This is a genomic window from Novosphingobium organovorum (assembly GCF_022832435.1).
Classification (GTDB): Bacteria; Pseudomonadota; Alphaproteobacteria; order Sphingomonadales; family Sphingomonadaceae; genus Novosphingobium; species Novosphingobium organovorum.
Genome location: NZ_JALHLF010000031.1, coordinates 1 through 41,111 on the forward strand (window position 1 = coordinate 1; position 41,111 = coordinate 41,111).

The 41,111-nt window shown below is 66.5% G+C and carries 38 protein-coding genes; 11 read left to right on the forward strand and 27 right to left on the reverse strand.

Annotated features, from left to right (window positions below; genetic code table 11):
- Nucleotides 1-494 (reverse strand): transcription antitermination factor NusB (locus MTR62_RS09690; protein ID WP_327194396.1); only part of this gene is annotated, 494 nt, incomplete at its 3' end.
- A 54-nt stretch (nucleotides 495-548) separates the two neighbouring features.
- On the opposite strand from MTR62_RS09690, the gene MTR62_RS09695 reads away from it, so the two are divergent.
- Nucleotides 549-731 (forward strand): DUF1674 domain-containing protein, encoded by a 183-nt coding sequence (locus tag MTR62_RS09695; protein WP_244019865.1) that lies wholly within the window; start codon nucleotides 549-551, stop codon nucleotides 729-731.
- A gap of 31 nt (nucleotides 732-762) precedes the next feature.
- Here the strand turns inward: MTR62_RS09695 and MTR62_RS09700 are convergent, their stop codons facing one another.
- The 11 genes from MTR62_RS09700 to MTR62_RS09750 all read right to left on the reverse strand — a co-directional run bounded on the left by MTR62_RS09700 (nucleotide 763) and on the right by MTR62_RS09750 (nucleotide 13,853).
- Nucleotides 763-2,256 carry an efflux transporter outer membrane subunit gene (locus tag MTR62_RS09700; protein WP_244019868.1) on the reverse strand — a complete coding sequence of 498 codons (1,494 nt, stop codon included), beginning with the start codon at nucleotides 2,254-2,256 and terminating at the stop codon, nucleotides 763-765.
- Nucleotides 2,253-3,215, reverse strand: coding sequence for an efflux RND transporter periplasmic adaptor subunit (locus tag MTR62_RS09705; protein WP_244019870.1), 963 nt, complete (start codon nucleotides 3,213-3,215; stop codon nucleotides 2,253-2,255). Before MTR62_RS09705 ends, MTR62_RS09700 begins: the two co-directional genes overlap by 4 nt.
- The gene (locus tag MTR62_RS09710; RefSeq protein WP_244019872.1) at nucleotides 3,212-3,427 is read right to left on the reverse strand and encodes a DUF1656 domain-containing protein; all 216 of its coding nucleotides are present in this window, start codon (nucleotides 3,425-3,427) and stop codon (nucleotides 3,212-3,214) included. Before MTR62_RS09710 ends, MTR62_RS09705 begins: the two co-directional genes overlap by 4 nt.
- A complete protein-coding gene (locus tag MTR62_RS09715) occupies nucleotides 3,424-5,538 on the reverse strand; it encodes an FUSC family protein (protein WP_244019986.1) in 2,115 nt (704 codons plus the stop codon). Before MTR62_RS09715 ends, MTR62_RS09710 begins: the two co-directional genes overlap by 4 nt.
- Nucleotides 5,538-5,990, reverse strand: a complete 453-nt coding sequence (locus MTR62_RS09720) for a MarR family winged helix-turn-helix transcriptional regulator (protein WP_244019879.1) — start codon at nucleotides 5,988-5,990, stop codon at nucleotides 5,538-5,540. Before MTR62_RS09720 ends, MTR62_RS09715 begins: the two co-directional genes overlap by 1 nt.
- A gap of 388 nt (nucleotides 5,991-6,378) precedes the next feature.
- Nucleotides 6,379-6,873 (reverse strand): L,D-transpeptidase family protein, encoded by a 495-nt coding sequence (locus MTR62_RS09725; protein ID WP_244019888.1) that lies wholly within the window; start codon nucleotides 6,871-6,873, stop codon nucleotides 6,379-6,381.
- 70 nt (nucleotides 6,874-6,943) lie between these two features.
- Nucleotides 6,944-8,233 carry an adenylosuccinate synthase gene (locus MTR62_RS09730; protein WP_244019896.1) on the reverse strand — a complete coding sequence of 430 codons (1,290 nt, stop codon included), beginning with the start codon at nucleotides 8,231-8,233 and terminating at the stop codon, nucleotides 6,944-6,946.
- Between the two features lie 567 nt (nucleotides 8,234-8,800).
- Nucleotides 8,801-9,928: an ATP phosphoribosyltransferase regulatory subunit gene (locus MTR62_RS09735; protein WP_244019898.1), complete on the reverse strand. Its 1,128-nt coding sequence runs from the start codon at nucleotides 9,926-9,928 to the stop codon at nucleotides 8,801-8,803.
- A gap of 181 nt (nucleotides 9,929-10,109) precedes the next feature.
- Nucleotides 10,110-10,823 carry a sulfotransferase family 2 domain-containing protein gene (locus tag MTR62_RS09740; protein ID WP_244019900.1) on the reverse strand — a complete coding sequence of 238 codons (714 nt, stop codon included), beginning with the start codon at nucleotides 10,821-10,823 and terminating at the stop codon, nucleotides 10,110-10,112.
- Nucleotides 10,824-11,012: 189 nt separating this feature from the next.
- On the reverse strand, nucleotides 11,013-12,599 hold the full coding sequence (serA, locus tag MTR62_RS09745; RefSeq protein ID WP_244019902.1) for a phosphoglycerate dehydrogenase: 1,587 nt from the start codon (nucleotides 12,597-12,599) through the stop codon (nucleotides 11,013-11,015).
- 120 nt (nucleotides 12,600-12,719) lie between these two features.
- Nucleotides 12,720-13,853, reverse strand: a complete 1,134-nt coding sequence (locus MTR62_RS09750; RefSeq protein WP_244019903.1) for a phosphoserine transaminase — start codon at nucleotides 13,851-13,853, stop codon at nucleotides 12,720-12,722.
- A gap of 196 nt (nucleotides 13,854-14,049) precedes the next feature.
- On the opposite strand from MTR62_RS09750, the gene MTR62_RS09755 reads away from it, so the two are divergent.
- Entirely contained in the window at nucleotides 14,050-14,727 is a 678-nt protein-coding gene (locus tag MTR62_RS09755) for an extensin family protein (RefSeq protein ID WP_244019994.1), read from the forward strand.
- Nucleotides 14,728-14,892: 165 nt separating this feature from the next.
- On the opposite strand, the gene MTR62_RS09760 is transcribed toward MTR62_RS09755, so the two are convergent.
- The 7 genes from MTR62_RS09760 to ykgO form a co-directional block, all read right to left on the reverse strand.
- Nucleotides 14,893-15,402, reverse strand: a complete 510-nt coding sequence (locus MTR62_RS09760) for a hypothetical protein (RefSeq protein WP_244019906.1) — start codon at nucleotides 15,400-15,402, stop codon at nucleotides 14,893-14,895.
- A gap of 638 nt (nucleotides 15,403-16,040) precedes the next feature.
- On the reverse strand, nucleotides 16,041-16,805 hold the full coding sequence (locus MTR62_RS09765) for a proteasome-type protease (protein ID WP_244019908.1): 765 nt from the start codon (nucleotides 16,803-16,805) through the stop codon (nucleotides 16,041-16,043).
- Nucleotides 16,806-16,903: 98 nt separating this feature from the next.
- The gene (locus tag MTR62_RS09770; RefSeq protein ID WP_244019910.1) at nucleotides 16,904-17,776 is read right to left on the reverse strand and encodes a transglutaminase family protein; all 873 of its coding nucleotides are present in this window, start codon (nucleotides 17,774-17,776) and stop codon (nucleotides 16,904-16,906) included.
- An 8-nt stretch (nucleotides 17,777-17,784) separates the two neighbouring features.
- A complete protein-coding gene (locus tag MTR62_RS09775) occupies nucleotides 17,785-18,732 on the reverse strand; it encodes an alpha-E domain-containing protein (RefSeq protein WP_244019912.1) in 948 nt (315 codons plus the stop codon).
- A complete protein-coding gene (locus tag MTR62_RS09780) occupies nucleotides 18,732-20,174 on the reverse strand; it encodes a circularly permuted type 2 ATP-grasp protein (protein ID WP_244019914.1) in 1,443 nt (480 codons plus the stop codon). Before MTR62_RS09780 ends, MTR62_RS09775 begins: the two co-directional genes overlap by 1 nt.
- Before the next feature lie 221 nt (nucleotides 20,175-20,395).
- Nucleotides 20,396-20,950: an HAD family hydrolase gene (locus MTR62_RS09785; RefSeq protein WP_244019996.1), complete on the reverse strand. Its 555-nt coding sequence runs from the start codon at nucleotides 20,948-20,950 to the stop codon at nucleotides 20,396-20,398.
- A gap of 232 nt (nucleotides 20,951-21,182) precedes the next feature.
- Nucleotides 21,183-21,308, reverse strand: coding sequence for a type B 50S ribosomal protein L36 (gene ykgO / locus MTR62_RS09790; protein ID WP_123152541.1), 126 nt, complete (start codon nucleotides 21,306-21,308; stop codon nucleotides 21,183-21,185).
- Nucleotides 21,309-21,535: 227 nt separating this feature from the next.
- Here ykgO and MTR62_RS09795 point away from each other — a divergent pair, with 227 nt between their 5' ends.
- The 3 genes from MTR62_RS09795 to MTR62_RS09805 all read left to right on the forward strand — a co-directional run bounded on the left by MTR62_RS09795 (nucleotide 21,536) and on the right by MTR62_RS09805 (nucleotide 24,469).
- Nucleotides 21,536-22,432, forward strand: a complete 897-nt coding sequence (locus MTR62_RS09795) for a DUF4136 domain-containing protein (protein ID WP_244019916.1) — start codon at nucleotides 21,536-21,538, stop codon at nucleotides 22,430-22,432.
- A gap of 226 nt (nucleotides 22,433-22,658) precedes the next feature.
- On the forward strand, nucleotides 22,659-23,306 hold the full coding sequence (locus MTR62_RS09800; RefSeq protein WP_244019918.1) for a DUF4136 domain-containing protein: 648 nt from the start codon (nucleotides 22,659-22,661) through the stop codon (nucleotides 23,304-23,306).
- 20 nt (nucleotides 23,307-23,326) lie between these two features.
- Nucleotides 23,327-24,469, forward strand: coding sequence for a M14 family metallopeptidase (locus MTR62_RS09805; RefSeq protein ID WP_244019926.1), 1,143 nt, complete (start codon nucleotides 23,327-23,329; stop codon nucleotides 24,467-24,469).
- 62 nt (nucleotides 24,470-24,531) lie between these two features.
- Here MTR62_RS09805 and MTR62_RS09810 read toward each other — a convergent pair whose 3' ends face one another.
- From MTR62_RS09810 to MTR62_RS09825, 4 genes are all read right to left on the reverse strand, one after another.
- Nucleotides 24,532-25,239 (reverse strand): RBBP9/YdeN family alpha/beta hydrolase, encoded by a 708-nt coding sequence (locus tag MTR62_RS09810; protein WP_244019938.1) that lies wholly within the window; start codon nucleotides 25,237-25,239, stop codon nucleotides 24,532-24,534.
- A 190-nt stretch (nucleotides 25,240-25,429) separates the two neighbouring features.
- On the reverse strand, nucleotides 25,430-25,897 hold the full coding sequence (locus tag MTR62_RS09815) for a cytidine deaminase (RefSeq protein ID WP_244019941.1): 468 nt from the start codon (nucleotides 25,895-25,897) through the stop codon (nucleotides 25,430-25,432).
- Between the two features lie 7 nt (nucleotides 25,898-25,904).
- Nucleotides 25,905-26,618, reverse strand: coding sequence for a glycoside hydrolase family 25 protein (locus MTR62_RS09820; protein WP_244019943.1), 714 nt, complete (start codon nucleotides 26,616-26,618; stop codon nucleotides 25,905-25,907).
- A gap of 46 nt (nucleotides 26,619-26,664) precedes the next feature.
- The gene (locus tag MTR62_RS09825) at nucleotides 26,665-27,147 is read right to left on the reverse strand and encodes a UPF0262 family protein (protein WP_244019944.1); all 483 of its coding nucleotides are present in this window, start codon (nucleotides 27,145-27,147) and stop codon (nucleotides 26,665-26,667) included.
- A 144-nt stretch (nucleotides 27,148-27,291) separates the two neighbouring features.
- Here MTR62_RS09825 and MTR62_RS09830 point away from each other — a divergent pair, with 144 nt between their 5' ends.
- Nucleotides 27,292-28,818: a replicative DNA helicase gene (locus MTR62_RS09830; protein ID WP_244019946.1), complete on the forward strand. Its 1,527-nt coding sequence runs from the start codon at nucleotides 27,292-27,294 to the stop codon at nucleotides 28,816-28,818.
- Nucleotides 28,819-28,846: 28 nt separating this feature from the next.
- Here the strand turns inward: MTR62_RS09830 and MTR62_RS09835 are convergent, their stop codons facing one another.
- Entirely contained in the window at nucleotides 28,847-30,313 is a 1,467-nt protein-coding gene (locus tag MTR62_RS09835; RefSeq protein ID WP_244019948.1) for an NCS1 family nucleobase:cation symporter-1, read from the reverse strand.
- A gap of 289 nt (nucleotides 30,314-30,602) precedes the next feature.
- On the opposite strand from MTR62_RS09835, the gene ftsH reads away from it, so the two are divergent.
- Nucleotides 30,603-32,534, forward strand: a complete 1,932-nt coding sequence (gene ftsH, locus MTR62_RS09840; RefSeq protein WP_268739763.1) for an ATP-dependent zinc metalloprotease FtsH — start codon at nucleotides 30,603-30,605, stop codon at nucleotides 32,532-32,534.
- 359 nt (nucleotides 32,535-32,893) lie between these two features.
- Here ftsH and MTR62_RS09845 read toward each other — a convergent pair whose 3' ends face one another.
- Together MTR62_RS09845 and rpoZ are read right to left on the reverse strand one after the other, a co-directional pair.
- Nucleotides 32,894-33,655: a ParA family protein gene (locus tag MTR62_RS09845; RefSeq protein WP_244019950.1), complete on the reverse strand. Its 762-nt coding sequence runs from the start codon at nucleotides 33,653-33,655 to the stop codon at nucleotides 32,894-32,896.
- A gap of 126 nt (nucleotides 33,656-33,781) precedes the next feature.
- Nucleotides 33,782-34,126: a DNA-directed RNA polymerase subunit omega gene (gene rpoZ, locus MTR62_RS09850; protein WP_244019966.1), complete on the reverse strand. Its 345-nt coding sequence runs from the start codon at nucleotides 34,124-34,126 to the stop codon at nucleotides 33,782-33,784.
- 336 nt (nucleotides 34,127-34,462) lie between these two features.
- Between rpoZ and MTR62_RS09855 the strand changes: the two genes are divergently transcribed.
- The 4 genes from MTR62_RS09855 (at nucleotide 34,463) to MTR62_RS09870 (ending at nucleotide 40,252) form a co-directional block, all read left to right on the forward strand.
- On the forward strand, nucleotides 34,463-36,922 hold the full coding sequence (locus tag MTR62_RS09855; protein WP_244019968.1) for a PhoX family protein: 2,460 nt from the start codon (nucleotides 34,463-34,465) through the stop codon (nucleotides 36,920-36,922).
- Nucleotides 36,923-37,143: 221 nt separating this feature from the next.
- Entirely contained in the window at nucleotides 37,144-38,871 is a 1,728-nt protein-coding gene (locus tag MTR62_RS09860; RefSeq protein WP_244019977.1) for a thiamine pyrophosphate-dependent enzyme, read from the forward strand.
- A 167-nt stretch (nucleotides 38,872-39,038) separates the two neighbouring features.
- Nucleotides 39,039-39,566 carry a c-type cytochrome gene (locus MTR62_RS09865; RefSeq protein ID WP_244019979.1) on the forward strand — a complete coding sequence of 176 codons (528 nt, stop codon included), beginning with the start codon at nucleotides 39,039-39,041 and terminating at the stop codon, nucleotides 39,564-39,566.
- 5 nt (nucleotides 39,567-39,571) lie between these two features.
- A complete protein-coding gene (locus MTR62_RS09870; protein ID WP_244019982.1) occupies nucleotides 39,572-40,252 on the forward strand; it encodes a cytochrome b/b6 domain-containing protein in 681 nt (226 codons plus the stop codon).
- Nucleotides 40,253-40,362: 110 nt separating this feature from the next.
- Here MTR62_RS09870 and MTR62_RS09875 read toward each other — a convergent pair whose 3' ends face one another.
- Entirely contained in the window at nucleotides 40,363-40,572 is a 210-nt protein-coding gene (locus tag MTR62_RS09875) for a hypothetical protein (RefSeq protein ID WP_244019984.1), read from the reverse strand.
- Nucleotides 40,573-41,111: the final 539 nt, after the last annotated feature.

Sequence of the window (41,111 nt, forward strand, 5' to 3'; positions counted from 1 at the left end):
CGCAGCGCGAGGTCGAGCGGCGGCGGCACAGCGAGGCCCTGCGCGATCGCGCCCGCCCGCGCACCCCAGCGCTCCTCGACGCCAAATGGCAGACTGGGCACATCGGGCAGCGTCACGCCGCGCCTGGTCAGGGTCGAGAAGACCCCGTGCGCCAGACGGCGCGGACCGCCGCTCAGCAGCTCCAGCCCGGTCGCGATGACCGCGTGCGCGGGGGTTTCGAGCCGCAGGACCTGCGCCAGCATGATTTCGAGCACCGCGCGTGCCTTGGCGTCGTCGGCCAGCGGCTCGCGCGTCGCGCTGTCGATCAGCGTATCAAGATCGCGCCGCCAGCGCAGCACTTCGCCCGCAATGGCGCGCGCGAGCGCCCGGTCGGGCTCGCCGCGCACGCGCGAAAGCGCAGCGCCAGCGGCCTGATCCAGCGTTTCGCCGCGGCGCAGGACGGCATCGATGAGGTTGAGCGCGGCACGGCGCGCGGGAAGACCCGGAATATCCATCGGCGCGCCTTACAGGCGATTGCCTTTTTCCGCCAGTCGGCGCAGAGAAAGCCGATGATCAAGCGTGCAACCACCCGTCCCGAAGGCTTCACCAAGCCCGCCCACTGGACGAACGAGCCCGCGCCCGAACCGGCCGAGGCCCCGCTGTCCAAGCAGACCGGGCACGACGATCCCGATGGCCTGTCCCCCACCCGCTACGGCGACTGGGTCAGCAAGGGCATCGCGGTCGACTTCTGACGCCCGGCCCGCGCTGCGGACCGAACCGACGTCAGCCTTCCGGCTTGTCCGGGGACGCGGCGCCCTGCGCCGCGCCGACCGGCCCGCCTTCCTGCGCCGCCTTGGGCTGCTGCCAGCCGCCGCCCAGTTCGAGGAACACCGCGATCTGATCGTCGACCAGCGCGGCCTTCGCCGCCGCGTGGCTCACTTGCGCGTTGGCGAGCGCGCTCTGCGCGCTGAGCAGCGAGAGAAAGTCACTACGGCCAAAGCGGAACAGCTTGCCCGCCTGCTCGGCCGAGAGCCCGGCACTGCCCGCCGCCTTGCCCAGCGCCTGCTCCTTCTCGCGATCGCGCGCGTAGGTTTCGAGCGCGGTCTCGGTGGTGCGCAGCGCCTCGAGCACGGTCGCGTCGAACGTGGCAAGATCGGACTTCACTTGCGCGTTAGCCTGGTCGATCCGGGCGTGGACCTGCCGGTTGAACGGCCAGCTCCAGCTCAGCAGCGGGCCGATCCCGAAGCCGAGCGCTTCCTCTTTGGGCAGGTTCTTGACCTGATTGAATCCCATGATGCCGCCCGCGATCGAGATCGAGGGATAGAGATCGGCGGTCGCGACGCCAATGCGCGCGGTGTCTGCCGCAATCCGACGTTCGGCCTGGCGGATGTCGGGACGGCGGCGGATCAGCGCGGCGCCATCGCCGATCGGCATGGGCTGCGAAAGCGTGGGCAGCGTGGCGCAGCTTTCGACATCGCGCGGATAATCCGCCGGCGGTTTCCCGCGCAAGGTGGCAAGCCGGTAGAGCGAGGCCTGACGGCGGGCGTAATAGCCCGGCAGGCTGGCCCGGCTGCCCTCCACCGCGGTGCGTGCGCGGCTGACGTCGAACGCGGTGCCGCGTCCGCCCTTCTGCAGCCGCATGGTCGCATCGAGCGTCTTTTGCTGGAGCGCGATGACCTTCTCGACGGTCGCGATCTGGTAGTTGGTCACGCAGACGTCGGCATAGGCCTTGGTCGTCGCCGCGACGACCGCAATGCGCACGGCGTCGCGCGCCGCCTCGACCGCTTCGTGATCGGCCAGGCTCGCCTCGATCGCGCGCTTGATCTTGCCATGCAGATCGAGCGGGTAGTCGAAATTCAGCCCCAGCTCGCCGGTCAGCACGCCGGGCAGATTGGTCCCGGCCGAGCGCAGCGAGTAATTGCGCTCCTGCGTCACCGCCGCACCGATCCCGGTGTTGAGCCCCTCGGCCCCGGCTTCCTCGCGCACCACGCCGCGTGACTTGAGGATGTTGGCTTCGGCCACGCGCAAGTCGGCGTTGGCAGCGAGCGCTTCTTCGACCAGCGTGTCGAGCCGGGGATCGTTGTAGAGCTTCCACCAGTCGTCGGGCAGCGGCGCCTGCGCATAGGCCGGGTCCTGGCCAGAGACGAAGGCCCCTTGCGCGCTCGGCGCGTTGGCCACGGCGTGTTCGGGCGGCGCGTAGTCGGGCCCGGCGGTGGCGCAACCGGCGAGCGCCAGCCCCAGTGCGCCGAGCGCGACGAAGGAACGAAGCTGGCTCACGAATGCGCCTCCACAGGCGTCGTCGGCTGGTCCTGGGGCGTGGGCTTTGGCGCAGGCGTGTGCCCAGGGGTGGGCGATACCGGGGCCCTGGTCGGCTCGATCGTCACCGTGGCGGTACGCCCCATGACCAGACGCACGCCCTTGGGCACGTCGACCAGCCGCACGCGCACCGGAATACGCTGGGGCAGACGCACCCACGAGAAGGTTGCCTGGACATCGGGCAGCAGGTTCTGCGCGTTGCCCCGCGAACTGTCGCTGATACCCGCCGAAATGCTCTCGACCCGGCCCTTGATGTCCTTGTCGCGCGGCTCGCCCATCAGGTGGACGGTGACCGGCGCGCCGATGTGGATAAGCGGCAGCTTGGTTTCCTCGAAATAACCCTCGACCCTGAGCGAGCCGGTGTCGACCAGCGCCATCGCCTGGCTGCCCGCGGCAAGGTAGTCGCCCGGATGCAGGTCGAGGTTGGTCACCGTGCCGTCGACCGAGGCGTGGACCTGCGTGCGCTGGAGGTTGAGCAGCGCGGCGTCGAGCGCGCTCTTCGCCTCGGCCACGGCGGCGCGCGCGGTCTCCACCTTGGCAACGTTCTGTTCGTGAGTCTCGGTCGCCACCAGATCGCCCAGCGCGCGGTCGCGCGTCGCCTCGCGGCTGGCCTGTCCGAGCACCGCCTCGGCGCTCGCGACACTGGCCCGCGCGCGTTCGACCGCCAGCGTGTAGCGCGGCTTGTCGAGCACGAAGAGCAGGTCGCCCGCCTTGACCACCTGGTTGTCGTGCACCTCGACCGAGGTGACGAGGCCCGAGATATCCGGCGTCACGCGCACCACGTCCGCCCGCACCCGCCCGTCGCGGGTCCAGGGGCTGCGTTCATAGTGGTTCCACATCCACACCGCGATGGCGAGCGCGATGAGGACGATGACGAGTGTGGCCGCGCTGCGGCCGAGCATGGCAAGCGTGTTTTTCATGGGGCGAAACCGAACTGGGGGGCAAGGAAGGCGATGGCGCCAAAGACGATGACGTAAAGCGCCAGATCGACCAGCGCCCGGTAAGCGACGAAACGATAGAATCCGGCGAAATCAGCAAGGCGCATGAGCACCACGGTGCAGATCGAGGCGATGACGCCCAGAATCAGCAAGGTCGGCACGAAAATGCCGTTGAGCGACACTTCTCCGTTCATGGTTGACCTCCGGAAAGGGATGGCCCCGGTGCGGGCGGGACGAGCGCTGAGGCCGCGGCAAACGGCGCGGCATCGGGAAACAGGTTGCGGCGCAGGGTTATCAGCGGCAGCACCGCACGGCGGCGCAGCGCCTGCTGGGCCACGCCGCAGAAGCGCTGGAGTGCGGCATCTATGCGCGCCAGAAGCTCGGGATCGGCCGGGGAGCGCGCGTCGGGCTCGAGCCGGCGGTAATAGGCGCCGACCGCGCTCAGCACCTCGGTGACCGGAGGGTGCAGCTCGGCCGCGGTGTCAAGGCGCAGCTGGCGCAGTTCACCGATGGCAACGCCGGTGCGCAAATCGGTCAGCAGATCGTAGAGCGGTTCGCCCGGCGCCTTGCCCGTGGCCATCAGACGCGGGGTCAGCAACGCGAGGCGATCGAGCATCCGCGCGATCCATCCGCGCACGTCGGGCGCGCTCATGCGGTTGGCGCGCTCGGCAATGTCGAGCCAGCCCGCGCGCAGGGTGCGACGGATGGCGTGCTCGATACCGGCGGTCTGGAACAGGCGCACCAGCACCATCGAAAACAGCACCGCGGCAAGCTGGGCGACCTGGCCGTTGACGAAGCCGGCAAAGCTGGCCGGAACGCCGGGGGCAAGATCCGCACCAAAGGACTCCGAAACGATGAACGGACTGCCCAGCCCCAGCATCGCGGGCATCGCAAAGCCCGAAAAGCGCGGCACCGCCAGCATCGCGCCGAGCAACAGAAGACACGGCGCGAGGCTGATCGCCAGCTCGGGAAAGCCGCTCATCATCGGCAGGATTGCAAAGCCGTAGAGTGCACCCGCGACCGCCGCGATGAACGTTCCCTTGAAAAAGCCCAGCACGGGGGGCAGCGAATTGTCCATCGCCGAAAACAATGAGAGGAACACCCCGGCGAGCATCAGGAAGGTACCGCCGTCCGACCAGCCGGTCTCGATCCACACGACAGAGCCCAGCACGATGGTAATGAAGGCCCCAGCCGCGCCGCGAAGGGCGCCTGCGTAATCGCGGTGCAAAGGCCGCTCACCATCGCCTTCGAGCAGCGCGGGAACGCGCGGCGAAACCGGGCGACGATCGAGCGTACCGAGCTGGCGCACCAGCACGCGCGCGTTGATATGCGCATCGACCGCCTGCGCCAGCCGCGCCAGCAGGCTCATGCGCAGCAGCGTCAACCAGTCGCTGTGCGGGCCGACTTCGGGCTCGAGCCCGGCGCAGCGCGCCTGGAGCGCAGCGCCGCTCGCCCCGGCCTCCTCGAGCGAAGCCGTTGCCAGCCTCTCCATCCAGCCGCGCATATCGGCCAGCAGCGCCGCGTCTTCGTCCGCAAGGCTGCCCTGCGCGCGCAGCGCGGCGATGCGATCGGCGATCGCCGCGCCCAGCGGCAGAAGTTCCGACAGATTGTCCTGCAACGCGCGCACCACGCGCACGCGCGGTGCCGGGCGGCTGGTCTCGAACGGGAGATGAACCGAGAGCTGGTGCAACTCGGTAATGTCCTGCGCCAGGCGGCGGCGCTCGATCTCGACCTCGTGGCACGGTTCGACGTCGAGCGTGTCGCGGCTCCACGCCTCGGCATCGTGCACGATCGCATCGGCCCGCGCGAGCAGGAACGCGGACAGCGAATTGGGCAGCACCACCGCATGGACCAGCGCCGAGCACAGGATGCCGATGGCGATTTCCTGCGCGCGCAACGAAGCAATGAGAAAAATGTGCGTGGGCGCATCGACCGTGGGCCAAACGATCAGCCCGGCGGTGTAGCCCGCCAGCACGAACATGTAGGCGCGCGGGGTGCGATCGAGCAGCGAAACGAAGACGCACAGGCCCAGCCAGGTCGCCATCGCCAGGACCAGCAGTGGCGGGCTGTGCACCAGCGGCGGCACCAGCGCGACCGCAGCAACCGCGCCGACGAACGTACCGATAAGACGGAACAGCGCCTTGCTCACCACCGCGCCCGCCAGCGGGCCGGACACGATGTAGGCGGTGAGGAACGCCCAGTAGGGACGTTCGAGCCCGATCGAGAAGGCGATGTACAGCGCCAGCATGGCGCCCGCGTAGCACTTCAGGCTGAACAGCGCCGCATTGATGCCCCAGCGCGCCATCACGACCGGTTGCGCCTTTCCGCAATGCGCGCCGAGACCCGTTCAAGCACCCGCACGCTGGCTTCCAGATCCGCGTCGGGAATGTCGGCAAGGAGTTCGGCGCGCAGGTCCATCAACCGCCGGTCGATCTTGCGCGCGACGCGCGCGCCATCCTCGGTCAGATGCAGCAGCTTGGCGCGCCCGTCCTCGGGATCGCCCTCGCGCCGCACCAGCCCGGCGCGTTCGAGGTGCTGGAGCGTGCGCACCAGCGAGGCTTCGGTAATGCCGATCTCGCGCGCGAGATCCGACTGGCGCGCGCCCGGCCCCAGCCGTTCGAGGTGGAGCAGCGCGTAGCCGGTCGAATTCGAGATCTCGAGCGAGGCCAGAACCCGATCGGCCAGCTGCCGCCAGGTCCGCGCGAGCGAGATGACGTGCGCCGGCAAGGCGGCAATGAAGGTTTGGCGATTCGGCATGACTGCTTAGTTAGGCACCTAACTATTTTCGACAACCGTGCACGGTTTGCAATTTAGGCGTTCATTGTACATCTTTTTGCAATCTATATGGAGACTATTGTTCACATGATCCGCGCATTGGAAGGGACGCCCTCTAAGGCGCTGTACGATCCGACCGCATCCGATCGAAATGGCACAGGCCTTTGTTTTAAAACATTTTCTAAACCTTCAGATTATTCTGCCCTACGGAAAAATGCTCTAGGGCGGCTTTCGATCCGACCGCATCGGATCGACCGCTCTAGACCTTTGTTTTAACGCATTTTCTGAACCGTCAGGAAATTCCACCTGACTGGAAAATGCTCTAAAAGCCTGACCCGAAAGGCGCCTTCAGGCACTTTTGGATCAGGCTCTAAGGCAAGAGGATGATCAACGTCCCGTCGGGGACCGCCTGCCACAGCGCCTCGACCTCTTCGTCCGACACCGCAATGCAGCCGTCGGTCCAGTCTCCCGGCACGCGCCCCACGGGCCAGGCGTTGGGCTGGCCGTGGATCATGATCATGCCGCCCGCCGAACGCCCTCGCCTTTGGGCGTAGGCCCGGTCGGCGGCGTCAGGGTAGGAGATGTGGAGCGAGAGGTGGTAACGCGAGTTGGGGTTTGCCCAGTCGATCGTGTAGCGCCCCTCGGGCGTGCGCTGGTCGCCTTCGAAGCGCTTGGGACCGAGCGGCTGCCCGCCCAGCTGGATACCGGTAATGACATGGACCCGCCGCGCGCCCTGCCACAGCTCCATCGTGCGCGCGCCCTTGAAGACGCGGATCATGTCGACCTCGGGCAGCGTCAGCGGCGCGGATGGCCGCGCGGGCCCCGCGGCCGCGACCAAAAGAAAAAGCGGGGCAAGCCGAAGCATGCCCCGCTTTCTAGCAGCAAACCGGCGCGGCGTCGCGACGCAACGCATCCGGCCTGATGCGCGGATGCGATCAGTCCGCGAAGGGATCGCGCACGAGGATCGTGTCCTCGCGTTCGGGGCTGGTCGAAACCAGCGCAACAGGGGTCTCGATCAGTTCCTGAACGCGCTGGATGTACTTGATCGCCTGCGCGGGCAGATCCGCCCACGAGCGTGCGCCCGCGGTGGTGCCCTGCCAGCCGTCCATTTCCTCGTAGATCGGCTCGACGTTGGCCTGATCGGCCGCATGGCTCGGGAAATAGTCGAGCACCTTGCCGTGGAGACGGTAGCCGGTGCAGATCTTCACCTTCTCGAACCCGTCGAGCACGTCGAGCTTGGTCAGCGCGATGCCGGTCACACCCGAAATGGCGCAGGACTGGCGGGTGAGCACCGCATCGAACCAGCCGCAGCGGCGCTTGCGCCCGGTGACGGTGCCGAATTCGTGGCCACGCTCGCCCAGGCGCTGCCCGGTCTCGTCCTCGAGCTCGGTCGGGAACGGACCCGAACCGACGCGCGTGGTGTAGGCCTTGACGATGCCCAGCACGAAGCCGGTCGCCGAGGGGCCAAGGCCCGAACCCGACGCCGCCGTGCCCGACACGGTGTTCGAGCTGGTGACGAACGGATAGGTGCCGTGATCGACATCGAGCAGGACGCCCTGCGCGCCTTCGAACAGGATGCGCGCGCCGGCCTTCTTGACCTTGTTCAGGCGGCGCCAGGTCGGGCCGGCAAACTGGAGCACGAAGGGCGCGATTTCGCGCAGTTCATTGAGCAGCGCCTCGCGGTCGATCGGCGGCTGGCCGAAACCGGCGCGCAACGCGTCGTGATGTGCGCAGACGCGGTCAAGCTGCGGCTCGAGCGCGTCGAGATGCGCCAGGTCGCACACGCGGATGGCGCGGCGGCCGACCTTGTCCTCATAGGCCGGGCCGATGCCGCGCCCGGTGGTGCCGATCTTGCCCGCACCCGCCGCCGCTTCGCGCAGCCCGTCGAGTTCGCGGTGGACCGGCAGGATCAGCGGGCAATTGTCGGCGATCGCGAAATTCTCCGCGTTGATCTCGACCCCCTGCCCGCGCAGCTTCTCGACCTCGGCCTTGAGATGCCAGGGGTCGAGCACCACGCCGTTGCCGATGATCGACAGCGTGCCCGTGACAATGCCCGAAGGCAGCAGCGAGAGCTTGTAGACCTGATCGCCCACCACGAGCGTGTGCCCGGCGTTGTGGCCGCCCTGGAACCGCACCACGGCATCCGCACGACTGGCGAGCCAGTCCACGATCTTGCCCTTGCCTTCATCGCCCCACTGGGCGCCGATCACCGTTACGTTAGCCAACGCTTGACGCTTTCACTACTGTTTGAAGTACCGTGGCGCGCCCTAGGCCAAGGCGACCGGCAGGGCAAGGTTTGGCGCAGGCAATTGTGCAACACAAACGCCATGAAATGCACGCAGGCGCTCTTGCGTTTTCAAATCAGCCTTATGTAAATACATATAAAGGGGGATCGAGCGCCCATAACGCAAGGTCTTGCGCCATTGCCCCCGGCACGCTCAATAGCGCAGGGTGCGACGCCCGATCGAATCCGAGATGCACTTCATGCTGAACAGACGGCTTCTCACCGGCATCCTGCTGGCAGGGCTGGCCGCACAGGCCGCCCCGACCATCCTCGTGGCGCAAGCCACCCCCGGCGATGGCCCCACGGTGCCGCGTTGCCCTGCGCCACCAGCGCCCCCGCCGCATGGCGGTAAGCCCGAGGCTCCGCCGCGCCCCCCGCGCGAGGCAAAGGAGCACGCGCCTCCCCCGCCGCCCAAAGATGGCGCGAAACCGCCGCCCTGTCCGCCTTCCCGGCCGAAAGAGCGTTAGAAAAAGGAGGGACCGCCGTCCGCCTGGCCCGTTCGGATCGCCTAGAGCCGAACGGCCTCGCCGCCTTCGAGGCGGTGCGAGCACCCCAGCGCCCTGGCGTCGTCGTTTTCGCTGAGCGCGGCGACCGTGATCCAGCCCACTGCGCGCTGCTGCGCGGCCAGCTGCGGGTCGTGGCCGAGCGGCAGGAACAGCTTGTCGGGTTCGGGCGAGGACACCGCCAGCGCTTCGATCAAGGGATCGGGGTAAAGCGAAAAGCCCGTTGCCGCCTCGGGCTCTTCGCCCGCCTGGCCCAGAATTCGGTACGTGCCACCGCGCCCCAGACTGCCCGAAATCCCTTCGGCGTAGATCGTGAAGCCGAACCAGGACTGGTATTCGAAGCCATGGCGTTCCGACGGGTCGAGCGTGATGCGCGCCTTTGCGCCGATGCGCGCGGCGATTTCGCGCAGTCCCGCGATGCGGCTGTCGAGCGCGCCTTGCGCCGCGAAGGCCTCGAGCTGGGCGATCGCGCTTTCGAACGGGCCGACCGCATAGAGCAGCGGGAGATAGCCCTCCCCGCCCACGTCGACGAGCCCGCCCGCGTTCTTCGCATCGAGCATCTCGCGCACCTGCTCGATCCGGTAGCCGGGGGCGAGCGGGAGCGGCCCGTCGCTCAGCGTATCGACGAGATCGGGCAGCGTGAAGTCGACCGAAATCCCCGTCGCCCCCGCCGCGCTCAGCGCCTCGATCGCCAGCTCGACGATCTCCGCCGCAGCGGCCACGGTGTCAGTGCCGATCAGCTCGGCGCCGACCTGCAAACGCTCCCGCGAGGGGTCGAGCCCGTCGCCCTTGATCGTGGTCACCGGGCCCGAGTACGACAGGCGCAAGGGGCGTGCCGCGCCCGAAAGGCTGGTCGCGGCCATGCGCGCGACTTGCGCGGTAATGTCCGAGCGCAGCGCCAGCAGGCGCAGCGAACTGGGATCGACGAAGCGGAACATGCGCCGCATCTGAACCCCCGCCATGCGGCTGGCGAGCGACTTTTCGAATTCGAGGAGCGGCGGCTCGACCCGCGCATAGCCGTGCCCGGCCAGGACGTCATGGCCGACCCGGCGAACATGCTGAGCCACGCGGGCCTGATCGGGCAAGCGGTCTCCAAGGCCCTCGGGCAACAGGTCGCGGTCGGTATCCTGCATCGTTACGTCCAAACTCCATGGCCCGCCCCGCCCGGCGAAGGGCGGCAACGGACGTGCGCCCCCGCCGGTGGTGGCGCGGGCCGTGATCGGATGCGCCTATAGGGCCAGCAGGACCGATTGAGCAAGCCAAGAGCCACCGCCACGCAATCGCGTTGCGGCCAGCCCGAAACGCACGGTGGCTTCAGGCCCCGGTCCGTTCGAGCAGGCGGTAATCCTCGGCATAGAACTCGTGGAGGAACGCGCGCTGGCGCGGGCTCAGTTCAACCGGCAGGTGCCGCCCGCTGTTGAGCCGGGGCACCGGCTTCAGGCTTTCGAGCCCCGCAAACTCGCGAAGGCGATCAAGCTGGTCGTAACGGATCAGGTGATCGACGCCGAGCCCGCCCTCACGGCGCGTCACATACCAGGACTGCGGGCGGAACATGTGGTCCATCGCAAACACGTCGCGCCCCTGCTCCATGTGGCGGATGGCGCAGTCGATCCCTTCGAAGCGGCCATAATCCCTGCGGAAGGCCGGCGCCACGCGGCGATCGCGGGTCCCCCCGGCGCAGGCGTACTGAAACGCCGAGACGAAGCGCTGCACCGGATCGCGCAGGATCGCGAAACTGGGCAGGTCGAGCACGTCGGGCGCGACCTGCTGGTAATACGTCACCGTGCTGTGCTTGACCTGGAGGCCGTAGAGACTCTCGCAAATCGAGGTCCCCGCGTTCTTGGGGACATGGACGAAGAGGATACCGCGCGCGCGGATCGCATCGATCACCTTGCGCCGCTTGGCATCGATCGGCGTAGGACCCGGCCACAGCGCCAGCCGCTCGGGCACATCGCTTACCAGGCGCACGCCGACCGAAGAGGCCAGAAGTCGGTTAAGGCCGCTTTTACCGGCCTGCTTGGCTTGCATCCATACCATTCCTGCACAATTTCACCGCGCGGTTGCGCCGGAATTGCAGGAGATGGCAGCCAGTTTGCAAGGCGGACAAGCCCCCGATCGGACGCACCGCCCGACAACGACGACGGGGCGAGCCCCGCGAAGGGCCCGCCCCGTCAATCGTTTTCACAAGCCCTCTGCCATGGCAGGGAGGCTATCTGATCAGGCGAATTTGAGCGCCTTGACCAGCTTCACGCCCGGCAGCGCCTCGGCCGCCTTGAGCACCGTGTCGTTCACCGCACTGTCGACAGAGAGCAGCAGCACCGCCTCGCCGCCCGCTTCGCGGCGGCCCAGGTTGAAGGTGCCGATGTTGATGCCGTTTTCGCCGAGCAGCGTACCGATGCGGCCGATGAAGCCCGGTGCGTCCTCGTTGACGATGTACATCATGTCGCCGGTGAGGTCCGCCTCAACCTTGATGCCGAACAGTTCGATCAGGCGCGGGTCGGTGTTGTTGAACAGCGTGCCCGCCACCGAACGCTCGCCCGCTTCGGTCTTGACCGAGACGCGCACCAGCGTGTGGTAGTTGCCTTCGCGTTCGGTCTTGACCTCACGCACTTCCAGACCGCGCTCCTTGGCGAGGTAGGGGGCGTTGACCATGTTCACCGAGTCCGACTGGACGCGCAGGAAGCCCGAGAGCACCGCCGCGACGATCGGCTTCATGTTAAGCTCGGCCGCCGCGCCTTCGGTGTGGATCGAGATGCGCGGGACCGAATCGCGGGTCAGCTGGCCGACGAGGCTGCCGAGCTGTTCGGCGAGCTTCATGTAGGGCTTGAGCTTGGGCGCTTCCTCGGCCGAAAGGCTCGGCATGTTGAGCGCGTTGGTGACACCGCCGTTGACGAGGTAGTCGGCCAGCTGCTCGGCGACCTGAAGCGCGACGTTGACCTGCGCTTCGGTGGTCGAGGCGCCCAGGTGCGGCGTGCAGATGAAGTTGGCGCATTCGAACAGCGGCGATTCCTTGGCCGGTTCGGTCTGGAACACGTCGAGTGCGGCGCCCGCGACGTGGCCCGAATCGAGCAGCTTCTTGAGCGCGTTCTCATCGATCAGACCGCCGCGCGCGCAGTTGACGATGCGCACGCCCTTCTTGGTCTTGGCCAGGTTGTCTTCCGAGAGGATGTTGCGGGTCTGCTCGGTCAGCGGGGTGTGCAGCGTGATGAAGTCCGCCTTGCCCAGCAGGGTGTCGAGGTCAGCCTTCTCCACGCCCATTTCCACCGCGCGCTCGGGGGTGAGGAACGGATCGTAGGCGACGACCTTCATCTTGAGGCCGAGCGCACGGCTGGCGACGATCGAACCGATGTTGCCCGCGCCGATCAGGCCAAGCGTCTTGCCGGTGACTTCAACGCCCATGAAGGCGTTCTTCGGCCACTTGCCTTCCTTGGTCTGCGCGTTGGCTTCGGGGATCTGGCGGGCGAGCGCGAACATCATCGCGACGGCGTGTTCGGCGGTCGTGATCGAGTTGCCGAACGGGGTGTTCATGACCACCACGCCCTTGCCCGAAGCGTAGGGAATGTCGACGTTGTCGACGCCGATACCGGCGCGGCCGATGACCTTGAGATTGGTCGCGGCGTCGAGGATTTCCTTGGTCACCTTGGTCGAGGAACGGATGGCAAGGCCATCGTATTCGCCGATGCGCGCGATCAGCTGCTCGGGCGTTTCACCGGTGATGACGTCCACGTCGCAGCCACGCTCTTCGAAGATGCGCGCGGCGTTGGGGTCCATCTTGTCGGAAATGAGAACCTTGGGCTTGGTCATTGTGTAATTTCCCTAGAGTCACCCCGGCGCGCCGATCGGACGGGCGCGGCTGCGGGGTGGCGGTGACGCGGCGGCGCGCAAGGGCGCACGCCGCGTCGATCAATCATGCGAAAAGGCGGTTCAGGCCGCGGCCTTGACGGTGGCGTAGGCCCAGTCGAGCCAGGGCCCGAGGTCCACGATGTCCTGCGTCTCGACCGTGGCACCGCACCAGATGCGAAGCCCGGCAGGCGCATCGCGGTAGCCCGCGATGTCGAAGGCGGCGCCTTCCTTTTCGAGCACGGCGGCGAACTTCTTGATGAAGTCGGTGTCCGCGCCCTCGACGGTGAGGCACACCGAGGTGCGCGAGCGGATGCCGTGGTCGACCGCAAGGTGGCCGAGCCAGTCACGCTCGGCGACGATCTTGTCGAGCGCGTGGGCGTTGGCGGTGCAACGCTTGATGAGCCCTTCGAGCCCGCCTTCGTCCTTGGCCCATTCGAGCGCGAAGATCGCGTCTTCGACGGCCATCATCGAGGGGGTGTTGATCGTTTCGCCCTTGAACACGCCTTCGATCAGCTTGCCACCCTTGGTCAGGCGGAAGATCTTGGGCAGCGGACGATCGGGGGTGAAGCTTTCCAGACGCTCGACCGCGCGAGGACCGAGGATCAGGACGCCGTGGCCGCCCTCGCCGCCCAGAACCTTCTGCCAGGAGAAGGTGGCAACGTCGATCTTGGTCCAGTCGATGTCGTAGGCGAAGACGCCCGAGGTCGCGTCGGCGAAGGCGAGGCCTTCGCGGTCGGCCGGGATCCACTCGGCGTCGGGGACACGCACGCCCGAAGTGGTGCCGTTCCAGGTGAACAGCACGTCGTCGCTCCAGTCGATCTTGTCGAGGTCGGGCAGCTGGCCGTAGTCGGCGCGGATCACGGTGGGATCGAGCTTGAGCTGCTTGACGACGTCGGTCACCCAGCCTTCACCGAAGCTTTCCCAGGCCAGCGTGGTCACGCCGCGCGCGCCGAGCATGGTCCACATGGCCATCTCGAAGGCGCCGGTGTCCGAGCCGGGGACGATGCCGATGCGGTGGGTGTCGGGAAGCTGCAGCACTTCGCGCATCAGGTCGATGCAGTACTGAAGGCGCGTCTTGCCGATCTTGGCGCGGTGCGAGCGGCCCAGCGATTCGGTATAGAGCTTTTCGGGGGCGAAGGTCGGCACCTTGGCGCAGGGACCCGACGAGAAATGCGGACGCGCAGGCTTGCGCGCCGGTACCGTAATATCAGTCATTTAAGACTCTCCTCACAGAGAGCACGCGCGGCGTTGGGACCGCGTGGCCCGCAGCCGCATCTAGTGGCGTCAGCGCGCCTGTCAATCGATTCTAACGTCGATGCGGTGGCGAATCGCGTCAGGCCGAGTGCATCGCGCATGTTCCTCGTGCGTGCAGCAACGCCATGTTAACCAAGCGCAGGCCATATCGGTGGCCATGCGAGCCACCTTGCTGATCCTGCCCCTGCTGGCCACGCTCAGCGCCTGCATCGACAGTCCGCAGGCGCGCAGACCCGCTCGCCAGAGCGCCCGCGGGCCTGGCTCCCACGGCCCGGCCATCGCCCCGCCCAGCCCCGCCTACGCCCAGTGCCTGAGCGCGCTGAGCGCGCAGCAGGCGCGTTTCACCCCCCTGCCCGATGCCTATCACGGCAATGGCTGCTCGACGCGCAACACCGTCCAGCTTTCCAGCCTGGCCAGCGACAGCGCCTCGCTCGGGCTGACCAACCTGGGTCCGGTGACCTGCTCGATGGCAAGTGGATTTGCCGGCTGGGCGCGCTTTGGCGTCAACCGCGCGGCCGAGCAGATCCTGGGCAGCCAGGTGGTGCGGATCGAGACCTTCGGCAGCTACAACTGCCGCAACGTCGCGGGCACCAGCCGACGCTCGGGCCACGCCACCGCCAACGCGATCGACGTATCCGCCTTCGACCTCGCCGATGGCCGGCGCATCACCGTGCTGGGCGACTGGGACGATGGCACCAGCGCGGAAAAACGCTTCCTGCGCGTCGTCCACGACAGCGCCTGCAAGCGCTTTGGCATGGTGCTCGGCCCCGACTACAACGCCGCGCACGCCAACCACTTCCACCTCGAAGCCTCCGACGGCAACTACTGCCGCTGACGGACGGTCTGGACATAGCCAGCCGCCCATTTCCAGACCGCCCCGGTTTCGTCCAGCCCGCCAAGGCCCCGACGGGCCCGCCCGCGTTGGGTGACGAGCGAACCCGCCGAGACGCACGAGACCCTTTACGTTCGCGCGGTCCGGCAAGCCTGTGCGCGGCGCGCGTCAGCTCCCGAAGGCGCGGATCTGGAACGGCCGAGCGATGTCGACGAGGACCCGGAAATCGGGCTCCCCGCGCGCGCGGCTGACCCCGCAGGGGCGGCTCGCCCCCGAAGGCGCCACGAGCACGCGCGCGCGGCACAGGATCAGGGTCTTGTTCAAATGCCAGTCCTGCGCCCACTCGGCGTAGATCGTCGACAGGCTGGGCGGCAGGTAGCCGATGCAGTCGCCCGCGATGTGAACCGCGATGCGTTTGCGCGAGAGGCTGTCGGGTCGCCCTTCGGCCAGCCGGGCGAGGAAATCGCGCCCGAAGGCGTCGACCACCGGCCCATCGGTCGGTCGGCAGACCAACGCCGAATGGTGCCGCTCCAGCGACACGACTTCGTGGTTGTATTGCCCTTTTCCGGCCAGATAGAACCCTTTGGAGCCGTTGTCCGGCGCCTCGCCTTTGGCTCGAGCCGCTCCCGCCAGAGCAAATCGCACGCCCAATGCGAACTTAAACAAGGTTACGCTCATCACCCGCTCCTTTCTCATGAGGGAGTCGAAATTCAAAGCTAGCACTCCGGCCGCACGTTAACCCCTGCATTCGCTTCGATTGCGGTGCAAATTACTGCGTAAAATACAAAAATACGCATCTATCCGAGAGGCGCCGGTTAAGCCCGAGGGGTAAAGTTCTCCGAACTTTCACCTGCACCAAAGCCTACGCGGCCGGACCCAGACGCCGGATCGGGTCTGCACGTCGGCGGGCTTGCCACGTTTCCCGGAGGGCTTGGGGAATCTTGTAAAATGTTTTGATTCAAGGGATTTACCATCCCTTGCCCCTGTATCCTGTCAGGCGGATAGGGTGCCGGAGGCGGTGGTGCGTGCTGGCGTGGCAGCTGTTCGAGCGACCAGCAAGCCGCACAGAGGCGACACCGCGCCGTTCGACAAAGTCGAAAAACAAAATCAAAACAGAAATATGAGGGCGCAACCGCCGACCCTCAAGCCAAGCGCAATTCCCACCCTCGCCCCTCGCAGGCTCTGTTGCCGGAGACAGCCGAAGCAGACAGTAACAGGGTCAAGGGGTGATAACCCCTTGAATCAAAACCTTCTATCTACTTCCTCCCACGAACGACAGCAAGCGCCCCACGGCAATCGCTCCGGAACGGCGCAACCTATTCGGCCGCGTCCTTGAGCAGCGGGTCGAGCCGGTAGTCGGGCAAGGCGTCGAGCGCCTGGCGCAGCGCCTCGCCCCAGCCCTCGGACACGACCTGGAGGTAAGGATCATTGGCCTCGATCCGACGTTCGTGGAGCGGTTCGAAGCGGTCGCGCTCGATCACCAGCAGGTCGAGCGGCAGGCCGACCGAGAGGTTGGCCTTGAGCGTGGAATCGAAGGAGACCATCAGCAGCTTGACCGCCGCCTCGAAGCTCATGTCGCGCTGGTAGCCGCGCAGCAGGATCGGGCGGCCGTACTTGGTCTCGCCGATCTGGAAGAAGGGCGTGTCGAAGCTCGCCTCGATGAAGTTGCCTTCGGGATAGATCATGAACAGGCGCGGCTCCATTCCCGCGATCTGCCCGGCGACGATGATCGTCGCGCTGAACGTGCCCGCCGCGGCGCGCGGGCCGTTGTCCTCGACCCGGTTGGCGATGGTTTCCTGGAGCAGGTTGCCCACGATCGTGGCGACCTGGAACATGGTTTCCGCCTCGAGCAGCGAGTTGTGGCGTTCGGACGGCGCCTTATTGCGCTCCTCAAGCTGGCTGATGACCGCCTGCGTGGTGGCCAGGTTACCCGCGGTCATGATCGTGATGATTCGCTCACCGGGCACTTCCCAATGATTCATCTTGCGGAAGGTCGAGATGTTATCGACCCCCGAATTGGTCCGCGTGTCGCTCATGCACACGAGTCCGCGTTCCAGCATCATGCCCACGCAATACGTCATGGAAGCTCTTGTTCCTGCAATCTATTCTATTTCAACCCTGACAGCCGGACCAGCGCAGGACGAAGCCTGCCTGCCCCGCCTCACGCGGCCTTTGCGCTTCAACCCTGGGCTTGCCCCGCCTGCAGCGGCCCGCTCTCGCTCGACTGCTGCTGCTGGCTACTACCTAGCAGCTTCTGGGCGACCGACAACTGGACATCGAGGTGCGACACACCGCCGCCCTGGGCAATACCTGTAACCGGTGCGGCCTCGCCATAGTCGCAACCGGTGGCTACGCGGATATACCGCTCGTCAGGGCAAACCGCGTTGGCGATGTCGAAACCGACCCAGCCCAGCCCATCGACATAGGCCTCGGCCCAGCCGTGCCCGGCCTCCTGCTCCTCGCGATCGTCCATCTTGAGATAGCCGCCGACGTAGCGCATCGGAATGTCGAGGAAACGCCCGGCGCTGATGAAGACGTGGGCGTGGTCCTGGCATACGCCCTTCCCGGCCGCGAGCGCCTGCTCTGCGGTGGTCGAAACATCGGTCAGCCCCGGCTCGTAGGTGATATGCTCGGCCACCGCGTAGGACAGCGCGTGCAGGAAGGCCAGCCGGTCCCCGCGATCCGCGTCGACCGAGGCGACGAGTTGACGTACCTTGTTGCCCGCGCGGGTCAGCGCGGTCGGGCGCAGGAAGCACCACAAGGGCATGTGCCCCGTATGCAGGCCGGTAATACCGTTGTTGTCCGAGGTCTGGACGGTGCCTTTGCAGGTCACCACCACCGCGCGCGCACCGTCGTCGATCGAAATGAGTGTGGCGTGGTTGTGATGCTGATCGTCGTACTCGGCTTCGATCCGCGCACCGGTCAACTCCATCGTCCAGTCGAGCACCTCCTGGCCATGGGTCGACTTGGGTTTGAGCCGCAGGCGCTGGAGGCCGTGGGCAACCGGGTCGGCAAAAGTGTAGCGGGTCGAATGCGTAACGCTCAGCAGCACGGGGCCCCTTACTCGGTAAACCGGTAGTCGGCGGCGATGGCGCGGCCGATTTCGTTGGTCTTGGTGATGAAGTCCTGCAGGAATTCGTGCAGCCCCTGATCGAAGATCTGTTCGACATCGAGCTGGTGCAGCCGCGTTCCGGCTTCGCGCAGAATCTCGTGCGCGCTCGTCTCGCAGCCGTATTCCTTGGCGAGCCCGGCCATGTTGCTGCGCAGCTTTTCGTAGCAGAACACCAGGCTGCGCGGAAACTGGCCGTCGAGGATCAGGAAGCGCGCGATTTCGCGCGGGTCCATCGCGCCCGCGTTGAGCCAGGAAAACGCCCGGTTCCCCGCGACCGAGCGCAGCAGCGTGTCCCACTGCTGGTTGTCGAGGTTGGAGCCGACCCAGGCATTCGAGGGCAGCAGCACGTAGTACTTCACATCGAGGATGCGCGCGGTGTTGTCGGCGCGTTCGATGAACGTGCCGATGCGCGAGAAGTTGAACACCTCGTTGCGCAGCATCGTCCCCTCGAGCGCGCCGCGCACCAGCGTGCCGGTGCGCCGGATCGCGGTGAGCACTTCGCCAAGGTTGGTTTCGCGCACCGGGCGCGAAAGCATCTCGGAGAGCGTCATCCAGCCTTCGTTGGTGGCTTCCCAGACCGAATTGGTGATGCTGGTGCGCACCACGCGCGCGTTGGTGCGCGCGTATTCGATCATCGAGAGCACCGAGCCAGGATTGTCCTTGTCGCGCAGGATGTAGTTGAACACCTGCGGGCCGGAAAAATCCGAATGGATCGCCTCGTAATCGTCAATCAGGCCAGCCGTGGTCAGCACCGAGCGCCACTCGTCGTGCTGCGAATCCTTGCTCGATCCGGTCAGCGCGAGGTGGAAGCCCACATCGATGAGACGCGCGGTATTCTCGGCCCGTTCGAGATAACGGGACATCCAGTAAACGCCATTGGCAGCACGACCGAGCATCAGTCCTCCAGCACCCAGCTGTCCTTGGTCCCGCCGCCTTGCGAGGAATTGACCACCAGCGATCCTTTCTTGAGCGCGACGCGCGTGAGGCCGCCGGGCGTGATGTCGATCCCGTCGGGCGAGACGAGCACGAAGGGGCGCAAGTCGACATGGCGCGGGGCGAGCCCCTCGCGCGTGAAGATCGGCACCGTCGAGAGCGAAAGCGTGGGCTGCGCGATGTAGTTTTCGGGCTTGGCGCGCAGCTTGAGTTCGAAGGCGGCGAGCTCCTTCTTCGAGGACGTCGGTCCGATCAGCATGCCATAGCCGCCCGACCCGTGGACTTCCTTGACCACGAGATCCTTGAGGTTGTCGAGCACGTAGGCGAGCGAATCCGCCTCCGAGCAGCGCCAGGTCGGCACGTTGCTCAGGATCGGCTTTTCACCCGTGTAGAATTCGACGATCTCGGGCATGTAGCTGTAGATCGCCTTGTCGTCGGCGATGCCGGTGCCCGGCGCGTTGGCGATGGTGATCCCGCCCGAGCGGTAGACGTCCATGATCCCCGCCACGCCCAGCACCGAGTCCGGGTTGAAGGTGAGCGGGTCGAGATAATCGTCGTCGACCCGGCGGTAGATCACGTCGATCGCCTTGTAGCCGGTGGTCGTGCGCATCGCCACACGCCCGTCCATGACGCGCAGATCGCTGCCCTCGACCAGTTCGGCGCCCATCTGGTCCGCAAGGAAGGCGTGCTCGAAATAAGCCGAGTTGTAGATGCCCGGCGTCAGGACCGCGACAACCGGGCGCTTGCCCTTCGCGGCGTTGTAGGCCGCCGGCGCGCAGGCCCTGAGCGAACGCGCGAGACGACGCGGATAGTCCGAGACCGGGCGCACCGGGATCTGCGTGAACAGGTCCGGGAACATCGCCATCATCGTCTCGCGGTTCTCCAGCATATAGGAGACCCCCGAGGGCGTGCGCGCGTTGTCCTCGAGCACCATGAAATCATCCGGGCCCGTGCGCACCAGGTCAATCCCCACGATGTGGGTATAGACCCCGCCCGGCGGCGTGAAGCCGATCATCTGCGAAAGGAACGCCTCGTTGTTGCGCAGCGCGCTGACCGGCAAGCGCCCCGAGCGGATGATTTCCTGGCGGTGGTAGAGGTCCTGGAGGAAGGCGTTGAGCGCGCGCACGCGCTGTTCGATGCCCTTGGTGAGTTTACGCCATTCCTTGGCGGTGATGATCCGGGGGATCATGTCGAAGGGGATCAGACGCTCTTCGGCGTCGGCCTCTCCGTAAACGTTGAAGGTAATTCCGATGCGGCGAAAGAAACGTTCCGCTTCCGCGTCCTGTCGTTTGAGCCATCCCTTGTCCTGCGCATCGTACCAATTGCGAAAATCGGCGTAGGCAGACCGAACTGTTCCATCCTCGTGGAGCATTTCGTCAAAGTTCACTGCGTTCGTCGTCGACATCGTGACTCCCGTTTGTCCCTGTGATGCAACATCGAACAGGACTTGCCAAGGACCCGCGCTGCGCTTGCGAAATAAAAAATTTGCAAGCCGTTAGGCATGGCAAAGCGCGGGGCCTGCCATGCCTTTGCAGCGCCCTGGCCGGGCAAAGGGGACGGGATGGAACAGCGCGGCCCCCCCCCCGTTTCCAAAAGGCGCCTTCGGGCGACTTTTGGGTCAGGCCCTCAGCCCAGCAGGCCGCGCGCCGTCAGGTCCGCGCGCAGCGTCGCGGCGTCACGGAAGTGGTGGACCTGCCAGCCGAGCGCGCGCGCAGCGTCAATGTTGGGAGGATTGTCGTCGATGAACAGCATCGCGCCCGGCGGATGACCGAACCGGCGCGCGGCCAGCGCGAAGATGCGCGCATCGGGCTTGGCGATCTTCTCGTCGCCCGAGACGACGATGTCACCGAACAGATCGAACAAGGGCTCGCCCGCGCGGTATTCGCGCCAGAAGGGCGAGGCAAAGTTGGTGATCGCGAACAGCGGCACGCCCATCCCGGCAAGTTCGCGCACGATCTCGTGGGTTCCGGGCACATTGCCGGGGATCGTCTCGATAAAGCGGGTGGCGTAGGCGTCGATCGCGCGGTCGTAGCCGGGAAACTGCGCCTTGCGCTCGGCCACCAGCTCGGCCAGTTCGCGCCCTTCGTCGTGCTGGTGGTGCCAGGCTTCGGTCACCACCGTCGCGCAGAACCAGTCGAGCTCGACCGGATCGTCGATCAGCTGCGCGAAGAGCCGCCGCATGTCCCATTCGACGAGCACGCGCCCGACATCGAAGACCACCGCCTGCACGCCGCAATCAGCTCCGCTTGCGGCGTGCCTTGAGGAAAAAGCTTGCGACACGACAAAACCCCCGCTGGTGGGCGGGGGCCTTTTGCCATCAACGCTCAGGCCGACCGCCGTGAACACCCCGCCGCACGCTTGCAGCGGGGACAGGCGATTGAAATCAGGCCCGACCGAATCAGGCCCGACCGAATCAGCCCTGGCGAGCCTTGAAGCGGGGCTGCGTCTTGTTGATGACGTAGGTGCGGCCACGACGGCGGATCACGCGGTTATCGCGGTGACGGCCCTTGAGCGACTTGAGGCTGTTGCGAATCTTCATGTCTTGTCTCGTCCAGGTTTGGTCAGGCGGTTACCGACCGCCGGAAATTTGAAGTGGCGCCGTTAATGGTTGCGGCGCGCAGAGTCAAGCTCGACGCCCTGCCACAAGTCCTTATAGCATCGCCTCAAGGGCGCTTTACCGTTCCATTCATCGACGATCAATCCATCGCGGTGCTATGGACAGGTCGGGTGCTGCATTATCGCCATTTTTCCAAGGAACGTCCTGCCGTGCGTAGAATCAACCGCCTGAGCACCCCGAGCCCCCGTCACCGCGCCCGTGCCGCTGGCCCTGCCGGTCTCACGCTCGGTCTCGCGCTCGGCCTTGCGCTTGCCGCCCCGGCGTCCGCCCAGCCGGGCTGGGGCGGTGGATGGGGCGGCTGGGGCGGTCGCGGCGGATGGGGCTGGGACGATCCGATGATGCCCGCCGCGCGCCCCTCGCGCAGCGCCAAGGACCCGCGTGACGGCCACGTTCAGGTCGCCCGATTCGTGCGCGACGATGCCGCCGCCCAGGCCCTGGGCCACGGTTCGATCAAGGTCGTCGCGGCCAGGTCCGACGAGCCCGAGAGCGACTGGGTCGGCCCCGACCGCCGTTCGCGCTTCGAAGCCGCCGCGGAAAGCGCGCTGATCGGCGCGGGCTACGACACGCTGCGCACCGCAGGGCCCGACGTCCAGATCGCCACGGTCAAGATCCGCCAGCGCGTGCTGGTTCCCGCCGAGCTCAAGCGCAGCCCGGTCAGCGGCAGCGCGGCCATGTCGGTGGGCACTTACGGCCAGTCCTATGGGCTGGCGGTCAACGTCGACCTGACCAAGCCGCGCACCGCGCTGGTCTCCACGCGCATGGACCTGCGCATCCTCGACCATGCCGACGGCACCGTGCTGTGGGAGGGCCACGCCGAAATCGCCACGTACGAGGGCGACGACAAGTGGACCGACGATGCCATCGCGACCAAGCTTGCCGACGCGCTGCTCGACCGCTTCCCCGAAGGCCAGCCGGTGACCGTGCCGGTGACCGAGGTCGGCATCACCCGCCCGGACAGCGACGGCGATGCCCCTGATGTGTGGGAGCAGGACGCTCCGGCCGCAGGCGGGTACGACACCACCAACGGCGCGCTTTCGCACGACTGAGACCAGCCCCCCGGCACCAAGGCCAGAGCGCGCTGACGCGGCACGCCCTCTGGATGCGCTCACGCGCCGCACCGGCTGCACCTGAAGGCCCCGGACAGCCCCCTCCCGGCTCGGGATAATCCCGCGCCGCGCTTGCATAGCGGCCATGCGCGGTCCACATCGGGGGCGATGAACGCGGCCCTTTGCGGCCTCCGGCGCTCCTGCGCCTCCCGTATGGAGTTATCCCATGCCCCGGCTGTCCCTTCCCCTGCCCTTTCCCTCGGGCGTCCCGGCCGCCTTGCGCGCGCTTCCCGTGCTGGGCGCGCTCGCCCTGCTCGGCGCCTGCGCGACGACGCCCGCGGCGGGTCCGGTCGAAGTGACCCGCTTCCACCGCATGGATACGCCCGCCGCCATGGCGCCCGGCACGATCCGCATCCTGCCCGCCACCGGCCATGCCGATACTCCCGAATTCCGGCTCTACGCCGCCGCGATCGCCCAGGAACTGGAGAAGGACGGCTACCGCGCCGTACCCGCCGACACGCCGCAAAGCGCGCGCGTGGCGCACCTGACGCTCGAACGCGACCATCTCGAGCCGCGCCGCCGGGGCTCGCGGGTGTCGCTGGGCGGCAACGGCGGGGTAAGCGACCGTGGTTCGGGCGTGGGCCTTGGCATCGGCATCGACCTTTCGCCCCCCCCGCCTGCACAGATCGCCACCCGCCTCTCGCTCACCATCGATGACGGGGCGAGCGGCGAGCGCGTGTGGGAAGGCCGCGCCGCGCAGACGGTCACGGCCAAGTCCGACCTTGCCGCCCCCGCGGCCAGCGCGCCGGTCATGGCCCGCGCGCTGCTCAAGGATTTTCCCGGCAAGTCGGGCCAGACCATTCTCGTGAAGTAACGGAAAAAAGCAGCGCAACCATGAGCGACATCCAGATCCACGCCGCCTTCGATTCGGGCAATATCGAGGTCCTCTCGATCGACGGCGCCAGCGCGCGCCTCGCCATCCGGCGCGACCACCAGTCCGACTTCGCGCAGTGGTTCCACTTCCGCGTCTCGGGCGCGGCCGAACGCGAACTGACGCTGACCATCACCGGGCTTTCGGGCTCGGCCTACCCGATGGGCTGGCCAGGCTACGAGGCCTGCGTGTCGGAGGACCGCAACGAGTGGACCCGCGCGCCCAGCACCTATTCGGAAAGCGCAGACGGCGGCAGCCTGACCATCCGCTACACGCCCGGCGCCAACGCGGTGTGGTTCGCCTATTTCGCGCCCTATTCGATGGAGCGCCACCACGACCTCGTCGCGGACGCCGCGCAGGCCGAGGGCGTCACCCTGCGCACGCTGGGCACCACGCTGGACGGCCAGCCGCTCGATTGCCTCGAGATGGGCACCGGGCCGTTGCACGTGTGGCTCTACGCGCGCCAGCATCCCGGCGAATCGATGGCCGAATGGTGGATGGAAGGCGCGATCGACCAGCTGATCGACCCGGCCAGCTCGGTCGGGCGCGAACTGCGCAAGCGCGCGACCTTCCACATCGTGCCCAACTGCAACCCCGACGGCTCGCGCCGCGGGCACTTGCGCACCAACGCGGTGGGCACCAACCTCAACCGTGAATGGGCCGATCCGACGCCCGAAAAGTCCCCCGAAGTGCTCGCCATCCGTAACGCGATGGACACCACCGGGGTCGATTTCGCAATGGATGTCCACGGCGACGAGGCGATCCCTGCAGTGTTCCTCGCCGGGTTCGAGGGCATCCCCTCGCTCACGCCCGAACAGAAGGCCGGGTACGACCGCTTCGGTGAACTGCTCGACCGGCGCACGCCCGATTTCCAGCGCACGCTCGGCTACCCCACCGCCGCGCCCGGCAAGGGCAATCTGGCGATGTCGACCAACCAGGTCGCCGAGCGCTTCGGGGCCGTGTCGATGACGCTCGAAATGCCGTTCAAGGACCACAACCCCGCCGCCGACCCGCGCCAGGGCTGGAGCCCCGAACGTTCGATCCAGCTGGGCCGCGATTGCCTCGCCACGCTGCTCGAATGGCTCGAGGAGCGCGACGCAGCCTGACCGCGCAAAGGAGAGGGGCGCCCCAAGAGGCCGCCCCTCGCTTTGGGACTATTTGCGCTGGGTCAGCACCACACCACGTGGGCAAGCCGGTTCTGGCTCAGCAAGTCCGCACCCCAGGGCGGCACGGGCGCCTCGCGGAGCGGCCAGGGTGCACGCTCCTCCTCGCGGTGCGGCGCGTGATCCTCGAGCCATGCATACGGTGCAGGAGCGATGCGCCCGGCTCGCTCTCCAAGCGCACTGAGCAGCAGCGACCAGCCGCTCGACCAGCTGCCACTCACCAGATCGCACAGCGGCCGCGCGCCCCAGTCTTGCGCCAACCGCAGCATCGCGCGCCGGTGATAGACATCGCCCAGCGAATGGTGGACGAGGAACGTAGGAAACGGCAGCTCGCCGCGCGGAATGGCGCCAAAGCGCGCGATACGCGGATCGCGGCCGGGCCGGTCGACGTCGGGCGGATTGACCACGAAGGCCCCCAGCACGGCACCGGGGCTCGTCGCCGCTTCGTATTCGACCCACCACGCCAGCGCGAGCGCGGCGATATCCTCGGTGACGACCACCACCGGGCGCTCCTGGCGCGCAATCGCCAGGTTCAGCTTGTTGACCCAGGTGTTGCGGTGGGGCTCGTCCCACAGCCCGAGTTCGACGATGCGGCAGCGCGCGCTGCGCTGCGCCCAGCGGGCCATCCAGTGCGAAGGGGAAAGCGGGCGTGCGGGCACCAGCAGGATGTCGATGCCGGCGCCGCGCGCAGGGGAAGGAAGGAAGAGAGTCATAGCCAATCTCCTCGTCGATCGTTGCGATCACGGTGTTCAGGGGATTTGCCGGTCGACTCGGTATACGTCCCGACAGGGACCGATGTATTCTCAATTTAAAAAGTAGACAAGGCGATTGCGGTCGGGCGAGCGCCCTCTCCGACGTGCCGAAGCCCCGCAAAACCCGCCTGAGCGGGCGCCATCGCCCCGCTCAGGCGAGGTTTGCCGGACCAAAGGCGTGCGGGATCAGCGTCGAGAGCCGTTCTTCGAGAATGCCATCGGCGCCATCGCTCCACACCACCGGATCGGTGCCGCCCAGCTGGGCGACTTCGTTGAGCATCTGGCGGCAACGCCCGCACGGCGTCACGGTCATCCCCTGCCCCGGCGCGCCCGCAACGCCGCCGGTCACCGCGACCGCGACGAGCTGGCCCGCTCCGCCGGCAGCGCCCTGCGCGCCGGACAGGATCTTGGCCACCGCCACGGTTTCGGCGCAGAGCGAAAGGCCATAGCTGGCGTTCTCGACATTGGCGCCCGTCACCACCGAGCCATCGCCCATCAGCAGCGCGGCGCCGACGTGGAACTTCGAATAAGGCGCATAGGCACGGGCCGCAGCCGCGCGGGCCTGCGCCATCAGCGCGTCGCGCGCACCATCGTCGGGGATCGGAGGGATCTGGGTCATGGTAATCCTAGGGGTGTAGCACGAGCCAGCGCAGGTCGTGCGCCGTATTCTCGTTGGAAAGCGCGCTGTTGGCGGTCCACAGCGTCCAGGCACGGCCCACGTAGTCGGGCGCGAAGCGGTCGCGCACCAGCCACAGGTTGCGATCGAGCCTTCCGGCGATTGCATAACGGCGCTGGAACCGCTCGGTCACCTTGAGGATGGTGGGCTTGCCGGTGTGCGTCTCGACCTGGTTGAGGAAGGTCATCAGCTCGCTCTCGACCCGCGCGTCGGAGACCTTGGGCGTGCAATTGTCGGCCAGCGTGTCGAGCTCGACCGCAGGAGGCAGCAGGTCGGCCTCGCGCGGGACAATGGTGACGAAGTTCGCGGCCTGCTTTTCGGCCGGCTCGCACGGGTCGTAGCGGTGTACCGCGCCGACCTGCATCCCGGCGGCCTTGGCGGCCTCCATGTTGGCGACGAAGCGCGCATCGCGCCCCTCGGCGCCCGAACTGGCATCGACGTAGGCAAAGTCGGCGCCGATCGCCTTCAACGAATTCCAGCTGACATCGCCATCGCCTACCCCGATCTCGACCCCTTGCGTGGGATAGAGCGTGCGGTCGGGCAGCCAGTGGTGGACGTGCCACCAGGCCCAGCCCCCCCCGGCGAGGCCCAGCACCGCCAGAAGCGCCATGAGGCGCGCCAGCCAGGCCAGCGTGGCCGTGCCCTTGATCGTTCGCCCTGTCATGAAAGTCGTGCGCCTGTCTGCTTAAAATGTCGGCAAGGAAGAATGGTCAGCCGCGTATATGCAGCACGCAGATCAGCGTGAACAGGCGGCGGGCTGTGGGAAAGTCGGTTTCCACCTTGCCCTCGAGCCGTTCGATGAGCAGCTCGGCGGCGTCGTTGTGGATGCCGCGCCGGGCCATGTCGATGGTCTCGATCTCCTGCGCGGTGGCCTTGCGAATCGCCTGGTAATAGCTTTCGCAAATCGCGAAATACTCGCGGATCGGACGGCGAAAGCGCGCGAGGCCCAGCACCAGTGTTTCCAGCTCCACCCCCTGCTCGTCGCCCACCTGCATCGACAGGCGCCCGTCACGCACCGAAAGGAACAGGCGGTAGGGCCCCTCGTGCCCGTTCGCGAACGGGCGCAGCGGCTTGAACAGGTTGTCCTCGATCAGATCGAAGATCGCGATCCGGCGCTCCTGCTCGATATCGGCGTTGCGCCACAGGATCGTGGTATCGTCGAGTTCGATATGAGAGATGCGCGGGTCCGGCATGATACGGCAGGTCTTTACGCGCTTGTCCCAGTGGCGGGCAACCCTGACCTTCGGCCAGCCCCATGCTCCATCCACAAGCTGGGGAAAAAATCACTCGAAAGAACGCTTGCCGCCCCGCGCGCGCAGGACCATGGAGGTCAGCTTATGGCACAGCAGGACGTTCTCAGAATCGCCGAAGCTCCCGGCGACGACACCCAAGGCGCGCGCTCGCTTCCCTCGAACGTCGAGGCCGAAGCCGCATTCCTGGGCGCCGTGCTGATCGACAACCGGGTGATTGAGGAACTGCCGACCCAGTTGGGTCCGCAGCACTTCTTCGAGCCGGTCCACGCCCGCATCTACGAACGCATCCTGGGCCTGCTCGACCGCAAGGCGGTGGTCACCCCGGTCACCCTGCGCCCCTATTTCGAGGCCGACGAGCAGTTGAAGGCGCTGGGCGGGGTATCCTACCTCGCGCGGCTGACCGCCGATGGCCAGGGCCTGCTCGCGCCGCGCGAACTGGCCGCCCAGATCTACGACCTGGCGCTGCTGCGCGAGCTGATCTCGGTCGGCCGCAGCCTTGTCGAAGGGGCGATGGACACCTCCGAATCGGTCGAGCCGCAAGAGCAGATCGAACAGGCCGAAGCCGCGCTCTACAAGGTGGCCGAAGGCGCCGCCTCGGCCAACGAGGCCAAGAGCTTCGCGCAGGCCACGCACACCGCGATCTTCAACATCGAGAAGGCGTTCAATTCGGGCGGCAACATCTCGGGCAAGACCACCGGGCTCGATTCGGTGAACTCGAAGATCGGTGGTCTGCACGATTCCGACCTTATCATCCTCGCCGGGCGTCCCGGCATGGGCAAGACCTCGCTCGTCACCAACATCGCCTTCAACACCTCGCAGCGCTACGTCGACGACATGGCGCTGGGAATCGAACCCAAGCGCTCGGTCGGCGCGCCGACCGCCTTCTTCAGCCTGGAAATGAGCGCCGACCAGCTGGCGACGCGTATTCTCGCCGAACAGTCGGGCATTTCCTCCGAAGCGCTGCGCATGGGTAAGATCAGCCGCGAGGATTTCCAGCAGCTCTCCTTCGCCAGCCAGCGCCTGGCCGAACTGCCGCTGTTCATCGATGATACGCCGGGCCTTTCGATTGCCGCGCTGCGCACCCGCGCACGCCGCCTCAAGCGCCGCCACAACATCGGCCTCATCATCATCGACTACCTGCAGCTGCTTTCAGGCTCAGGTCGCGCCAACGACAATCGCGTGAACGAAATTTCGGAAATTTCGCGCGGTTTGAAGACCTTGGCCAAGGAACTGGAAGTGCCGGTGATCGCGCTCTCCCAGCTCAGCCGTGCGGTCGAAAGCCGCGAGGACAAGAAGCCGATGCTGTCCGACCTTCGCGAATCGGGCTCGATCGAGCAGGACGCCGACATGGTCTGGTTCGTGTTCCGCGAGGACTACTACGTCAACGCTACCGAACCCAAGTTCCCCGCCGAAGGGGATCCGCCAGACGTCGTCGACAAGTGGGAAGCCTGGCGCCAGCGCATGGAACAGGTCACCGGGCTTGCCGAACTGATCGTGGCCAAGCAGCGCCACGGTTCGACCGGGCGCGTACGGCTCAAGTTCGAGGCGCGCATCACCAAGTTCTCCGACCTCGACGCCGACGATCCGCGCGGCGCCTTCGTTTCGGACTGATCGCGCGCCACAAAAGGCACGCGGCGCCTCACCCTGGCTGCAAAGCCGGGGTGCGCTGCCCGCGCATGAGCAGCGTATAGGACACCAGTGCCACGCCCACGCCCACGAACCAGGCGTAGGAATAGATCACCGTCCAGGGCGCCCCGATCGCGCCGAACAGAGCCGGCGCGCTCACCGCCAGGAAGCCCGGCACATTGGGCGCGATACCCAGCGCCAGCGCGGCCAGCGCCCGCCCGTTCCAGCCGTTCTCATAACGGTACGGGCCATCTGGATCATAGAGCCCCTCGACGTCGAGCCGGGTCGCGCGCACCAGCCAGTAATCGGCGATCAGGATGCCCGCGATCGGGCCGAGCAGCGCGCCGTAGCCGGTCAGCCAGGTGAAGATATAGCCGTTGGTGCTGGCAAGCAGCTTCCAGGGCATCATGAACAGCCCGATGAACGCGGTGCACAGCGCGCCGGTGCGATAGGAAATGCGCCGGGGAGAAAGCGAGGCGAAGTCGTAGGCCGAACAGACCAGGTTCGCCGCGATGTTGCACGAGACGGTATCGAGCGCGATGACGAACAGCCCCAGCAGGACGAAGGGGCCGGAGAGCGTGCCCGCGAGCTGCACCGGGTCCCAGATCGCCTTGCCGTAGATCACCACCGTTGCCGAAGTGGTCATCACGCTGATGAGCGCGATCACCCCCATCGTCGGCGGCAGGCCGAGCGACTGGCCGATGGCCTGGTCGCGCTGGGTGCGGGCAAAGCGCGTGAAGTCCGGAATGTTGAGCGCCAGCGTCCCCCAGAAACCGACCATAGCCGTGAGCGAGGGCAGGAACACCGCCCAGAACTGCCCCGCGCGTGCCCCGCCCGGCCCGAACGCCGAAGGGCTGGCGAAGATCGGCCCCACCCCGCCCGCCGCATCGAGCGCCCACCACACCAGCGCGATGCACGCCAGTACCTTGAGCGGCGCGGTCCAGGTCTCTAGCCGCCGGATCGTCAGCAGGCCCTTGCGCACGAAGACCAGCTGGATCGACCAGAACGCGAGGAAGGCCAGCAACTGACCAATGCCGATGCCGAAAAACGGCAAGGGCGCGCCGCGCATGTCGGTGCCGAGGAAAATGCCGAGCAGGGTCAGCAGCGCCTCGCCCCCGATCCAGGTCTGGATGCCGTACCACCCGCAAGCCACGAGCGCGCGCGCCGCGGCCGCAAGCCGCCCGCCGATCGTCCCGAAGGAAGCGCGCACGAGCACCGCGAACGGCACCCCGTAACGCGCGCCTGGATGGCCTATCAGCAGCATCGGCACGAGGATGATGACGTTGCCCAGCACCACCACGCCGATCGCCTGAAGCGCGGACATGCCCTGCTCGATCAGCCCCGCCGCGAGCATCCAGGTCGGCACGGCCACCACCATGCCCACCCACAGCGCGGCGAAATGATACCAGCGCCAGGTGCGCTGGCGCCCGTCCGTCGGCGCCAGGTCCTCGTTCCAGAGAGAATTTTGACCTGCTGCCACCTTGCCCCCACACTTGCCCGGCCTGTCGATGAACGATCATGCTGGCGGCAGCGCAAGGGGCAAGTCAAACAGCAAAAACCGCCCTGCCCAAACGCGAAAAGCGCGCACTCCCGCTTGCGGACAGAGGCAGCGCGATTGCCGTTCGCCGCCTTTTTTCAGGCCCCTTTGCGCGACCTGAAAGCCGCACTTGCACGGCAATCGGGAGAAAGGTCCATCTCGATACCTTCGCTAACTTGCGATTCAGCCCCGCTCACCTACATTGGGAAGCGAAAGGACAGGTAACCCTGCAATGAACGACGACCAGCCCAACGGCAATCCCTGGGTGAAGAGCCTGCTCGTGTGGGGAGGCATCTTCCTCGCCCTGCTCATGGTGGTATCCATGTTCAGCGCCCGCGAAAGCGCGGGAAGCGCGATTCCCTACTCCGATTTCCGCGCCAAGGTTGCCCAGGGCAGCGTGGAAAGCGTCGAAATCGGTCAGGAGCGGATCGACGGCAAGATGCGCAACGGCGACCTGTTCTCGACCGTACCGGTGCAGAATGACACCACGCTGCCCCAGCTGCTCGAGAACAACGATGTAAAGTTCTCGGGCAAGGCCCCCGAACAGGGCAGCATGCTGCTCTACATCATCGCCAACACCCTGCCCTTCCTGCTCATCATCGGTATCGCCTTCTTCGCGCTGCGCCAGGTCCAGAAGGGCGGTGGCTCGGGCGCGATGGGCTTCGGCAAGTCCAAGGCCAAGATGCTGACCGAACGTTCGGGCCGCGTCACCTTCGACGATGTCGCCGGCATCGACGAAGCGCGCGAGGAACTTGAGGAAATCGTCGAGTTCCTCAAGGACCCGACCCGCTTCTCCAAGCTCGGCGGCCAGATTCCCAAGGGCGCGCTGCTGGTCGGCTCGCCCGGCACCGGCAAGACCCTGCTCGCCCGCGCCATTGCGGGTGAAGCGGGCGTGCCCTTCTTCACCATCTCCGGCTCGGATTTCGTCGAGATGTTCGTGGGCGTTGGCGCCAGCCGCGTGCGCGACATGTTCGAACAGGCCAAGAAGAACGCGCCTTGCATCGTCTTCATCGACGAGATCGACGCCGTCGGGCGCCATCGCGGTACCGGCCTTGGCAACTCGAACGACGAACGCGAACAGACGCTCAACCAGCTGCTCGTCGAGATGGACGGTTTCGAGGCGAACGAGGGCATCATCATCATCGCGGCGACCAACCGCCCCGACGTGCTCGACCCCGCGCTGCTGCGTCCGGGCCGCTTCGACCGCCAGGTGGTCGTCCCCGTGCCCGACATCGAAGGGCGCGAGCAGATCCTCGCCGTCCACATGAAGAAGGTGCCGCTGGCCCCCGACGTCAACCCGCGCGTGATCGCGCGCGGCACGCCGGGCTTCTCCGGCGCCGACCTTGCCAACCTCGTCAACGAGGCCGCCCTGCTCGCCGCGCGTCGCAACAAGCGTCTGGTCGCCATGCAGGAGTTCGAGGACGCCAAGGACAAGGTCATGATGGGCGCCGAACGCCGCTCGATGGTCATGACCGAGGACGAGAAGAAGATGACCGCCTACCACGAGGCTGGCCACGCCATCGTCTCGCTGAACGAGGCGGCCTCGGACCCGATCCACAAGGCCACCATCATCCCGCGCGGCCGGGCGCTGGGCATGGTCATGCGCCTGCCCGAGCGGGACAGCTATTCCTACCACCGCGACAAGATGCTCGCGAACCTCTCGGTCGCGATGGGCGGCCGGGTGGCGGAAGAGCTGATCTTCGGCTACGACAAGGTGTCCTCGGGCGCCTCGTCGGACATCCAGTACGCCACCAGCCTCGCGCGCAGCATGGTCACCAAGTGGGGCATGTCGGACAAGCTCGGGCCGCTCCAGTACGAGGAAAGCCAGGAAGGCTACCTCGGCATGGGCAGCTCGCACCGCACGATGGCCTCGGACGAGACCAACAAGCTGATCGACAGCGAAATCCGCGCCCTGGTCGATGGTGCGCACCAGCGCGCCAACCAGATTCTCACCGAAAAGGGCGATCAGCTCGAACTGCTGGCCCAGGCCATGCTCGAGTACGAGACGCTCTCGGGCGAGGAGATCAAGGAGCTGATGGAAAAGGGTTCGATCGACCGGCCGAGCGACCCGCGCGGCCCCTCGACCGCGCGACCCGTCACCGGCTCGTCGATCCCCAAGGCCGGCAAGCGTTTTACCGGCGGCACCGCGCCGCAGGGCGCCTGACCGCAGGGTCGGGCTGGATCGGGTCCTACCGATCCGCATTGGTTCCCGAGAGGGGAATGCAGGAGGGGCGCCGGGGTAATCCTGACGCCCCTTTTTGCTGCGCGGCTTGCCGAAGAACAGGGAAGGAAGATGACTTGCGAGGGCCATTGCCCTCGGGCTCCCCGGACTGTCGACCTCACCTCTCTCAGCGCACCATTACCGAGAGAGGTGAGGTCGACAGTCCGGGGGGGCAAGGCGTGGCAACCCCTTGATTATTCGTTATCCGCTTTTGCGTTCCGCCAACTTCTTCTCGATCGCGCCCCACAACTGCGCGAACNACAGTCCGGGGGGGCAAGGCGTGGCAACCCCTTGATTATTCGTTATCCGCTTTTGCGTTCCGCCAACTTCTTCTCGATCGCGCCCCACAACTGCGCGAACGCGCGCGCGGCCGGGCTCTGGGGCGCAAATTCGCCCACGGGCCGATGCTGGACCGCGCATTGTTCCAGCGCGCTGGCGTAGGGCACGCAGGGCCAGTCGGGATGTTGTTCGCGCACGTCGCGGTGGAGCGTGCGGCGCATGTCGACCATGGACAGCACCGGCAGCAGCGGGGGATGGCGCCGGGTGCTCGCGGCGATTTCCCGCACGACGAGATCGAACGCGCGCGAGGACAGCGGCGATGGCGGCAGCGGCACGATGACGAGGTCCGCCGCACGCACGATCTGCGCGGAGAGTTCGCTGATGACCGGCGGGCAATCGAGCACGATGCGCGGGTACTGCTGGCCGAGCGCCTGGGCAAGCTTGGCGAGCCGACGCCGCTTGCCGATCGCGACAAGCCGGGCGTCGAGCGCGCGGATCGATTCGTCGGCGGGCAAAAGATCGACGCGCTCGCAGGCGGTCTTCTGGATCAGCCGCATCGCGGCCCGCTCGTTCGAGGTCCTATCGTGGGCAAAGACCTCCCCGGCCTGCTTTGCCCCCTTGGATTCGAGACCATAGAGGAAACCCGAGCCACCCGCCGCGTCGAGATCCCACAGCAGCGTCTTGTGCCTCGAAATCCGCGCCGAGCACCAGGCAAGGTTGGCCGCGAAGGTCGTCTTTCCCACCCCGCCCTTGACGCTGTAGACCGCAATCGTCGCGCCCGACACGCCAGAGGGACCGCCCGATAGTTCAGGCGACCCCCCGGAAAGTCCCGCGATGCGGGGCAATATTCGCTTTTTACCAGCCACAAGACGATGTTTCGCGCCTCATGCCCGGATCGTCAAGCGGCGCGATCAGCCGTCGTAGTCGCCACCGATCGAGGTGTTGCGCGTCGGCGCCGAGGCGGTGATGCGCAGCGCTTCGGCCGACTGGCTGAGCGAGCCGATCTCGTCCATCTCATCGTCGTCGTCGGGCAGGACGCGCTGCATCGAGGTGACCAGCGATTCCTTGAGGATGGTCGGCACCACGGTCTGCTCGGCGATTTCGCGCAGCGCGACGACCGGGTTCTTGTCACGGTCGCGATCGACGGTGAGCTCGGCGCCGCCCGAGATCTCGCGCGCGCGCTGCGCGGCAAGCAGAACGAGATCGAAGCGGTTGGGAATCTTGTCGACGCAATCTTCGACAGTAACGCGCGCCATGGGCACTCCGTAAGAAACTGGTTTTCCTGAAAGGACGGCGCTTAGTGGGGTAGCCGTACAAAGTCAAGAAAATCCCGAAAAACGGCTCAATTCCGCGCCTTTTCATGCAGCGGATCGCCACACGGCCGGAGAATGGCAGGGGCCCACGCGCGGCGCGCCCGTTCCGTTGGCACAGCGCGAACAGCCACCTTCGTCCCAACAGAGCCAAATCGAGCAATATTACGAAGTAATACGGAAACACTGGTAAGTCGTCACACCAATGTCGTGTCCATTGCGCGCGAATGACACATTACACACCTAGCAAACGCGCTCCACATCACGACGCGGGGCACAATCATGACGGATAATTCTTCGATCGGTCTTTACACCGACGGCGACGTCGCCACGAACGACACGACGCAACCTTCGCTGGAGGCTCTGGCCGAAAAGCGTTTCTCGCGCCGCCAGACCCTGTTCGGCGGGGCGCGGGCGACCAGTCTGGCGTTGATGGGCACCGCCATGCTTGCCGCGTGCGACGATGACGCCGACGGCACTACCGCGCTCGTCGTCAGCGCGGGCGCCACGGCGGCAACCAGCGCGGGGCGCATGGTCACGCTGACCGGTTCGGTGACCGCCGGTTCGAGCAAGGGATCGGCGATCTCCTGGGCCCAGACCAGTGGCCCCGAGGTCGAGTTGATCGGCACCGGCAACCCCGTCTCGTTCATCGCCCCGGCGGTCGAGAGCACGCAGGACCTCACCTTCACCTTCACCGCCGCGCCGACCAACGGCGATACGGCCGCCAGCGCGACGACCACCGTGCGCGTCTCGCCCGCCGTGCTCGGCTTTACCGCCGTCGCCCATAGTCTGGAAGATCTCGTCGTCGTACCCGATGGCTATTCCGTCACCGTGATGACCCGGCTCGGCGATCCACTGACCGCAGCGACCGCCGCCTACGCCAACGACGGCACCGACACCGACTTTGCCAACCGCATCGGCGACCACGGCGATGCGCTGCACTTCTTCGGACTGTCGAGCGGAGGCGATCCCGACAGCAGCGCCCTCACCCGCGGGCTCATGGTGCAGAACCACGAGAACATCACCCAAGCCTACCTGCACGTCGACGGACCGACCACCGTGGGCGGCGCGCGCCCGCTCGCCGAAGTGGTCAAGGAAATCGAGTGCCACGGCGTTTCAGTGAGCGAATACGTCGATGGCGGCGAGCGCAGCTGGAGCTACGTCCAGGACAGCCGCTTCAACCGGCGCATCACCCCCAACACCGAGATGGCGCTGTCCGGCCCCGCCGCCGGGTCGGACTGGATGGTCACCGCCTATTCGGCCGAGGGCACCGCGGGGCGCGGCACGATCAACAACTGCGCCAACGGGATCACCGGCTGGAACAGCTACCTCACCTGCGAAGAGAACTGGGCCGGTTACTTCCGCCGCGACACCAGCGACGCGGCGCTGCGCAGCGCCGCGCAGCTGACTTCGCTGCTGCGCTACGGCGTGCGCACCGGGGCGAGTGGCAACTACAACTGGACCACCGCATCGAGCACCGATACCACGATCACCCGCTGGAACGCGACGATTTCGGGAACCGAGGCGCGCGAGGATTTCCGCAACGAGCCCTTCCAGTTCGGCTGGGTGGTCGAGATCGATCCCTATGACCCGGCATCCACCCCGCGCAAGCGCACCGCGCTGGGCCGCTGCGGCCACGAGGGCGCGTTCATTCGCGTGGTCGAAGGGCAGCCGGTGGCGGCCTACATGGGCGACGATTCGCGCAGCGAGTACCTCTACAAGTTCGTCTCGAACCAGACCTGGGACGCCGACGATGCCAGCGCCAGCGATCGGCTGGCGATGGGCGACAAGTACCTCGATGCGGGCACGCTCTACGTCGCGCGCTTCGACGAGGATGGTTCGGGCACCTGGCTGCCGTTGGTCTATGGCCAGGTCCCCAGCCGTCCGGCCTCGGGCAGCTACGTCGAATACACTTTCGCCGACCAGGCCGACATCCTTATCAACGCACGCCTCGCCGCCGATGCGGTGGGCGCAACGCCGATGGACCGCCCCGAGTGGACCGCGGGCAATCCGGCAACCGGCGAAATCTACCTGACGCTCACAAACTCGAACAATTCGTACCGCCCGGTCGACGGCACCAACGCCGCCAACCCGCGCTCGTACTGGAACGCGGGCAACCCCAACGGGCACATCATCCGCCTGCGCGAGGAGGGCGACACGACCGCCGCGAGCTCCTTTGCCTGGGACATCTACCTCTTTGGCGCCGACACGATCGATTGCGACACCACCTTCGAAGAGACCAACATCAACATCTCCGACCTCGACCTTCGCAACGACTTCTCGAGCCCCGACGGCGCCTACTTCTCGCGCGCGACGGCGATTTCGGGCCAGGTCAACCCGGTGTTCTGGATCGAGACCGACGATGGCGCGATGACCGACGTGACCAACTGCATGCTGCTCGCCGCGATGCCCGGCACGGTGGGCGATGGCGGCGCCTTCACGGTGACCAATACCGATGGCACCAGCACCTACACGCAGGACACTTACGTCGGCACCCCGGCGACCGCCGCGAACCTGCGCCGCTTCCTGGTCGGTCCGCTCGAATGCGAAATCACCGGCATCGACATGACACCCGACGGGCGCACGCTGTTCGTGGGCATCCAGCATCCCGGCGAAGGCGGCGATGCCAGCGCCATCACCAGCCACTGGCCCACCAGCCAGAGCGACACCGGCTCCAGCGCCCGCCCGCGCTCGGCCGTGGTCGCGATAACCAAGGACGATGGCGGCGTCATCGCACTCTGAGCGGCCGCTCATCGCCTCGAAAAAGCTCCTCGGCGGAGGAATGCAGGAGGGGGAGGTCGCCCGTGCGGCCTCCCCCTTTTCGCGTTACGGCGAGGCGCATCGCATGAGCGCCATGCACGTCAAGATGAGCACGACGCGCGAAACCTTGGCGCGCGCCGGGCATTGCATGGACACGTCGAGGACACGCCTCCTCCCCCATCCCGCCCGACGGAGAGTTTCCCATGCCCAAGTCCCCCCTCGCCCGCACGACCGCCGACGTCATCGTCGAAACGCTCGAACAGGCCGGGGTCCGGCGCTGCTACGGCGTTCCGGGAGACACGCTCAACCATGTCACCGATTCGATCCGCCGCAGTTCGCTGCGCTGGATTCACGTGCGCCACGAAGAGGCGGGCGGATTCGCCGCGGGCGCCGACGCGCTGCTGACCGGCGAACTGGCCGCTTGCGCCGGATCGTGCGGCCCGGGCAGCCTCCACTTCATCAACGGCCTGTTCGAAAGCCACCGCAACCGCGCGCCGGTGGTGCTCATCGCCAGCCAGATCGTGCGCGACGAGCTGGGCTTCGATTTCCCGCAGGAGGTCGACTACAAGCCGATCTACCAGACCTGCTCGGTGTTCTGCGAAGAGATCCGTACGCCCGCGCAAGCCCGCCGGATGACCGCGATGGCCGCGCAGGCCGCGCTGGCGAAAAAGGGCGTGGCGGTGCTCATCGTCCCCGCCGACGTATCGAGCGCACCCGCTGCCGATGAGCCCGCCTTCGCGGTCCACCGCACCACGTCGCGCCACCTCCCCGCGCCCGAGGAACTGAGCCGCTTTGCAGACGCGCTCAACGCGGGCAAGCGCGTGGCGATCTACGGCGGATCGGGCTGCGAGGACGCGCGCGAGGCCGTCGTGGCGCTGGCGCAAAAGCTCAAGGCGCCCGTTGCGCACACCTCGCGCGCGAAAGACTTCCTCGAGCACGCCAACCCGCACTGCGTGGGCATGACCGGCATCTTCGGGTCCGAGGCTGGCTTTCACGCGCTGATGGAGTGCGACACACTGCTGCTGCTGGGCTGCGATTTCGCCTGGCGCCAGTTCTATCCCGAGAAGGCGACGATCCTCCAGGTCGACATCGACGGCACCCATATCGGACGGCGCCATCCGGTCACCCACGCCGCCGTCGGGGACGTGAAATCGACGCTGGAAGCGCTTCTCCCCCTGGTGACGGCCAAGAAGGACAGCGCCTTCCTCGACGAATGCCTCGCCCACCACGCCAAGGCCGAAGCGGCGCAAAACCGCCACGCCGTGGCCGACGACACGCGCCCGATCCACCCGCAGTACCTCACGCAGACGATCGCGCGCCACGCCGATGCCGACGCGATCTACACCGCCGATGGCGGCTCGCCGATGGTCTGGTGCCTGCGCCATGTTCCCTCGACCGGCGCAAACCGGCGAGTAATCTCGCTCACCCATGGCACGATGGCCAACGCCATGCCCCAGGCGCTGGGGGCCAAGGCGGCCTTTCCCGAGCGGCAGGTAATTTCCCTCTCGGGCGATGGCGGGCTCGCCATGCTGCTCGGCGACCTTATCACCGCAGTCCAGGAAGAGCTGCCGATCAAGGTCTGCGTGTTCGACAACTCCTCGCTCGGTTTCGTCGAGCTGGAACAGAAGGTCGAAGGCCTGCTCGATGCCTACACCAATCTCAAGAACCCCGATTTTGCCAAAGTGGGCGAAGCGATGGGCTTCTGGTCGCGCCGCATCGAAAAGGCGAGCGAACTGGAACTGGCGGTCGCGCAGTGGCTTGCCGCCCCCGGCCCGGCCCTGCTCGACGTGGTGACCGATCGCATGGAGCTGGTCATGCCACCCAAGATCGCGGCGAGCCAGGTCATGGGCACCGCGCTCTACTCGGCCAAGGCCGTGCTCCACGGGCGCGCTGAGGATGTGCTGGGACTGGTGCGCAACGCGCTGACCTGAGCTTGGCGGGCCGCAAAATCTCGGCGACCGGCGTGAGGCGTATCAATTGCCATGTCTTTTCCAGTTCGTTGCAAAGCCTTTTTACTTTGCGCCGCAACACGAGTGCCCTTCATTCGTTGAGGACATTCGCTATAAACCAGCCCGGACACACAACAGGAGAACCCACCATGGCATCGAAGTCCCTTGCGGGCCTCGCCCTTCCCGCCCTTGCGCTCGCCTTTTCTCTTTCGGCGTGCAACGGCTCCAGCCCGAGCGCCGATGCCAGTGCCGGTGCAACGGGCGCCGCCGCCAGTGCGGCGAGTGATGCCGGCGACACGATCGAGGCACGCGAGGACAACTTCAAGGCCATCGCCAAGACCATGAAGGCGACCAAGGGCGAACTCGATGGTTCGAGCCCCGACTTCTCCGCGATCGCCGCCAACGCGACCACCATCGCGGAGAAAGGCCAGAAGATCCTCCCGCTCTTCCCGGCCGGAACCGGCCCCGAATCGGGCGAGAAGACCGAAGCCCTGCCCGCAATCTGGGAACGCCCGGATGACTTCAAGGCCGCGACCGCCAAGCTCATCGAAGCGGCTGGCAAGATGCGCACCGCGGCCGAAGCCAAGGACCTGGCCGGAACCAAGGCGGGCTTTGGTGAAGTCGGAATGGCGTGCAAGGGCTGCCACGAAGACTTCCGCAAGGAAGAGAAGCACTGATCGCGATGGAAGGTCCCGCGACGGCTGACATCAGGCTCTGGGACCTTCCCGTACGCCTGTGCCACTGGAGTTTCGTGGTGCTGATCCCCGCCCTGTGGTGGACGGCGCACAGCGATTACATGGAATGGCACATGCGGCTGGGCATCACGCTTTGCGCGTTGCTCGTGTTTCGCGTGGCGTGGGGCTTCGTGGGAAGCTCCACGGCGCGTTTCAGCGCGTTTGTGCGCGGCCCGCAGGCCGTCGCGCGCTATCTCGCCACGCTCGGCAAGCCGCACGCCCCCGTCGTCGGGCATAACGCGGCCGGGGGCTGGAGTGTGCTCGCGCTCCTTGGGGCCATGGGCCTGCAAGTCGCGCTCGGCCTTGTCAGCGGCGATCCCGATTACGGCGCGGCCGGACCGCTCTACGATCTGGTTGGCTACGAATTCGCCTACGATGCGACCGAGTGGCACACCAAGATCGTGTTCAACGTCATTCTCGCGGTGATCGCGCTGCACGTCGCTGCGATCCTGTTCTACCGCCTCGTCAAGCGGGACAATCTGGTTGCACCGATGGTGACCGGCAAGCGCGCTTTCCCCGAAGGGACCCGCGCCATGGCCCCGGTCGCCCCCTGGCGCGCGGGGGCCTGTGCGCTGTTGGCCGCAGGTATCGCCGGCTGGCTCTGGGCTGGCGCACCGCCTTTCGGCTAATACCAGGACTGCTAACGTGGGCTTGGGGATCTCTGTCAGGAGCAAAGCCCCTCCCCGCTGCCGAAAGCTACACAGCGCGCTTCGTGCGACAGCTCTCTCGGGCAACGCCGTCAGAAGATCAGCGCAAATATCCCCGCCCACATGAGCAGCGAAATCGGCACGGCAACCGAAAGGCCGGTCATCAGGCGCACCAGCGGCAAGCGGGCCCCGTCCCCGTCCTGAACCTGGGTTTGGACGACCTGAACCGGCTCGGCCGGTACTCTTGCCTGAAATTGCGAATAGACGCTGGCCACGGTGGCAATCACTCCTGTGAACGACATTGGCTCATTGCGCCATCAACCGCTACCGGAGTCCCACTGGCCAAGGTTAATCGGCAAGGCTGCCGCGTTAACGTTTGCAGAGCCCGGCAAACCGCAGAATACCCTCTGGTGATCCGTGTTCAGCACGCAAATGCGAAAACCACGCCGCACCGGCACGAGGCGCTTGCGCTAAGCTACCGAAAAATGGTGCCTTATGTGTGAGTAGCGAAAGACACGCCCGTCCTCAGAGCAGGGCATTGCGGCAAGAAAAGCTACAGGCTTCCCCGTAGATCACGCGCTTCGCAGAAAGCGAGGGCGAAACACATATATGGCGCCGGAACGGCGAACATATCCGGCCGAAGCGGCCGCAGGGTGGGCTCTACGCCCTTCCAAGGGTCGAGATGGAAGCCATCAGCTGCGCTGAACTGCGTCACGGCGTCCCGCAGGGATTTGATCAAAACGGCGCTGGAGCATTTTCTAGTCAGGTGAAATCACCTGACGGTTCAGGAAATGCGTCCGTCGTACAGCGGTAGCAAACGACACAGCCCGGTCAGGGCATT

What these genes read in the sequence shown, in the direction of transcription:
- MTR62_RS09760 (WP_244019906.1), bottom strand. Translation starts at nt 15,402, where the DNA reads ATGAGCGTAACCTTGTTTAAGTTCGCATTGGGCGTGCGATTTGCTCTG.
- MTR62_RS09740 (WP_244019900.1), bottom strand. Translation starts at nt 10,823, where the DNA reads ATGCAAGCCAAGCAGGCCGGTAAAAGCGGCCTTAACCGACTTCTGGCC.
- MTR62_RS09805 (WP_244019926.1), top strand. Translation starts at nt 23,327, where the DNA reads ATGAGCGACATCCAGATCCACGCCGCCTTCGATTCGGGCAATATCGAG.
- MTR62_RS09780 (WP_244019914.1), bottom strand. Translation starts at nt 20,174, where the DNA reads ATGTCGACGACGAACGCAGTGAACTTTGACGAAATGCTCCACGAGGAT.
- MTR62_RS09815 (WP_244019941.1), bottom strand. Translation starts at nt 25,897, where the DNA reads ATGACCCAGATCCCTCCGATCCCCGACGATGGTGCGCGCGACGCGCTG.
- MTR62_RS09810 (WP_244019938.1), bottom strand. Translation starts at nt 25,239, where the DNA reads ATGACTCTCTTCCTTCCTTCCCCTGCGCGCGGCGCCGGCATCGACATC.
- serA (WP_244019902.1), bottom strand. Translation starts at nt 12,599, where the DNA reads ATGACCAAGCCCAAGGTTCTCATTTCCGACAAGATGGACCCCAACGCC.
- MTR62_RS09750 (WP_244019903.1), bottom strand. Translation starts at nt 13,853, where the DNA reads ATGACTGATATTACGGTACCGGCGCGCAAGCCTGCGCGTCCGCATTTC.
- MTR62_RS09785 (WP_244019996.1), bottom strand. Translation starts at nt 20,950, where the DNA reads ATGCGGCGGCTCTTCGCGCAGCTGATCGACGATCCGGTCGAGCTCGAC.
- MTR62_RS09820 (WP_244019943.1), bottom strand. Translation starts at nt 26,618, where the DNA reads ATGACAGGGCGAACGATCAAGGGCACGGCCACGCTGGCCTGGCTGGCG.
- MTR62_RS09800 (WP_244019918.1), top strand. Translation starts at nt 22,659, where the DNA reads ATGCCCCGGCTGTCCCTTCCCCTGCCCTTTCCCTCGGGCGTCCCGGCC.
- MTR62_RS09735 (WP_244019898.1), bottom strand. Translation starts at nt 9,928, where the DNA reads ATGCAGGATACCGACCGCGACCTGTTGCCCGAGGGCCTTGGAGACCGC.
- MTR62_RS09865 (WP_244019979.1), top strand. Translation starts at nt 39,039, where the DNA reads ATGGCATCGAAGTCCCTTGCGGGCCTCGCCCTTCCCGCCCTTGCGCTC.
- MTR62_RS09695 (WP_244019865.1), top strand. Translation starts at nt 549, where the DNA reads ATGATCAAGCGTGCAACCACCCGTCCCGAAGGCTTCACCAAGCCCGCC.
- MTR62_RS09875 (WP_244019984.1), bottom strand. Translation starts at nt 40,572, where the DNA reads ATGTCGTTCACAGGAGTGATTGCCACCGTGGCCAGCGTCTATTCGCAA.
- MTR62_RS09765 (WP_244019908.1), bottom strand. Translation starts at nt 16,805, where the DNA reads ATGACGTATTGCGTGGGCATGATGCTGGAACGCGGACTCGTGTGCATG.
- MTR62_RS09705 (WP_244019870.1), bottom strand. Translation starts at nt 3,215, where the DNA reads ATGAAAAACACGCTTGCCATGCTCGGCCGCAGCGCGGCCACACTCGTC.
- MTR62_RS09870 (WP_244019982.1), top strand. Translation starts at nt 39,572, where the DNA reads ATGGAAGGTCCCGCGACGGCTGACATCAGGCTCTGGGACCTTCCCGTA.
- MTR62_RS09860 (WP_244019977.1), top strand. Translation starts at nt 37,144, where the DNA reads ATGCCCAAGTCCCCCCTCGCCCGCACGACCGCCGACGTCATCGTCGAA.
- ftsH (WP_268739763.1), top strand. Translation starts at nt 30,603, where the DNA reads ATGAACGACGACCAGCCCAACGGCAATCCCTGGGTGAAGAGCCTGCTC.
- MTR62_RS09710 (WP_244019872.1), bottom strand. Translation starts at nt 3,427, where the DNA reads ATGAACGGAGAAGTGTCGCTCAACGGCATTTTCGTGCCGACCTTGCTG.
- MTR62_RS09720 (WP_244019879.1), bottom strand. Translation starts at nt 5,990, where the DNA reads ATGCCGAATCGCCAAACCTTCATTGCCGCCTTGCCGGCGCACGTCATC.
- MTR62_RS09755 (WP_244019994.1), top strand. Translation starts at nt 14,050, where the DNA reads ATGCGAGCCACCTTGCTGATCCTGCCCCTGCTGGCCACGCTCAGCGCC.
- MTR62_RS09715 (WP_244019986.1), bottom strand. Translation starts at nt 5,538, where the DNA reads ATGGCGCGCTGGGGCATCAATGCGGCGCTGTTCAGCCTGAAGTGCTAC.
- MTR62_RS09775 (WP_244019912.1), bottom strand. Translation starts at nt 18,732, where the DNA reads ATGCTCGGTCGTGCTGCCAATGGCGTTTACTGGATGTCCCGTTATCTC.
- ykgO (WP_123152541.1), bottom strand. Translation starts at nt 21,308, where the DNA reads ATGAAGATTCGCAACAGCCTCAAGTCGCTCAAGGGCCGTCACCGCGAT.
- MTR62_RS09725 (WP_244019888.1), bottom strand. Translation starts at nt 6,873, where the DNA reads ATGCTTCGGCTTGCCCCGCTTTTTCTTTTGGTCGCGGCCGCGGGGCCC.
- rpoZ (WP_244019966.1), bottom strand. Translation starts at nt 34,126, where the DNA reads ATGGCGCGCGTTACTGTCGAAGATTGCGTCGACAAGATTCCCAACCGC.
- MTR62_RS09830 (WP_244019946.1), top strand. Translation starts at nt 27,292, where the DNA reads ATGGCACAGCAGGACGTTCTCAGAATCGCCGAAGCTCCCGGCGACGAC.
- MTR62_RS09825 (WP_244019944.1), bottom strand. Translation starts at nt 27,147, where the DNA reads ATGCCGGACCCGCGCATCTCTCATATCGAACTCGACGATACCACGATC.
- MTR62_RS09855 (WP_244019968.1), top strand. Translation starts at nt 34,463, where the DNA reads ATGACGGATAATTCTTCGATCGGTCTTTACACCGACGGCGACGTCGCC.